Below are 56504 nucleotides of genomic sequence, written 5' to 3' on the forward strand. Positions count from 1 at the left end.
GAGATCCAGCATACTGATACCGATATATGGACGTTCAATTTTTCCTTTTGCGAGAAGCTGATCAGCGATTGGTTTGACATCATTGATTGGCAGTGCGAACCCAATGCCTTCAACACCTGTTTCAGAGATTTTCATACTCGTGATCCCCACAACCTTTCCGTCTGTCGTCAGAAGCGGACCGCCGCTGTTACCAGGATTAATGGCTGCATCTGTTTGAATGACATTAATGCTGCTTTCGCCTGCTGATGTGTTCATAGAGACTGTTCGGTCGACGCCGCTGACAATTCCTTGTGTCACCGTTCTTGAAAGATCTTCACCAAGCGGGTTTCCGATCGCAATGACGGTTTCCCCAGCACGCAGTGAGGAGGAATTGCCTAATGCCGCAACCTTTGTCACATGACTACTGCTAATTTCCACAACGGCTAAGTCAGTGAGCGGATCAGCTCCAACCAGTTTTCCTTCAATGGTTTTGCCATCGTGTAAGGATACGGTTAGTTTATTTGCGCCTTCAATGACGTGGTTGTTTGTTAAGATATAGGCTTTATTGCCTGATTTTTTGAAAATGACGCCTGAGCCTGTACCGGTTTCTTCCTCTTGACTGCTTTTGTTTTGCTGTGATTCATCGAAAGGCGTACTGAAATCGCCAAAGCTCGTGTCTGTTTGAGTTTGCGCTTGGTAGTTTGTAATGCCGACAATAGCTGGTGATACATTTTCGACCATACTGGAGATGCTGCTTGATGAATTTGATGTTTGGACGGCTGTTGTTTTTGACGAATTCGTGTGATTTGTCGATACTGCTTCTGTTTTTGCTGCCGAATCATTTGCGGTGCTGTCTGATGAATGCTGAGCATATGGCGTAAGAACGTAGACACCTAACGCTAATGTACTGCCTACAACCCCGCTGACAAATGGCTTAAACCAGCCGTTTGGTTTTTTCTGTTTTTGAGGTTGTTCAATTATTTGTTTGTCATCTTTGTGCTGTGTCATTTCAATCACTCTCTTTCAAAGATTTTTTCATGTATGTGTTTGGGTGTTTTACCGTATGTGGTGGGGGCTGACTTTATCGTATGAAAAAAGTGTGGGATAAAAATGAAAACATTGTGGGAAATTGTTAAAATAAGTAGTGAATCTAAGCAAGATAGAGGAGATTAAACTGTGGAGAAAATTGGAATCATTGGATATGGAAGTATGGCTGATATGATGGTGCAAAAGTGGCTGGAAAATGGGGTGCTGGATGCTCATCAAATCATGATCCATACAAGAAGTGAAACGGAGCGCCTTCATCAGCTCAAAGAAAAGCACCAAGAAGTCAACATTTGTTCATTAGAGGAACTTTCTGCGTCATGTGATATATTGTTTGTCTGCGTGCCGCCGCTTGCTGTACTAAATGTTCTGGATCAGCTGCCTTCTAAAGGGAGAGCGGTACATATTGTGTCAGTAGCAGCAGCTGTGACATTAGAAAAGTTACAGGAGCATACAGCGCAGCCAGTATCCAGATACATCCCAACGCTCACGTCAGCTGTTGGGACAGGCGTATCCCTTGTTGCGCATGGTGCAGCCGCAGGACGTGAGGACAAGGAGCGTTTGCACCGGCTGCTTTCAGCTTTTAGCATCGTCAGGGAAGTAGAGGAAGACCGGTTTGATGCGGCGAGCAATTTGACAAGCTCATCTCCTGGTTTTATCGCTGCTCTTTTTGAAGAAATGGCAAAAGCGGCTGTGAGAAATAGTGATCTTTCCTTAGAGGAAGCGAATGAATTTTTAACGTATGCCCTTTTAGGAACTGGCCAGATCCTCGTAGAACGAGGCCTAACCTTTGCTGAAACTGTCGATAGAGTGGCGACAAAAGGGGGAATTACAGGAGAAGGTGCTGAGGTCATTCAACAGCAGGCACCTCAGATGTTTGATGATTTATTTACACAAACCATGAAGAAATATGAACAGCTGAAATCGCAGATTAACGAAGCGGATAAACACCACTAAAGACATAGTTAGTGGTGTTTTATTTGTTAAAAAAATCCTTTCTAAAAAAGCCGTTTGACCTGTATTATCTGAGTCTAAACTCCTTATTTTCGGACATTGTATTGAAAAATCAATCAAGTTCTCATATAATTTTTTAGAAAATTTAGAAAAATATACACAAATTTTATGTTTAATTAAAGGGGGATGGGAATGAAGCTCTATCTATCTGTCGATATGGAGGGAATTACTGGTCTAGCTGATCATACATTTGTTGATTCACGCCAGCATAACTATGAGCGTGGCAGACGCATTATGACGGGTGAAGTGAACGCCTGTGTAGAGGCGCTTGTCCAGCATGGTGCCACCGACATTTTGGTCAATGACAGTCATTCTAAAATGAATAATCTTTTGATCGAAGAGCTGCATGAAGAGGCAGTTCTCATATCAGGTGACGTAAAGCCTTATTCAATGGTGCAAGGATTGGATCAAACCTATGATGCAGCTGTTTTTTTAGGCTATCATGCAAGGGCATCAATGAAAGGTGTGATGTCACACAGTATGATTTTTGGGGTCAGACATTTTTACATAAATGATCATCCAATTGGTGAAATGGGCTTTAATGCGTATGTTGCAGGCTACTATGGTGTGCCGGTGATTCTTGTTTGCGGGGATGATCAAGCAGCACTTGAGGCAGAAAAGCTGATGCCTGGTGTGAAAACAGTGGCAGTGAAAGAGACCATCTCAAGATCTGCTGTGAAATGCTTACCTCCAGCCAAAGTCAATCAACAAATCTCGCAGCAAGTGGAAGCCGCGATGAAACAGATTGATCAAATGAAGCCGCTGACGCCTCCTGATCAGCCGCTGCTTAAGATTGAGTTTGCCAATTATGGACAAGCTGAATGGGCGAATTTAATGCCCGGTACTGCCATCATAGAAGGAACATCGACGGTGACGTACCAGGCAGACAATATATTAGAAGCCTATCAAGCAATGCTTGTCATGACAGAGCTTGCCGCACGTACAACATTTTGTTAAGCGAGGGGGAGACAGCAGATGGCCAGCTTTTTGCTCAAGCGTTTTATTGCGATGATCGCTACGATCTTAACGATTACGACTTTAACGTTTATTTTAATGAAGGTCATCCCAGGATCGCCTTTCAATGAAGAACGAAATACAAACGAAACCGTCCAGCGAAACCTCGAAAGCTACTATCACTTAGACGAACCACTCTATGTTCAATATGTCATTTATTTAAAATCCATTGTTACCTTTGATTTTGGTCCTTCCATTAAAAAGCCTTCTGAAAGTGTCAATGATCTATTGGCGAGAGGCTTCCCAGTCTCATTAGAACTTGGTCTTATCTCAATATTGATTGCTGTCATCTCTGGCATCCTGCTAGGGGTTATGGCTGCCCTCCGGCATAATGGTTTGATTGATTACATCGCCATGACGATTGCTGTATTCGGTATATCCATTCCAAACTTTATCTTTGCTACCTTATTAATTCAGCAGCTTGCTGTCAATTTGAAGCTCTTTCCTACAGCGATGTGGACAAGTCCAATGCATATGGTGCTGCCTACAATCGCCCTTGCTGTCGGCCCAATGGCCATTATCGCCAGGTTAACGAGGTCGAGCATGATTGAAGTGCTGTCGCAAGACTATATCCGTACGGCCAAAGCAAAAGGACTTTCTCCCTTTAAAATTGTATTTAAACATGCGCTTCGGAATGCACTTTTACCCGTTGTAACCATTCTTGGAACACTTGTCGCAAGTATTTTAACAGGAAGTTTTGTCATTGAAAAAATATTTGCCATTCCTGGAATGGGAAAATACTTTGTCGAGAGCATTAACAACCGTGATTATCCTGTCATCATGGGAACCACTGTTTTTTACAGCATTATTTTAATCACACTTCTCTTCATTGTCGATGTGGCGTATCGTCTCCTTGATCCAAGGATTCAGCTGCATCAGAAAGGAGGAAAGGCATGAGTATACACCTTCAGCATGATCCACCGAACAGGCATCCTGAAGTGCCGGACGAATGGTTTTCTCCACGAGAGCAAAAGAAAACAGAAGCCCATGCCATTAAAAGACCCTCTCTTTCCTATTGGGCAGATACATGGAGGCGGCTGAAGCAAAATAAGCTTGCGATGTTTAGTCTATCGGTTCTGATTTTTCTTTTTGTCATGGCAGTCTTAGGTCCATTGCTTGCACCAAATAGTGTGACAGAGCAGCGTCTTTCGATGCAAAATCTGCCGCCCTCGGCTGCTCACTGGTTTGGAACAGATGAGCTTGGACGAGATGTGTTCACACGTACTTGGTACGGAGCACGCATTTCGTTATTTGTGGGTGTCATGGCAGCCCTGATTGATTTTGCCATCGGTGTGATTTATGGGGGCATAGCCGGCTATAAAGGCGGACGCTATGACCATGTCATGATGCGGATTGTCGAGGTACTCTACGGACTTCCTTATTTACTTGTCGTCATTTTATTGATGGTGCTCATGGGACCAGGGCTTGTCACCATTATTGTAGCGCTCACTGTCACCGGATGGATTGGAATGGCAAGAATTGTGAGAGGTCAGGTTCTTCAGCTGAAAAGCCAGGAATATGTCCTTGCCTCAAAAACCTTTGGTGCCAAAAGCCTGCGGATCATTCGCCGCAACCTGCTGCCGAATACGATGGGGCCGATTATCGTCCAGATGACCCTGACTGTGCCGACCGCGATATTTGCTGAAGCGTTCCTAAGCTTTCTCGGGTTAGGTATTCAAGCACCGTTTGCAAGCTGGGGCGTGATGGCCAATGATGCTTTGCCGACTGTGCTGTCAGACAATGGACATTGGTGGCGTTTATTTTTTCCAGCATTTTTTATTTCACTTACGATGTTTTGCTTTAACAATTTAGGTGATGGCTTGCAAGATGCGCTTGATCCAAAGATGAAGAGGTGATGGCGCTTTGAAAAAAGTTCTACAAATCATTGATCTGCACGTCAGCTTTCGAACATACGGCGGTTCAGTTCAAGCAGTACGCGGAGTGAATGTCGATGTATATGAAAAAGAAACCTTAGCCATTGTGGGAGAATCAGGCTGCGGAAAAAGTGTGACATCACAAAGCATTATGAGGCTTCTGCCTGCATACAGCGCGCAAGTCGATCAGGGAGAAATCTGGTTTCAAGACCGCAACTTGCTGTCATTATCTGAAAAAGAAATGCGCGCCATACGAGGTGTCGATATTTCAATGATCTTCCAAGATCCGATGACAGCACTAAACCCAACCTTGACAATAGGGGATCAGCTGATGGAGGCGGCGAAGGAGCATCAAAAGCTGACGAAAAAAGAAGTGAAAGAAGCCGCCATACAAATGCTTGATTTGGTTGGTATTCCGCAGCCGAAGGAGAGATTAAAGCAATACCCGCACCAATTCAGCGGGGGAATGAGGCAGCGGCTCATGATTGCCATGGCACTGATTTGTGAGCCAAAGGTGCTGATCGCAGATGAACCGACGACCGCGCTGGATGTGACCATACAGGCACAAATTTTAGAACTGTTTAAAGAGATTCAGAGGAAAACAGGGGTTACCATTATCTTAATCACACACGACTTAGGGGTTGTAGCCCAAGTTGCCGACCGGGTAGCAGTCATGTACGGAGGGAAAATGGTTGAAACCGGAACAAGGCAAGATATTTTTTACAGTCCGCAGCATCCTTATACAAAAGGACTTCTGCAATCCGTTCCAAGACTTGATATGAAAGATGAACTGATTCCGATTGAAGGAAGCCCGCCTGATTTATTTGCACCTCCAAAGGGCTGTCCGTATACTGATCGCTGCCCGGCTGCCATGAAAGTGTGCGATCATATCATGCCGCACGAAACGCAGCGGTCACCTACTCATACAGTGCATTGCTGGCTCCAGGATGAGCGAGCGAACCAAGCGATGTTATCTTCAACACAAAGGGGGAGTTTTTCATGAGAAAAAAAGGGTGGATCATTAGTGTTTGTTTGTTCATCATCATGCTGCTCGCAGGATGTACAGCCAATGAGCAAGCAGGTAAAGGATCATCAAGCAACAAGAATGAAAAGAAAGTATTAACCTTAAATAACGAAAACGAACCGACGTCATTTGACCCGCCGATTGGTTTTAATAATGTATCGTGGCAAGGTCTGAATAACTTAATGGAGGGATTAACAAGACTGAATGAAAAGCACGAACCATCTCCTGCAATGGCGGAAAAATGGGAAATTTCAGAGGATGGAAAAACGTACACATTTCATTTAAGAGACGGCATCAAGTGGTCGAATGGTGATCCAGTGAAAGCGAGTGACTTTGAATATGCGTGGAAGCGTCTGCTTGATCCGAAAACAGGCTCCTCTGCATCGTTCTTAGCTTACATGATTGAAGGCGGAGAGGCATTTAACAGCGGAAAAGGAAAGAAAGAGGATGTAAAAGTCAGTGCTGAAAATGACAAAACGCTAAAGGTCACACTGGCATACCCGCAGAAATCGTTCTTAAATATGACCGCAAACCCTGCCTTTTTCCCTGTCAATGAGAAGGTAGCAGAGAAGGATCCAAACTGGGCAAAGGATGCCAAAACCTTTGTTGGGAATGGACCGTTTCAGCTGACAGAATGGAAGCATGATGAGAGCTTCACTATGGAAAAAAGTGAGACGTATTGGGACAAAAAATCAGTCAAGCTGGATCAGGTAAAGTGGCTGATGATCAGCGATCGAAACACTGATTATCAAATGTATCAATCGGGAGATTTAGATACTGCCTTCGTTCCAGCAGAACAAAGTGAAAATTTGCTGAAAAATAAAGATGTACAAATTGAAGATCAGGCTGGACTATTCTTTTATCGTCTGAATGTGAACATGGAACCTTTTCAAAATAAGAACATTCGCAAAGCCTTTCAAATGGCGATCAATCCGCAAGATATCGTGGATTATGTAACGAAAAATAAAGAGAAGCCAGCTCGCGCCTTCGTTTCACCGGGGATTTTAGATTCAAAGGGTGAGGATTTCAGAGAAGCTGGCGGTGATCTTGTCAAACAAGATACGAGTGAAGCTGCAAAACTATTAGAAAAAGGGCTGAAAGAAGAAAACTATTCAAAGCTGCCGCCCGTCACATTAACATATAGTACAAAGCCTGAGAACAAGAAAAAAGCTGAAGCCATCCAGCAGCAACTAAAAGAAGCGCTGGGTGTGGACGTGAAGCTTGCAAACATGGAAGCCAATGTATTTGCAGAAGATCAAAAGGCACTGAAATTCCAATTCTCGCAAAGTTCATTTTTAGCAGACTATGCAGATCCGATTAATTTCCTAGAGAGCTTTCAAACAGGGAATGCGATGAACCGGACTGGATGGTCAAACGACACCTATGATCAGCTGATGAAAAAGGCGAGAAAGGAAGCAGATGAACAAAAAAGAAACAGCATCCTTCATGAGGCAGAGGCACTTCTCATTGAAGAAGCACCGATCATTCCAATTCATTTTTATAACCAAGTTCATTTGCAAAAAGAGGGCGTGAAGGGAATTGTCCGCCACCCTGTTGGGTATATCGATTTGAAATGGGCACAAGTAGATGGAGAGTAATTGAAGGGAATGAGGGACACGGACGTTTTGAACAAAAGCGTCTCAGCACGCGGACAAACCCTCGCATTCTTTGTCAGTCCTGCGCTTCGGTGCTCATGAATGTCAAATTCGCTCCGCTCCGATGCTCGTCCTTCCTAGGGCTGCAAAGGTTTTCAGGTCACGCTGAATAGAAGACAAAGGGCTAAAATAAAGATCATTTTAGCCCTTTGTCAACAATATGGGACGCTTTGAACAAAGCGTCTGTTCCTTTATTTGTTCATGTTATGGAGAAAATGCCCATAGATTGTAAGAAATAAAGAGAAAGAGGGGATTGGCATGAACCAGCTGCCAGCGGCGCTTCAAACAGGGGATACGGTGGGGATTATCGCACCAGCAAGCCCGCCTGATGAATTGAAATTAGCAAAAGGGATTGCCTTTTTAGAGAGCCTTGGGCTAAAGGTGAAAAAAGGGAAGTATCTCGATTCCCGGTACGGGTATTTAGCAGGGCGTGATCATGAAAGAGTGGAAGATCTTCATGGCATGTTTCAAGATCCAGAAGTCAAAGCAGTTATTTGTGCCTGCGGAGGGTACGGAACTGGAAGACTTGCGGAAGCCATTGATTATGACCTCATTCGCCGGAATCCAAAAATCTTTTGGGGTTATAGTGACATTACGTTTTTACATACGGCCATCCAGCAGCAGACCGGTCTTGTGACCTTTCATGGTCCAATGCTTTCCTCTGATGTGGGACTTGAAGAGGTCCATCCGTATACGAAGGATACCTTTTTGCAGCTGTTCACGCCGAAGGCCTTTACGTATACGCATCACTTGTCACCTCTTCATACCTTCTACCCCGGCACCGTGTCAGGTGACATCATAGGAGGGAATCTTGCTCTCATCGTGACAACACTTGGTACACCTTTTGAAATTGATACGAAGGGAAAGCTGTTGTTCATTGAAGATATTGACGAAGAGCCTTATAAAATCGATCGTATGATGCAGCACCTCACATCTGCTGGAAAATTGGATGATGCGGCTGGATTCATCATTGGAGATTTTCATCAATGTGAACCAAAAAAGAAAGACCAGTCCTTAACCTTGGAACAGCTGTGGGAAACCTATATTGTGCCGCAAAAGAAACCCGCACTCGGCGGCTTTCGGATCGGTCATTCATCACCGAACTTTGCCTTTCCGATGGGCGTGCAGGCTGCACTAGATGCCGCAGGGAAAAAACTGCACATTTCTCCAGGCGTTGCAGCGAAAGAGGCGATTAAATGAAAATTGTCGATGTTCGTACATGCAGAACGAGTGTACCGCTAAAAAAGCCTTTCAAAACCGCTTTAAGAACGGTGTATGACGCCGCATCTTTGATCGTTATCATCACATATGATCAAGGTGATGTCAGCTACGGAGAGGCAGTTCCCACATCGGTGATTACAGGAGAAACGCTGGAAAGCATCGACTATGCCATCTGTGAAGTGATCAGACCCATTTTGCTCGGGGCTTCCTTGGCAGAGTATGAACAAATCTTTTCTGCTATGAACCGCGTGCTCGCAAGCAACACAAGCGCAAAGGCTGCAATCGATATGGCCATTTATGATGGCTTAGCAAAGCAGGCAGGACTCCCGCTTTATCAATACCTTGGCGGATATCGTCATCAGCTCGAAACCGACTATACGGTCAGTGTAAACCGGCCGCTTGAGATGGCAGAAGATGCGAAGCAATACGCAGCTGAAGGTTTTCAGACGTTAAAGATCAAAGTAGGAAAAGATGATATACACACGGACATTCAGCGGATCAAGCGGATTCGAGAAAAAGTCGGGCCAGACATTCAGATCAGGCTCGACGCCAATCAGGGCTGGACATGGAAGGAAGCGATCACAGCTATTCGAAAAATGGAAGTGCTGAATATTGAATTAGTAGAACAGCCAGTGCCGAAAGAAGATATCGAAGGCCTGCGTCGTGTGACGGAAGCAACTGAAACATTGATCATGGCAGACGAAAGCATTTTCAGTTTTCATGATGCAATCAAGGTGCTTGAAATGAGAAGCTGTGATCTGATCAATTTAAAATTAATGAAATCAGGCGGCATAAAAGAAGCATTAAAAATCAATGCCCTTGCCGAAGCATACGGTGTTCAGTGCATGGTTGGCAGTATGATTGAGTCAAAGCTTGGCATTACAGCAGCGGCACATTTCGCCGCAAGCCAGCCGAATATCACCCGCTGCGATTTTGATGCCCCGCTTATGCTGAAAGAGGACATGATAGACGGAGGAATCGTGTACAAAGGAAAAGATATATTTTTACCGCTGCATCATGGGTTAGGCATTCAAGGGGTGAAAGGAGTCTCATGATGATATACGAATCAAAGGTTCCAGTCGCTAATGTATGGACAGCGCCGCAGTCTCCCCGAGAAATCGATCGAAAGGTACTTCAGGACTCCATCAACATCAAAGAATGGATTGACCAGCAAACATATGAAGAAAAGCTGGCTTTATGTGAAGAAAATTTGATTCAATCTCAAGTACTGCTCGGCGGACGAGTGATTGGATTAGAAGAGACAGATGGTTGGATGAAAGTCGTCATTCCGCAGCAGGCCAGCCGGAAACATCCGCAAGGCTATCCAGGCTATATACCTGCTGAGCAATTAAAACAAGTAACAGAGGGAAGTGCGTCAGCTGCATCTCTTATCGTTTGTCAGAAAAAAGCCACGCTCTATCAAAACGGGGAACCTGATATGGAGATTAGCTTTTTAACAGAGCTGGCAGCCGCCAAAGAAACAGATGATCAATTTCATGTTGTCACCCCATTAGGAATAAGAGAAATCAACAAAGCGGATGTACGCCCAGTATCGCAAGCTTTCTCTATGACCGGCAAAGATGTCGTAGACGCAGGAAAACAATTTATTGGCCTTTCTTATTTATGGGGAGGCATGAGCAGCTTTGGCTATGATTGTTCAGGCTTTGCTTACAGTATGTACAAAGCGTGCGGATATCTTTTGCCAAGAGACGCAAGTGACCAAGCAGTTCAAGGAACGCCGGTGACATCAAGCCATTTAGAACAAGGTGACTTGCTGTTTTTTGCAAATGAAAACGGAAAGGGAGCGGTCCGCCATGTAGGGATCTACGCTGGGGATGGGATGATGCTTCATTCGCCTAAAACCGGCAGACAAATTGAGCTTCTTTCCCTTTCTGGCACTTCATATGAAAAGGAATGGGCAGGTGCAAGGCGGTATTTACCAAGCGAGAGGAGGAGCGATCATGACAGTTGAACCACTTTTACAAGTAAACAACCTTAAAAAACATTTTCATCTATCGAAAGGGAGAACCTTAAAAGCGCTGGATGGTGTCTCTTTTCAGCTGAAACAAGGTGAAACCTTTGGTCTCGTTGGTGAGTCTGGCTGCGGCAAATCCACACTTGGAAAAGTGCTCATGCGTCTTTATGAACCAACAGATGGTGAAGCCTTATATGAAGGGAAAAGTCTTCACCACCTTTCTAAAAAAGAATCATTTGATTTCAATCGGCAAATGCAAATGGTCTTTCAAGATCCGTATTCCTCGTTAAATCCAAGACTGTCAGTAAAAGATATTATGCTGGAGCCAATGGAGATTCATCAGCTTTATGGGAGTCAAAAGAAAAGGATTGCCCGCGTGAAAGAACTGCTCGAAGCGGTAGGATTAAGCTATGATTTTGCCACCCGCTATCCGCACGAATTTAGCGGAGGACAGAGGCAGAGAATCGGCATTGCAAGAGCACTTGCCTTAGCGCCAAAATTTATTGTGGCAGATGAGCCGATTTCTGCACTAGACGTCTCCGTTCAAGCGCAGGTCGTGAATCTGCTGAAAAAATTGCAAAAAGAGGAAGGATTAACATTTCTCTTTATTGCACATGACTTGTCAATGGTGAAATATATTAGCGACCGGATCGGTGTGATGTATTTAGGCCATCTCGTCGAGTTGACGACAAGTGATGCATTATATCAAACACCGCTTCACCCATATACACAAGCCTTGCTGTCGGCAATCCCCATTCCAGATCCTGACGTAGAGGACAAGCGCAAAAGGTTTATTTTAAAAGGAGAAATTCCAAGTCCAGTGAACCCGCCAAGCGGCTGTGTATTTCGAACAAGATGTCCTGCCGCGATGGATGTGTGTGCTGAAAAAAAGCCGGCATTACAAGCGGTGGAAGAAGGACATGAAGTCGCCTGTCATTTATATAATAGAAAATAGGACAAGCTAGACAAAAGCCAGCAAGTAGACAAGCTGTTCTACATGCTGGCTTTTTTAATAGATGAACGCCGAATAGGCAATGTGCAGCATCTGAAAGAGCCGCCGGATTTAATAATTTCAGAAAAGTCAACTTCAATAACGGTGTATCCGTGAGCGGTTAACGCAGCATTTGTTTCTTGGTTGCTGGGCAAGCTGATCACTTTTTTCTGCCCAATGGATAAAACATTTGGTCCAAGTGTGAATTGCTCTTGTTCGCTGATTTCAATCAAATCATAATACGTTTTGAGCAGCTGGAGATCCTTTTGCTTGAATGCTTCAGGATAAATGATGATCTCGTCATGAGACAGAATATTCATCACACAATCAAGATGCAGAATGTGAGGAGGAAGGTGAATCGGAATGATGTCATGATCCGGCAGCTCCTTTTTGAGCTGGTAGATAGCGGCTGGACTAGTTCTTTTGCTCGTGCCAACAAATACACGGTTTTGATCCACAAGCACATCGCCGCCTTCAATCGTTCCGTCTGTCAAAGTGACAGCTGACCACCCTTTTGCGTGTGCCCATTCTTTTAGGTATTGTTCTTCCCCTTGCCGAACCGGAGCGGCCATACTTGAAACAAACAGTGTATGTCCAATCGTAAACCCAATATCCCGAGTGAAGACTTGCTCAGGGAAGCGGTCATTCGCCGGGAGCAGGATGGGCCGTACTTGATTCTCTTTAAGGGTTTGGATCAATTGCTTATGCTGAGCGACTGCTTTCATTTGAGAAATATTTTCTTTTGCAAAATGTTTCTGGGTTTCGTTAATAATTTGTTTGATTTCCATATAAATAGGACTGCATAAAAGAACTTCTTCTAAATCGTCGTATTCACTCATGCATTGCGGCATTTTGTATAATTGCTCTGCTCTCATAGAATCCATCAAATGGCCTCCTTGTTCATTCATAGTTCTATTATTCCTTCTTCTAGCCATGGTTGAAACATTTCCGAAAGAAAATCTCTCACATAAGACTAAAGCAAAAAGTTTAGACAAACCTAAAAGAATAGTGTTTAATAAAAGTCGTTCCGCATCCACGAAAACAGCAAGAAGGAGCTATGATGATGAGTGAAGAAAATTTCAAATACTGCAAGGAATCGAAAGTTGTTAAAACCAGCAGGGTGTTTCCTCTTGATACGAATAACCACCAAACGTTATTTGGCGGGAAATTAATGAGTTATATAGATGACATTGCCTCCATCTCGGCTGCAAGACACAGCCGCAGTGAAACGGTCACAGCTTCAATGGATTCTGTTGACTTTTTAGAGCCGATTGGACAAAAGGAGTCCGTATGCTTGGAATCCTATGTCACATGGGTGGGCACGTCTTCTATGGAAGTGTTCGTCAAAGTCATTAAAGAAAACTTGATGTCTGGAGAGCGCAGACTCGCAGCAACTTCATTTCTGACATTTGTCTCATTAGATGAAAACGGAAAGCCTAAACGAGTCCCGCAGGTGATGCCGGAAACAGAGGAAGAGATCATGCTTCATCAAACAGCGAAGCAGCGGGCAGAGGAAAGAAAAAGCCGCCGAAAGCATAGTAAGGCGCTTGCTGACGCACTTGGGACAGATAAGCCTTGGGCGTAAAAATCACCCTTTAAGCGGTGATTTTTTTCTGTGCCAGTATCTTGCATGGCAAGATAGTGTGTGGTAAGATGAAGCTATCTTGTGATGCAAGGTACTGGAATCGGAGGAACAATCATGACAACATCCACACAAATGCTAAAAGGAATTTTAGAAGGCTGCCTGCTGTCGATTATTTCTGAGGGCGAAATTTATGGGTATGAAATGACGAAGAAGCTCGCGCATTATGGGTTTGATCAAATAAGTGAAGGCAGTATCTATCCGATTTTGCTGCGTATGCAAAAGGAACAGCTGGTGACCACCGTCACAAAAGCGTCAGCGACCGGCCCGAACAGGAAATACTATACGCTCACACAAGCGGGTGAACAAGCACTCACAGAGTTTATTGCCCGCTGGGATGAGCTTTCAAAAAATGTAAACCGCTTATTACAAAAAGGGAAGTGAGATTATGGTATCAAAAGAAACAAGACAAATTCTACTAGAGCTGCAACTTTATCTCATATCAAAGGGGAAAAATCAGGGTGAAATCGATGAGCTGATGGACGAACTGACAGCACATGCGGTTGAGGCTGAAAAAGACGGCAAAACAGGTGAGGATGTGTTCGGTGGAGATCCGCGGGGCTATGCTGATGAACTGGCAAAAGAGCTGTCAGGGAATCATAAAGACTGGGTGCCATTCGTCAGTGCTTTCTTAATTGGATCGCTTTTTTACATGATTTTAGCAGATGCAATCAGCCAAAACTTATCCTATTCTTGGTTTGCTTTGATTGGATATCCGCTCGTTTTAGTGGCCAATGTTATCATGATCATTGTGATGTTTAGAGCGTCCGCCTTTCAAACAAGCAGCCGGGTATTTCTCTACTTTTGGATGTTAGGAATCTTTCAGCTGACAGCGATGGTGACAATCAAACTATTGGATCAAAAAGTCGGCACACCACTACTTGTCCTTACTTCTGGCCAGAGGTGGGGCGTCATTTTGCTCATGCTGCTATGTATCGTTGTATTTAATGCAATCTTAAAGGCGAATGTCGTTTCATTGATTCCGATTATCTTTTTCGGACCGCAGCTCATATTCGAATGGATTGGCTGGACGTCACCAAGTGTGATTTTGCTGCAAAGTCTGCTATCTATTGTGATTTTAATGGGGCTTATATTCATTGTACTGCGCCGGACAAATAAGAAAAATGAAAATACGAATGTAAACTGAGCACATCCTATCCGATGTGCTTTTCTTTTTCTAAAAAAATGTAGAAATGGAATTGTCTTTTTCATTACAATGGGGAGAGGACAAAAATGAAAAGGGGTTCTGTTTTTGGATATCGTATGGGGATATGTACTCGTTTTTGTATTGGCTGCCTTGCCTTTTTTTGAAGTGATTGGTGTCGTTCCATTCGCAATCTTAAGTGGGCTGCATCCTGTGACAACGGCTGTGATTGGATTCGTTGGAAACTTTTTGACAGTCTTGCTTCTCATTGTGTTCGTCGACCGGTTTAAAGCATGGTGGTTAAAAAGAAAAGAGGAAAAAGGTGATGAAAAAGGAGAGAAAAAGCAGCTGCGCGCGAGAAAAATTTGGGAACGATACGGTCTGCCTGGGTTAGCGCTCATAGGACCTTTTATCATCGGCAGTCATTTAGCAGCCTTGATGTGTATGAGCTTTGGAACGAAAAGAAAGCAAGTCGCGGTGTGGATGACCGTCAGTTTAATGATGTGGACAGCGCTGGCTGCAAGTTTAACCGGTGCGGGCTTCCATTACTTTGCCCCAGATTCAAATGGATTGTTCGGAGATATTTTTAGCAAGTAAAAAAGGGGGGATCATCAATGACAGTTCAAACAAGAACAGTATTTGAAACAGAGCGCCTGAAACTGAGAACGATGAATGAACATGATGCGTCATTTTTATATGACGAGCTGTTCCAGGATGAAGAAGTGATGAAGTATTATCCTTCTTTGAAGGATGAACAGCAGACAAAAGAGTGGATTGCATGGAATCAAAAAAATGACCGCATGTACAACACCTCGCTATGGATCATTGAAGATAAAGAAACAAATGAACGACTTGGACAAAGCGGCATTGTCCTGCAAAACATTGAAGGACAAACCGAGCTTGAGATTGGCTATATGCTAAAGAAAGCGGCGTGGGGGAATGGCTATGCTGCTGAGGCTGCAAAAGGCTGCCTTACCTATGGATTTGAAGAAATGAAGGTCAGACGGATGGTCAGCCTAATTCGTCCTGAGAATGAAGCGTCGGTGAAGGTCGCTTTAAAAATGGGCATGAAAAAAGAAAAAACCATTTCAAAATGGGACCAAATCGTTGATGTATACAGCATCACCCGTAACGGAGAAAACGGCTCGCTTACCGAATAAGCAGAGCCGTTTTTTTATGCACGCTGTTCTAACTGAAGCAAATATTTCTTCCGTTCAATCCCTCCGCCGTAGCCTCCAAGCTCACCACTTGTTTGAATCACGCGGTGGCAGGGAATGATAATCGCCAATTGATTGGCACCATTTGCATTACCGACAGCACGAACCAAATGCGGATCGCCTAGTTTCGTGGCTAGATCTCGATAGGATCTCGTTTCGCCTGCTGGAATGCGTGAGAGCTGGTCCCACACCTTCATTTGAAAAGGGGTGCCATGTAAGGAAAGCGGTACAGTAAACTTGGTCAGCTTTTTCTCAAAATATAAGGCCAATTCCTTTGCTAATTGCTGATGGACGTTTGTTTCTCCAACTAAAATGCGGGCATGATGCTTCTTTCTTAATGTTTCAATTTCTTTTTCGAGTCCCCGCCTGTCCATAAACTCCAGTAAATACACATGTGTGGTATCTGTCACACTCATCATGCGCCCGATCGGTGTGGAAATAAAATTAGCATAGAGAATGTGAATCTGCGCTTTTTTGGGAGGATTTCCCATGATTTTCGTAAATGCATCATTGAAGGCACTTGAAGATTCATAGCCGAAAGTGACCTGCTGATCGATTACTTTTTTTCCGTTCAAAATTTCTTTAAAGGCAAGTCCCATTCGGCGTGATCTTGCATATTGAACAAAGGTCATGCCGTAAATGTCTTTAAACTTTCTTCGAGCTGTGGCAGAGTGAATCCCTAATTGGCGGAAGTCCTCTTCCTTCCAGCGTTTCTCAGGATTTTTTTCTACTGCTGAAACGAGTGTTTTGACTTCTTCAGGAATGCTGTTAGGGTATGTTAATGGTGTGCAGCGCTTGCACGGGCGATACCCTGCCAGCAGTGCTTCCTCCGCTGTAAAGAAAAACTCACAGTTTTCAAATTTTGGCTTTCTGGCCGTACATGTGGCATGACAGAAGATACCGGTTGTCTTAATACAGGCAAAGAATGTGCCGTCATATTGCGGATTCTTGTCAACAAGTGCTTGATAAAATTCATGTTTTTGTTCATCGGTCATCATCATATGAAGCCACCTCTTGATTTTCTATAAAATGTTTTTCAGCATTGTTTGGGGTACGACGGATGATCTGTAAATACATCATCCTAAAGTTGGACGTTCATCGCATCAATCTGATTTCATTATATCAGCGATGTGATCATTGACGTATCCGTGCTTTAAGGAACATCAAGCATCATAAACATGTCAATCTCCTCCTTTTCTCATTCCTGTTTTAGTTCATATATTTTAGTTGCTTCTGTTTCATTTCTTCATAAAATGCTTCAACTTCTTGTTCGTAAAGTACGGTCTCCATGTCCTTGTATTTACGCTTGATCGTCAATGTCATAAAAAATAAATGGATTGTCATATACGCTCATTTCCCTTCAGTCCGCTTCACGCGAAACAGCCCGCAAAGCTTCTTTATCAGTTGACCTGCTTCTAACACTTAGTATACGGCGGCTCATTAAAAATTCTTTCGAAAAATGAACAAGTATATTTGCATGTGGAAAGCAAAGCGGTAGACCGGTATTTCGGGGTGTGATACAATTTTGACACACAGAATCTGCTTTAAGTCAGATCTGCTTATTAAGAAATGGTTTTCTAGGGTTCCGTGCGGGTGGCGCAGTCTGGACCGAGAGAAAACACATAGGGTCTAGACAATAGACCGTATGGACACGGAGGGATAAAAGCCCGGGAGATTTGATCAAACGATCGATTTCCGGGCTTTTTTTATTGCTTGGAATCGTTCAGAAAGGAAGAGAATCGGATGAAATGGGGAAATGTATTGATTGCAGCCATCTTTGAAGTTGGCTGGGTGATGGGGTTGAAATATGCTGACTCTTTATTGGAATGGGCCGCAACCATCGTTTGTATTGTCGTGAGCTTTTATTTACTCCTGAAAGCCACGACTGTACTGCCAGTTGGCACACTTTATGCCGTTTTCACCGGACTTGGGACAGCAGGTACTGTCATAGTAGGTATGGTACTGGGAGAGCCAGTACAGCTAGTGAAATTACTTTTAATCATGTTGCTTTTAAGTGGTGTATTAGGGCTTAAACTAACCACAGGTGAAAAGAAAGGAGAGACTGAATCATGAGCTGGCTTTTACTCATTGGTGCAGGCATTTTAGAAATGCTTTGTGTCACCATGATGAATCAATTCCAGAAAGACCGGCATGTCAAATGGATTTTATTCATTGCAGCTGGATTTTCGCTGTCCTTTCTCATGCTCTCTCTTGCGATGAATACAATTCCGATGGGAACGGCATACGCCATTTGGACTGGCATTGGAGCTGCTGGAGGAGCCATTGTCGGCATGCTGTTTTACGGTGAGTCGAAGGACGCAAAACGTATATTCTTTATCGCACTGATTTTATCTGCGGCGGTCGGGTTAAAAATCATTGAATAAGAAAAGGCTGTCATCTGTCTGCCAGCCTCAGCATGTAGACAAACCCACACATTCTTTGTCAGGCCTGCAATGGTTTTCTATCACGCTGAAAAAGAAGAAAAAGGGCTAAAATAAAAATCATTTTAGCCCTTTTTTGTTACATCGAATGATGATTGGAATCGTTTTCATTTTTGCGGTAAAGCTGACTCACTAGAAGAAAACAGACACCAAATGTGAGCAAAGGAATGAGTCTCTCACCGGCCATAAAAAGATAAATACCTGTGATCAGACATACGATGCCGAGCCAAAAGCTCACTTTACCAAACAAAGTCATGCTTTTCATCTCCATCACTCCTTTTGTGATAAAAGGTCTACTCACATTATATCACGCTAGGTGCAGAATTGAATGAATATTCAATAAAAAATGGACTCTTCATTGCTTTTTCTCTTTCCAGTCCAGTATAATATTTCATTAGAATGAAAACGCAAATGAGGTCATGATACATGAGAACATTGATTACAGAAAAACTTGAATTACACAGACAAAAGCACGAGCAAAAAGGCAGATTACTTGTCAGCTGCCCAGATCAGCCTGGTATTGTATCAGCTGTTTCTTCCTTTTTATTTGAGCACGGAGCGAACATCATTGAATCGAGCCAATACACAACCGATCATGAAAGCGGCCGGTTCTTTTTAAGAATTGAATTTGATTGGAAAGACATCTCGGCGAATATGGATCAATTGAAAAATAGTTTTGAGCCAATCGCAGCATCATTTAAAATGACGTGGAGCATGTCGCGTGCAAGTGAGCTTAAAAAGCTGGCAATCTTTGTCTCAAAAGAGCTTCATTGTCTGCATGAGCTGCTGTGGGAATGGCAAAGCGGAAATTTAATGGCTGAAATCGCAGTTGTGATCAGCAATCATGAAACGGCAAAAGATACAGTAGAAGCGCTTGGAATCCCATTCCATTTTGTAAAGGCGAACAAAGACATTCGTAAAGAAGCTGAAAAAGAGCAGCTCGCCTTATTAGAAGAGTACGACATTGATGTGGTTGTGCTTGCTAGATACATGCAAATTTTAACGCCTGGATTCATTGAAGAGCATCCGAACAAAATCATTAATATTCATCATTCCTTCCTGCCAGCGTTTATTGGTGCAAACCCATACAAGCGGGCATATGAGCGGGGAGTCAAATTAATTGGTGCGACTTCTCATTATGTCACCAATGATTTAGACGAAGGCCCGATCATTGAACAGGATATTGAGCGGGTCGATCACCGGGATGATGCGGAAGCCCTAAAAAATATTGGCCGGACAATTGAGCGCAGTGTGCTTGCACGTGCTGTCAAATGGCACCTTGAAGATCGCATTATTGTTCATGAGAATAAAACGATTGTCTTTAATTGACCGCTTGACTTTTCTTTAGCAATTGGTGATAATATAAAAAAATTAACGAGCGTTGAAAAGGAATAGTAAGCAGGAACTGATGCGTAAAGAGAGCAAATGATGTGCTGAAACATTTGCCGCAGACAGCTGCTGAACCTGCCCTTTGAGCCTTAGAGGAAAAATCTAAGCGCGTGCCTGGCGTTACAGGAGTTGAGTGGAATAAGCAGATCGCATGCTTATTCAATGAAGGTGGTACCACGGAAAATCCCTTTTCGTCCTTTACATAAGGAGAAATAGGGATTTTTTTGTGCCTAATGGTATAGCGGAGGGAATCAAGGATGAAAAAGCAAAGGATCGTCATAAAAATTGGCAGCAGTTCATTAACAGAGCAAAAAGGAGCCATTGATGAACAAAAGATGCAGGATCATGTAAGAGCCATAGCAAAGCTCAAAGAAGCAGGTCATGAAATCATTTTAATTTCATCAGGAGCCGTTGCAGCAGGATTTGGCAGTTTAGGCTATCCATCAAGACCTGTGACCTTAAAGGGGAAACAGGCAGCTGCCGCCGTTGGACAGGGTTTGTTAATGCAGAAATATACAGAGCTTTTTTCACAGTTTCATATGACACCTGCTCAAATGCTTTTAACACGTAATGACTTTTCAGATCGAACAAGATATCGAAATGCGTACGCAACGATGATGGAGCTGCTTGAAAGAAAAATCTTGCCGATCATAAACGAAAATGATTCAGTCTCCATCGAGGAGCTTACCTTTGGGGATAATGACATGCTGTCAGCTCTTGTCAGTGGATTAATCCATGCAGACCAATTGATCATATTAACAGACATCAATGGCATTTATGATGCAAATCCAAATGAGCATCCTGAGGCGAAGCGATTTGATGTCCTGACCCACATTTCAGAAGAATTGTTTTCATATGCAAAGAGCACCGGTTCAAAGGTTGGAACAGGCGGAATGAAATCGAAGCTCTCAGCTGCACAAACGGCACTTTCACTTGGCGTGAAAGTCTTCATTGGCACAGGCACTGGGGAAGACAAGCTGCTTCGCATACTTGCGGGTCAAGGCGACGGAACGTATATCGGTGAACAGGATTTATCAGCTGTGAACAACCGCCGTCAATGGATTCAATTCCACTCACCGGTCTCTGGGAAGATCATGATTGATGCAGGAGCGGAAGCGGCGATTTTGCATAATGGCAGAAGCCTTCTTCCGGCAGGAGTTATTGATGTCGCTGGTGACTTTTCTAAAGGAGAAGTCGTAGAAGTCGTCGGTCCAAACGGATTAGTTGGTAAGGGACAAACCTTGTACGCCTCCGATGAGCTTCTCGGCATTAAAGGAATGCGAAGTGACGAGCTTGCAAAAGAGAAGCCTGAGGTCATACACCGAGATCACTGGGTACAGCATGTACAAAACTGAGGAGGGAATACGATGAATGAAGTTCTTGAAAAAGCAAAAAAAGCAAGTGCAGCCAAAGATCAGCTGCTTCTAAAAACGACGGAACAAAAAAATGCTGCCCTGCACGCCATTGCCAGTGCACTAAAAGCATCTTCAGCTTATTTAATAGAAGAGAACCAAAAAGATGTTCAGGCTGCTGAGGAAAAGCAGTTCACGCCATCTGTCATTGACCGGATTACACTCACGGAAGAGAGAATTGAAGCCATTGCAGATGCGACCCTTCAACTCATTCAGCTAAAAGATCCAATTGGTGAAACGTTAGAAACCATTCAGAAAGAAAACGGTCTGTTCATCGAAAAGGTTCGTGTACCGCTTGGAACGGTTGGAATGATTTATGAAGCAAGACCAAACGTGACAGTCGATGCTGCGACCCTTTGCTTGAAAACTGGGAATGCTGTGATTCTGCGCGGAAGCTCCTCTGCTATTCATAGTAATAAAGCAATTGTAAAGGTGATTCATGAAGCGCTTCATACGACGGATATTCCAGTAGACAGTGTGCAATTGATTGAAGACACAGGCCGTGAAACGGCGAAAACGCTGTTCACTTTAAATGAATACCTGGATGTCCTCATTCCGCGCGGCGGGAAGAATTTAATTGATCTTGTAGTGAGAGAGTCAACTGTGCCGGTGCTTGAGACAGGTGCAGGAAATTGTCATATCTACATTGATGAAACAGCGAAAAACGAAATGGCTGAGCGGATTGTGCTGAATGCCAAAACTCAAAGACCTTCTGTTTGTAATGCAATCGAGAGCATTGTCATTCAAAAAAAATGGGCAAACAACTACGGTGCTTCTTTATTTGAAGCCCTTCAATCCAATGGGGTAGAAATACGCGGTGATGAAGCCGTTTGTGCGCTTGCTCCTAGTGCTGCATTAGCGACAACTGAGGACTATGCAACGGAGTTTTTAGCACCGATCGTCAGTATTAAAATTGTAGAAAACATAGAACAAGCGATTCAGCATATTCAAACATATAGCTCTAAGCACTCTGAGGCGATCATTACGGAAAACGATGAGCATGCAGCCCTTTTCTTAACAGCTGTCGATGCTGCCGCTGTTTATCATAATGCCTCTACTCGTTTCACAGATGGCTTTGAATTTGGCTATGGAGCGGAAATAGGTATTAGTACGCAAAAACTTCATGCAAGAGGGCCAATGGGTCTGCCAGCCTTAACGTCTGAAAAATTTGTCATTCGTGGTCAAGGACAAATAAGAGAATAACGAATTTAAAAGAGAGTCTTGTGACAACAGGCTCTCTTTTTCCTTTCATTTTTGTATTTCTCCGGTCAAGTATGATAAAATATGGTAATGTTTTATATTTTGAGAAGATTGGAGAAGGCAACGTATGGCGAAAATCATTCCCTCTTCGGATATTGGAGTGAAAATCAACAAGTGGTATGAATTAATCCGCAGATTTGATTCCGAACAAGCAGAACAGTTAAAGCAGGAAATTCGCACCTCTCTTGATTCAATGGAAGAAGATCAGAATTTGCTTCTCTATTTTTCTTTAATGGAATTTAGGCATGAGGTCATGCTCGATTATTTAAAGCCATTAAAGGAAGGAAAGCTTCGCGCCAACTTTTCCGAGCTTTCGAAAGAAATAGATGAGCATCAAACGCATGTCACAGGCATGCTTGAATACTACTATCATTTTTTTAGAGGCATGTATGAATTCGGGCGGAGGGAGTATATTGCTGCCATATCGTCTTATCAAAAGGCAGAGCATAAGCTTTCTTTTGTATCAGATGATATTGAACGTGCGGAATTTCATTTTAAAATGTCAGAAATATATTATCACATGAAACAAACTCATATCTCGATGCACCATGCTAAACTAGCGCTGGATGTTTATGTTCAGCATGAACTGTATGCGCTTCGCACGATTCAGTGTGAATTTATTGTGGCCGGTAACTACGATGATATGAGAAGGCATGAAAAAGCATTACCACATCTCGAAAGAGCACTTGCGAGATCAAGAGAGTTTCAAAATGTGCGTTTTATTGCCTCCTCTTTGTTTAATATGGGCAACAGTTATTACCGAATGGGAGACTTGGGCCGCGCACTCGAATTAATGAAAGAATCCATCTCGTTATTTGATCAAAATCAATCCGATCATCTTCGTCGATCTATAGACCCTCTTTATACAGCCGCTCAGATATTATACAAACAAGGAAAACACGAAGAAGCATTACACTACAGAGAAGAATGTATGAAGAGAGCAGAAGCTCTTCAAGATGACATTCATATTCAGAAAACCATATTTCTAGAAGCATTGTATTTAAGACAAGATGCTGAGCATATTAAACGGATTTTCCATTTTTTAGAGTCTGCCTATGCATATCCAGATATAGAGGAGCTGGCATTAGATACCGCAAAGTATTATAATGAAATGGGGGATTATGAAAAATCTTCCATGTTCTATGGGGAAGCGGAACATGCTCGAATCTATATTCAGAGAGGGGATTGTTTATATGAATTTTAAAAAATGGGCAGTCGTCTGTACAAGTATCACCATTATGGCATTGTGGCTGGCAGCAGCAAATGCCGACCCAGATAACAGAAACCATACGCTAGAACAACCGAATCCGCAGCATGACACGATCTAAAAGCCCTTTTTAAAGGGCTTTTTTTACTGCCTAACAATTTCCGGACATACTCATAAAAAGGGTTCAGGCAGGAAAACTTAAAAAAGAGTATTTATTGATTGACTCTGTAATTTAAATTGTGTACAATTCAATTGTAGAAAACATTATTGGAGAGAAAGAGGGTTATATTCATGTCAGACGTTTTATTTACAGCAACGGTATCAGCTGTCGGAGGAAGAGAAGGAAAGGTTGTTTCAACAGATGGTGTACTTGAACATGATGTAGCAATGCCTGGAACACCAAGAGCAAAAAAACTTGAAAAAGCAACAAATCCAGAGCAATTATTCGCAGCAGGCTACTCTGCATGTTTTGATTCAGCCCTTCAAATGGTAGCAAGACAAGAGCGTATTCGCTTTGAAAGTGAAGTTACAGCACATGTCAGCTTATTAAAAGACAGTTCAGATGGCGGCTTCAAACTAGGCGTTCAATTAGAGGTAAAAGGAACTGGCATTGAGCAGTCAGCATTAGAAGAACTTGTTCATAAAGCACACGGCGTTTGCCCATATTCAAAAGCAACTCAAGGAAACATCGAAGTAGAACTAGTAGCTGTCGCACAATAATAGACATTATAAAAGGCTGAGGGAACATTCCCTCAGCCTTTTGATTGTGTTAAATTTTGCAAAAGCTCATGTAAAGAGGCACGCAGTGTTTTTAGCTCTTCTTCCGATCTGCCTGTCCCAGTCAGCATGTGAGACGGAATCGCAGTGGCCTTTTCTTTTAGCTGCTCTCCATATTCCGTTAAACGAATTTGTACAGACCGCTCATCCTCTTTCGAACGTTCTCGGATAATGAGTCCATTTTGCTCCATTCGTTTCAGCATGGGCGTGAGTGTACCGGAGTCTAAATAGAGAAGCTCTCCCATCGTTTTCACATTTAATGTTCCATGCTCCCACAATAAAAGCAGTGCCAAATATTGCGGGTACGTAATATTTAATTCTTCTAACAACGGTTTATACTGCTTCGTCATCTCTCGTGAACTTGCATATAACAAGAAACAAAGCTGATTTTCCAGCTTCATATGTTCAAATTCATTTGTCATGTCAGTCACCAACTATTTTTTGTCATACTTATCATTGTATAAGATTTTCTTCCTTTTTAAAATAAATACAGACGAAAAATGAAAAATTCTTCAATGTGCGATAAATGTTTGAGAAATGAATAGAACGTGAAAAGGATCAATAGATGAAGGAGGAGATGAAGATGAAACCATTATTCACAGCAAAAGTAAAGGCGCAGCATGGAAGAGCTGGACATGTTCGTTCAGAGGATGGTGTGCTCGACCATAACATTGTCATGCCTAACGCAAAGAAAGATGGAGAGACTGGTACAAACCCAGAGCAATTATTTGCAGCAGGCTATGCAGCTTGTTTCGGAGGAGCACTTGAGCACGTAGCGAAGAAGCAAGGGACAGAAATAGAATCGGAAGTAGAAGGACATGTCAGTCTTTTAAAAGATGAAAGCGACGGCGGCTTTAAGCTTGGCGTAAAGCTGATTGTGTCTGCGAAAGGTCATGATCATGACAAAGTGAAAGAGCTTGTCCATGCTGCCCATGAATTCTGTCCATATTCAAAAGCAACAAGAGGGAACATTGAAGTAGAGCTTGAAGTGACGGAGTAATAGTAGAAGACACCTGCTTACGAGCGGTGTCTCAGCGTGTAGACAAACCCTCGCATTCTTTGTCAGGTCTGGGCTCCGGTGCTAGACTGCAAAGGTTTTCTATCACGCTGAAAAGAAGACAAAGGGCTAAAATAAAGATCATTTTAGCCCTTTGTCAACAATCCGCAACACCTGCTTACCGCAGGTGTCTTTTTTTAATATTCTTTCTTTTTATCGTATGCTTCCCATGCTTCAAATGGCGCAAGGGTTTTTTGAGGTGTCAGTTTGTAAAATGGTATATTTCTTGATTCGTATTCTTTGTTGATTTCTTCATAAATAAATGAGTCATCAAAACCAGAATCCGCTGCATCCTGATGTCCAGCAGCAAAATACACAGCTTTTGGTCTAGCCCAGTAAATAGCGCCAAGGCACATCGGACAAGGCTCGCAGCTTGTGTATAGAATGCAATCTTCCAATTGGTATGTATGTAGAGTTTGGCACGCTTTGCGAATGGCTGTGACTTCTGCATGTGCGGTTGGATCGTTACTTGTTGTCACGTTGTTGCTGCCCTCTGCAATAATCTGACCATCCTTGACAATGACTGCTCCAAAAGGGCCGCCAGTACCACTATTGACTCCTTCTACTGCAAGATCAATTGCGCGTTGTAAAAAATCTTCGTGATTCATTGTCTTCCTCCCTTTGTTCGACTGACTTCTCTAGTATAAACGAATCATGCTAGAAAAGAAATCATCATAGTAGGAGATCGAACAGGCCAATTTGCGCATAAAAAACCCCTGCCGAGTTCAGCAGGGGAGAGACATTCAATTAAGCGTGCTGCGCCAGCTTTTTACGAGCGACTTCAGCAGCTGTGACCATGTTTTTCAAAGCAGCAATGGTTTCAGGCTCTTGTCTAGTTTTTAGACCACAATCCGGATTCACCCAGAAGCGATCTGTTGGACAAACGTTCAGCGCATCATCAATAATTTCGCTCATTTCTTCAACAGATGGAACACGCGGGCTATGGATGTCATAAACGCCTAGTCCAAGGCCTTTCAAATACGGGTGTTTTTCTAAGTAATCGAGGAATCCGCCATGACTGCGTGAATGTTCAATTGTAATCACGTCAGCATCCAAGTCTTCGATTGTATCGACAATATCCTCGAAGTTACTGTAGCACATATGTGTATGAATTTGTGTTTCATTTTGAACGGATGATGTGGATAAACGGAATGACTCTGCTGCCCAGTTTAAATATTCTGCCCAATCACTTTCTTTGAGCGGAAGTCCTTCTCTTAGCGCAGGCTCATCCACTTGGATCACTTGAATACCAGCTGCTTCTAAAGCTTCTACCTCTTTACGCAAAGCGAAAGCGATTTGGAAAGCAATGTCTTTGCGAGAGATATCCGTTCTTGGGAAAGACCAGTTTAAGATGGTAACAGGTCCTGTCAGCATTCCCTTGACTTTTTTCTTTGTTAAACTTTGTGCGTAAACCGTCTCTTTCACTGTCATTGGCTCTGTAAACTCTACATCTCCATAAATGATTGGCGGCTTCACGCAGCGTGATCCATAGGATTGAACCCAAGCAAATTTTGTAAAGGCAAATCCGGCTAGCTTCTCGCCGAAGTATTCAACCATGTCTGTACGTTCAAATTCCCCATGTACGAGCACATCCAGACCAATTTCTTCTTGAATATCAATCCATCGTTTTGTTTCTTTCTTAATAAACTCATCATACTCTGCATCTGTCCACTCATTTTTGCGCCACTTTTGACGAGCACTGCGCACTTCGGCAGACTGTGGGAAACTGCCAATTGTTGTTGTTGGTAGAAGCGGCAGTTCAAGAGATTCGTTTTGGATACGAAGGCGTTCTTCAAAGGCAGCTGGACGTTTAAAATCTTTCGATGAAAGATTGTTGCGTTCCGCTGTTAGATCCGCATTTGTTCCTTTTGCGAACTCTTTTAAGGTAAGAAGTGCTTGTGCTGCTTCGTTAATATCAGAATCAATGGCAGTTGCTCCTTTTGTTAAACCTTCTTTTAGCAGTGTTAATTCAGCCAGCTTTTCAGTAGCATAAGACAGTCCGTTTAATAGTTTTTCTTCAAGCTGTTCGCTTGGGTGTTTGGCAACTGGCACATGCAGCAAGCTGCTTGATGGCTGCAGCCATACTTCTTTCGGCTGGACGTCAGCAATGACTTCAGAAATAAAGGATAATCTTTCGCAAAGGTCTGATCTCCAAATATTTCTTCCATCAATGACGCCTGCTGCTAAAATTTTATCTTTCGGGAAGCCGTGCTTTTTCACTTGGTCAAGGTTGCGCCCTTGATCATGGACAAAATCAAGACCAATTGCTTCAACAGGATATGTGACAAGCTCTTCATACGCATCTACTGAATCAAAGTATGTTTGAAGAAGAATGTTCAACCCAGGTACGGCTTCTTTGATCGTTTGATAGATTTCTTTTACGGCTTTTACGTCTTCACTTGAAGCTGTGACAAGTGCAGGTTCATCAATTTGAACCCATTTGACGCCTGCTTCTTTAAGTTCTTTTAAAAGCTGAGTATAAAGCGGCACTAGACGCTGCTGGATTTCTTTTACTTCATTTGCTTCATAACCTTTAGAAAGTGAGACAAATGTATATAGACCAAGTACAACCGGTTTTGTTTCAACACCAAACGCCTTTTTCACCTTTTCGTAAGCTTCAAGCGGTTTATTGTGTGTGAGTTTAAATTCTGTGCTTTTTTCGTATTCTGGAACGATGTAGTGATAGTTTGTATTAAACCATTTTGTCATTTCACTTGAGACGGCATCTTTTGTTCCTCTTGCCATCGCGAAGTATGTATCTAGCGGGTCTTTTAAGCTGCGGAAGCGCTCTGGAATCCAATTGAACATAACAGCGGTATCCAGCACGTGATCATAGAAGGTAAAGTCTCCAGAAGGAACAACATCAATTTGTTGATCGATTTGTGTTTTAATGGCAGTTAAAAATTGTTCATCCAGTGTGCTTAAGAGGGTTTCGCGGTCTGTTTGACCTTTCCAGTAAGACTCAAGTGCTTTTTTCCATTCTCTGTTTAAACCAATTCGCGGAAATCCTAGATTACTTGTTTTAACAATTGTCAATTCCAATTCCTCCTCTAAATATAAAAAGACATTTACGCTCATGATCATGATTGATGAGGTAAATGTCTGGTTTAAAAGACAAAATGTGTGTGCGAAATAAGGCGTGAGTATCACTGACGCTTTTTCGACATCTCCTATCAACCGTAGGGGGTTTGATGTGATAGAGCGGCTGGTATCCTGGCTGGTGAATCTGCAAGCTTTTCATCCTTCCCATCCTCATGACAGTGGATTTCTGAGAAAAGCTCTCCTCACTCACAGTGGCGGGACCGCGCCGGATTTTCACCGGTCTTCCCAATTAAAATTCGACGTGTAATCGAATTACCGACTCTCAAACTATGAATTTATTGTGTTCGATTATATAACGTTCACTTCATTTCGTCAAAGTAAATTTTGAATAATTTTAATTAAAAAAATCCTGAGAAAATTCTATCTTTTCTCAGGACCTCTATTTAAGCTATAGAGATAAAAGATCTGCTTCCAATGTTTTTTCTAAAAGGACATCAGGCGCAGTTAAATATAAAAATCCATTCCCTACAAGGGCTTTCGACTGCTTTAATGGAAGGGTTCTTCTGACAAGTTGAGCATAAACCTCAGGCTCTGTCAGCTTGCGCTGGAACGCTTCTTCTTCAGCATTTTTAATAATGGCTAGTGCACCGCTTACGTGAGGGGCAGCCATTGAAGTCCCTGTGAGCCTGCCATATTTATGGTTAGGGAGAGTGGATAAAATGTCTTCTCCTGGAGCGACGAGGTCGATTTCTTTATTGGCGTTAGAAAATTCAGAGGATTCTCTAGCAAGGGAAACAGAACCGACGGCAATGACTTCATTGTATGCTGCTGGGTAGGAGAACTCTTCCGTACGCTCGTCCCCGTCCCCTTCATTTCCTGCTGCGCACACAACAAGCACACCGCTTTTTACTGCATTTTGAATGGCTTCCTGCAGGGCAGGCTCATTGCTTGGACCACCGAGAGACATAGAGATAATATCCACCTTCTGCTCTGCGGCATAGTTGATGCCATCAATGATCCACTCATATTTTCCGCTGCCATTTTCACCGCCAAGAACTTTCACGATGAGAAGCTTGGCTTCAGGGGCAACCCCTAAAATTCCGCCATTTTGATCTGTTGCGGCAATCGTTCCTGCTACATGGGTACCATGCCCATTATAGTCTTTTACATTTTCAGCATCTCCATCGTCATCATCGGTAAAGTTCTTCCCACCGATAATCTGATCTTTTAAGTCGGGATGCTCTGTGTCACAGCCTGTATCAAGGACAGCAATGGTTATGCCTTTTCCTTTGAAGCCACTTGACCAAAGTTCGGGTGCTTTAATCTCCTGAATACTTTCCGGCGTCTCTTTCGCTTCCATCACATTGGCTTTTACTTCATACGGAATTAAGCGAATTTCACCTTTCATAAGAAAGCCCTCCTTATTTTGTTTTCAAAGTAGATTCAGGCTGCATAATGTTATTGTATAAAAGAAACTTTTGATCGGAAAGGGTCAATTGTAATAATTTTTCAAATAATCAATCTATTATCAAAAGTGCAGTTCTCCTCACATATTGACGAAAGAGCTCACCTTTTGAAGAAAACTCTTGATATCATATGAAAAAGAAGGAAAAGCTGCATAGTGAGGTTGCACCTGTACAGATGAAAATGGGTGAATAGAACTAAAAGAGGCAGACTAAAAAATAATGAGATGAAGTAACAAATTGAGAAGAAGGCTCAAGTTAAATGTTTTTTCTCAAAAATAATTCCCTCCATAAAAAAATAGATGTGAAGATTGTGACTGTTCCAAATAAGAAAGGCAACATATAATAATGGAAAGACAAGCTTGCCTTTTAGATAGGAGAGATAGAGATGAACAAAGGGAAGATACTCGTAGTCGAAGATGAAAAGAAAATCGCAAGGGTGCTGTCACTTGAGCTTGAATATGAAGGATATGAGGTGACAGTCAAAGAGACAGGAATAGACGGGCTTCAGGCTCTTGAAGAAGATAGCTTCGATTTGGTGCTGCTTGACGTCATGCTTCCAGAGTTAAGCGGTCTTGAAGTGCTGAGAAGGGTTCGGAAGACAAATACAGCGACACCTATTATTTTGATTACAGCAAGGGGAAGTGTTCCTGATAAAGTAAGCGGGCTCGATCTTGGGGCGAATGATTATATAACAAAACCTTTTGACATAGAAGAATTATTAGCACGAATTCGTGCACAGCTAAGGTTGAATATACATGCACAAGAAGAAAAGGAGACAGAGCTGAGCATAGCAGACTTAACGGTCAACGAGAAAACAAGAGAAATACAAAGGGCTGGGCAAATGCTTGAACTCACACCGAGAGAATATGACCTGCTTGTTCACTTACTGAACCATCAGCAGCAAGTGCTCACAAGAGATCAGCTTTTAACAGCGGTTTGGGGTTTTGATTATTTCGGTGATACAAACGTGGTAGATGTCTATATTCGTTATTTAAGGAAAAAAATCGATTACCCATTCGAAAAACAGCTGATTCACACAGTGAGAGGTGTGGGTTATGTGATGAAAGGATAAAGAATGAGATTAAAAAATAAGATTCAGCTTTATACGTCGTTGTCTTTGTTTTTAATGGTGCTCTTGTTTCATACAGCCATTTATTTTATTTTTTCGATGACCTTGACGCAAAAAGATATGTCCCGCTTGTCTGAGGTGGCTGAAAATATTGCGATTGCTTTAAAAAAATCAGAGGAAGAGGGTCTTCCGTCCTCGGAGCTGCTGAAGGCGTACCTGCCTCAAAATGGTATGATCCGTGTCGTGACAGAAACGGGAGAGTCAAAACTGACTGTCACAAAGGAATCAACGTTTAGCTCACTTCCGTTTACATACGAATCTGGCCAGACAGCAGAAATCAAAGAATACAATAAGCATATGATTGCGTTCGCTGCTATTCCGGTCATTTGGACAAATGGTGAGATTATGTCGCTTCAAGTATATGAAGAAATCGAAAATACGGAAGAGAACTTAGCGTTATTAAAAATGATTTTAATCGCTACCGGCGTTTTGTTTATTGTGCTTTCCTATTTTGCAGGCCACGTTTTAACAAAGCAAATTGTCAGGCCGATTAGCAGAATGACGAGTACCATGAAGGCAAGTATGAAAGAGAAGGCGTTTAAACGAATTGAATTAACAGGCGATTCAAAGGATGAACTATATCAAATGGGACAAACCTTTAATGAAATGTCCGAGATTCTCGAGAAGCATTATGAAAAAGAACAGCAATTTTTGCATGATGCCTCCCATGAATTGAAGACACCGATTACCGTCATTATGAGCTACAGCAATTTACTCAAACGCTGGGGGCAAACACGTCCAGAGGTTGTAGAAGAATCCTCTCAAGCGATTCATGATGAAGCGAAAAAAATGAAAAGACTGACAGATCAATTACTGACATTGGCGAAAAACGGCCAGCCGTTATACTTGGATATGAAGCCGGTTGATCTTGGTCATTTGTGCAAGCAGCTATGTCATACACTTGAAGTGGCCACCAATCGAACGATTCAATCTCATGTGCAGACAGATCAGCCGCTGATCGCAGAAGGAGACGAAGAGAAAATCAAACAGCTTTTGACTATCTTAATTGATAATGCGGTCAAATATAGCAGAGAGCCAGTTGATGTGACCTGCGGATGGGCAGGAGACAAGCCATTTATTTCAGTGATTGATCAAGGAATTGGCATAAAAGAAGAGGATCTGCCGAAAATCTTTGACCGCTTTTTCCGTGTGGATGAAGCGAGAAACAGTGAGACGGGCGGAACCGGGCTCGGTCTTTCAATTGCGAAGCAAATTGCAGAAGAACATGAAGCCGAGCTGAAGGTAGACAGCCGTATCGGCGAAGGAACAGCCATGACCATTCTTTTTCAGAAATAAATGGGTCTTTTCTCATCAATTTCTCATTTCCTCCTTATAAAATAGGAAATAGGAAGGAGGCGCTGCATGTCTAGAAAAACGAAAATGGTGCTTGCGCTCGCAGGATGTCTTGTGATTCTTGCGGCCTTTGCAATGCTCATGATCCAAACCATTGATCAAAAAATATTAAGTGAAGCAGAAATGAAAAAAATGATCTCAAAAGACTATAATGGAAACATTACACATATTGATTTAATCAATCATAAACAGGACTACACAATGACGCTCGAAAATGCAAATGGCATCTATCAAATCATTGCATCTTCTGCAAGCGGTCAAATGAAAGAAATTAGACAGTTAAAAAGCTATCAGAAGCCAAATGAAAAAAATGCTGAGCTCCAGGCAGAAGAGGCGGCTGTTAAAAAGGTGAGCGGAACCGTCATTCAAAAAAAGGAGACGTCAGATCGTTTCATTTTTACCATCCAATCAAAAAAAGAATTGTATCAAGTTGAGGTCGGCAAACAGTCATTTAAGGTGCTTGAAGCAGAAAAGAAAAAACCAACCTCTAAAGAAAAGAAGCTCACGAAAATCACCGTCGAGGAAGCTATCCAAATTGCCGTCAAAGAAGTTGGCGGAACAGTGGATGATGCTGATCTTGAAACATTCAGCGGTATGCTCGTATTTGAGGTGGAGCTGGATTTGCCTGACGGCAGAGAGGCAGAGGTGCTTGTGAACGCCTATACAGGAGACATTGAGGGCATTACGTACGAAAACTAATCCTTTTCTCATGATATTCTCATGTTTCTTTCCTTCCTTTATCATCTTGTTTTCTTAAGATATAGAAGAAATCAAACAGAGGAGGAAATGAACATGATGAAAAAAGTACTAGTAGCTACAGCATTAACGGGAACTCTTGTCGCAGGTGGTTTCACACTTCAAGCGCAAAATACAAATCAAACAGCAAACGCCGAGCAAGTCGTGCAAAAGAAATCGTCATTTGTTTCAAAGAAACAAGCTGAAAAAGCAGCCTTAAAAGTGGTGAAAGGCTATGTGGATGATGTGGATCTTGAGCGTAAAAAAGGAAAATGGGTGTATGAGGTCGAGATCAAAAAAGGCGGCTTTGAATATAAAGTATATGTCGATGCAAAAACTGGAAAAGCGTTGAATGATCCAGTCAAAGAAAAGAAACAGAACGTGAAGATCACGAAAAAACAGGCTGAAAAAATGGCTCTTGCAAAAGTAAAAGGCACAGTCACTGATTCTGATCTAGATAAAGAAAATGGTGTGTACATTTACGAAATTGAAATCACAACACCAAGCGGCGAGGAAGTTGATTTTGAGATTTCTGCTAAAACAGGCAAAATCCTGAAGCAAGAGTGGGATGATTAAGCTATGACCAAACCTTACACTTTCATGTGTAAGGTTTTTTCATTGGGACAAACTACGGGAAAGGAGGCGAGAGAATATGAAGAAAAAAGAAGAAGAGCAAACAATGGATCACGCGGAATACGTTCCGCATCCTGATGGAGAAGGATATGCTTTGTTTTTGCATGATTCCTTTCATCTCCTCTCCCAAGAGGATATGAATCAGCCGGAAGAGGAATAAAAAGACATGAAAAGGGCGATGGCTGAGCTGTTTATCGCTCTTTTTTTGAAAAGTAAGCGAATACATAAGGATACTTGGCATCTTGCTTATTGACATCATTCCGCTTTTTCTGTAATCTCAGTGTGTTAACAATATGAGACTTCGTTAGGTGAGGCTCCTGTATGGAGATACGCTGCTGCCCAAAAATGTCCAAAGACGCCAATGGGTCAACAGAAATCATCGACATAAGGTGATTTTTAATGCAGCTGGATTTGATCCTATGCCATACAGTGCTAAAGCTCTACGATTGAAGGAGCAAGTGTTTATTTTGTCATGCTTACAAAGCGCCTTCATTCGGTTGAAGGTGCTTTTTTATGAGAAAAGGAGGTGTGGGGATGGATCATCCCGATTCGAGACACATAAAGAGTATGTCAAAAGATCAGATTGACGCATCAGACAGAGGAGATCCTGACCCCCGCACATTCTAAGGGATTCGGGTATCTCCTGACTTTGGGGAGGTAACAGCGATGATACAGAACATTACGTACGATGAACTCATTTTAAGAATCATTATTTTATTAAGAGACGGCAAACGCAAAGAATTTAAAAACATTATGGAAGAACTTCAGCCATATGATATGGCCTATTTATTTAAAGAACTTCCAGAAAAACACCGCGGCCGTTTCCTCAGCTTTTTAACAATCGATGATGTGACGGAAATGATGGGTGAGCTTGAGCGCGAATACCAAGAAATTGTGCTTGAAAAAGTAGGAAAAGACAAAGCCACCTTCGTCACAAACAAAATGGATAACGATGACCTAGCCAACTTGTTTGATGAAATGGATGATGAGCTGAAAGACCAGCTTTTATCAAACATGGAGGCGGAGGAATCAAAGGCCGTCCAGCTTCTCATGAATTATCCTGCTGAGACAGCAGGCCGGATCATGACCAACCGGTACGTTTGGATTCCTCAGCACTATACGGTTCAGGACGCAGTAGTAAAGCTGAAAAGCTTTGCTGAAATTGCAGAATCGATCAACTATTTATATGTCATTAATGATCAAAAGCAGCTTGTAGGGGTTCTGTCGTACCGGGATCTCATTTTAGGTGAACCAGATGAAAAAGTGCAGGATCTTATGTTTACAAGAGTCATTGCCGTTGGAGCTTTTCAAGATCAGGAAGAAATCGCAAAGTTGATTGAACGGTATGATTTTCTTGCCATTCCTGTTGTAGAAGAGAACAATGTCCTTGTCGGAATCGTCACAGTCGATGATATCATTGATGTCGTCATTCAAGAGGCAGGAGAAGACTATGAGAAGTTCGCTGCCTCTGGTAAAGATATTACATTCGACACGCCCGCTTTTGTTGCGGCATACCGCCGTCTCCCGTGGCTCATTTTGCTCTTATTCATTGGGCTGATTTCAGGCAGTATTTTAAATTACTTTGAAGATACCCTTCAGCAAGTCGTCGCCTTAGCCTTCTTCATGCCAATGATTGCCGGGATGACAGGGAATACAGGCACACAGTCGCTTGCCGTCGTCATTAGAGGACTTTCAAAAGAAGAATTAACGAAAAAAACCATTATGCGCCTGATTTTTAGAGAGCTCCGAACAAGTATTTACATTGGGATTGTCTGTTCCATCATTATTACAGTCGTCGCAATGGTGTGGCAGGGCAATATGATTTTAGGATTTGTTGTCGGTTCCTCACTGCTTGCCACACTGATTATTGGAACGATGGCAGGTACGATCGTGCCTATTATTTTACACAGATTAAACGTCGATCCTGCGATTGCATCTGGGCCGCTGATTACAACATTGAATGATATTTTATCACTGCTTATCTATTTTGGTATTGCGACAGCGTTCCTTCATACACTTATGTAGCAAGAAGACTGTAAAACATGACGTTTTGCAGTCTCAGCGCGCTGACAAACCCTTGCATTCGGTGTCAGTCATTGCGTGCCGGTGCTCACGAATGTTCAATTCGCTCCGCTCCGGTACTCGTTCTTCCTTGACTTCAAAGGTTTTCAGATCGCGCTGAAAGGTAGACAAAGGACCATCCTTTGTCCACAATCTAAGCCTGTAAAACATGACGTTTTACAGGCTTTTTTTGTATAAAGATTGCATATAGCGCTTCCATCCTTTACATTTTAAGGAGAAGGTGGGAGAGAAACATGAAGAAATTCTTATTCGTTTTGATGTGTATGTTTTTGCTGAGTGCATGTCAAAGGGAGGACGAGGGGAAAGACCGAAGGCTAGTAGCTGCAGAGCATATGCTTGAAGCCATCACCGAAGGAAATAAAAGAAAAATGGAAGACATCTACGTCGAAGGTGCGGTCCCGAGCCCGGATGACATTCTGAAACTGAAAAAAGAATGGGGCATAGACACGCTTTCTTATGAGGATTTTCAATTGGAAGAAGCCAGCATTCATGTGTTCCATGCGAATTATGAAGATGCAAAAACCGGGAAGAAAAAGGCACTTGCCCTGCGGGTGAAAGAAGATCCTGAAAGAGGCGGCGTGCTGATTGACTTTGTAGGGGTTGTAGAAGGTACTGAAGCTTCCTCTAAATAAAAAGAATCGTTCAAAAGAGCGATTCTTTTTTTGTTTAACGATTTTTATACCGAAAGTGTGCGTTAATCTGGCCTTCCAGCATTTTTTTCTTAAATTGTCCGCTTTTTAGCGCTTGTTCTTTTTTCTTCATGTCTTTTAAAATTTCAGCTGTCTGCACACCGTCTTCCCGTTTATTGGCGATGTCCATCAAACGTTCAACATCTGCAAAAGAATATTTCCGTGTGCCTCTTGTTGAGCGCTGGGGGTAAATGAGTTTACGTTCCTCATAATATCGGATTTGCCTGACGGAAAGCCCTGTTAGCTCACTGACAATCCCGATTGAAATGACTTTTTTATCTTTATAAGATACATCTTCCTGCGTCATATACTCACCCCTGCAAGTCTTTTCTTCATATTATATAGAACGAGAAGTGAAAAAACCTATCGTTTGTTAGAAAATATAACACAAAAACGAAAAAAATGAAAAAACCATGGAAGGAAAGATTACAGGGAGTGTGCAATACATCTTACGGCGACATATAATCATGGTGAATTGACATAGGAGGAGGAGCATATGATGGAGCAAGCACAGATCATTCGTATGGCAAAAGAAATCATCGCATTAGATGTGAAGAGGGATGAATTGCTCGAGCAATTCATGCAGGCTGCAGGTCAGAATGCACATGCGCTTCTAAGAGCCATGCAAAATGATTTGTATAAGAAGTCTTCATAAGCACCCGATCCAAATCACTTGATAGGAGGGATAATCGGTGCGGCGTATATTAAAAGAAGCTTTAGCAAAGGAAAGACATTATTATACGAAGCAGCTATGTTCATTAGGGGTTTACAGCCCTGATGCGGCCAAGAACATGACAATTAGTGACCTAAAAAAAGAGTATCATTTCTTTTTCAACAAAACAGAGCGCTGTTTGTAAAAATCCCTTGAAATGTGCGTATGTCACATAAAGGGTTCTTTTTTTGTGTTTAATATTATAGCAATATTGAATTTTGTAGAAATTTGGCGAATGAAGTGCAAGAAACCATAGATTCTTTACAGATTTTGTTAAAGTGTGTCGCATCTTGATGGTTTGCTGAAAAAGCTTTTTTTCGAGATGATTGTGAAAAATAAGAAGGATTTTAAAAGTTTATATCGAAACCTTATACATAACACGAATGGAGTCACTTATGTGGTTGAAAGTGTTTTCAAAAACGTACTTCTATTTTTTACGAAAGGCTCCAACTGCACCGCAAGACAGCCTTGAAGTTAAAAAAATATTATAAGAGGTAGATATGTGATGAGACTATCGTTTAATGAAGAAGAAGTAGAACGCTCAATGACGCTTTACAAGGTTTTTGCAAGAGCATTTAAAAGCGTTTCAGAACACAGTATTAGAGACAGCAAAGAGCATGGATTCAATCCAACTGAATTTGCCGTTCTTGAATTACTGTACACAAGAGGTGCTCAAAAGCTTCAGCAAATCGGCTCAAGACTCCTGCTAGTCAGCGGGAATGTGACGTACGTAATTGACAAATTAGAACGAAATGGTTTCATTGAAAGAGAACAGGACCCCAAGGATAAACGGTCGGTTTATGCCCATTTAACGGAAAAAGGGCGAAGCTATCTTGACAAGATTTATCCGATCCACTCTCTTCGGATTGCGCGTGCATTCTCTGGTCTGACACGTGAAGAGCAAGAGCAATTGATTAGTCTATTGAAAAAAGCAGGTATTCACAGTCAGCATTTATTATTTAGATAAAACGAAAAGGTGCCATCATTGGCACCTTTTAAATTGTTGACAAAGGGCTAAAGTGATCTTTATTTTAGCCCTTTGTCTTCTTCTCAGCTCAGCGTGACAGAAAACCTTTGAAGTCTAGGAAGGACGAGTACCGGAGCGGAGCGAATTGAGCATTCGTGAGCACCGGCACGCAGGACTGACACCGAATGCGAGGGTTTGTCTGCACGCTGGAAGGTGCCATCATTGGCACCTTTTTTATGTGTCAAGCAGCGCCGGATAGGCGATGAATTTTTCAATATCGCTTGCTGGCAGCGGTTTGGCATAATAAAACCCCTGCAGGTCGTCACAGCCCTGGGCAGATAATAGCTGAGCCTGTGCAAACGTTTCAACACCTTCTGCTATCACTTCGAGAGATAATTGGTGTCCCATCGCTATAATAGCCCCTGTAATCTGTTCTGACTTTGAATCACTTAAAATATCCTCAATAAAGGATTTATCAATTTTCAGTCGATGAATCGGTAAATCCTTTAAATAGCTTAATGAGCTGTGGCCTGTACCGAAATCATCAATACTAATGCGGACGCCAAGCTGTTTTAGCGACGTTAACACCTGTTTTGATTGCTTGATATTGTCCATTGTCATACTTTCTGTGACTTCAAGCTCCAAGAGTGACGGTTTCAGGTCGTATTTTTTCAGTGTGAGCTTGATCAAATCAATTAAGTCTTCAGAATTGAATTGTTTCGCAGATAAATTGACAGCCACAGGAATCTTCAGCCCATCGTCATACCACATTTTTGCCTGTTTGCCAGCCGTATCAATGACCCATCTGCCAATATCAATGATCAGACCTGATTCCTCTGCCAGCTCAATAAAAGCCTCAGGTGATTTTAAGGACCCATCTGGTGCCTTCATTCTCAAAAGGGCTTCAACCCCAGTCATCTTTCTTGTTTTGGCACTGACTTGCGGCTGGTAGTGAAGGACAAATTGCTCTCTTTGAATGGCATCCCTCAGCTCCAGCTCCCGGTTTAACCTGTCCTCACTTAATCTTTCCATGGATTCGGTAAAGAACTCATAACGGCTCTGCTTATGTTTTTTGGATAAATACATGGCCATATCGGCTTTTCTCATCAGCTCCATTCCGTCTTTGCCATTTTGCGGAGAGATGGCGATCCCAATGCTGATTGACGTAATAAGCTGATGGTTCTGGATGAAAAAAGGACGTTCAAATTGATGGATGATATTTTTAGAAAATTGTTCGATTTTATGTGTATCATGATCCATGTGGGGAAAGATCATTAAAAATTCATCACCGCCAAGTCTTGCGATAAAGCCATTGTCCGGTAAACATTGCGTCAGTCTGTTTGCGGCAGCTTTCAGCAGTAAATCTCCTATGTTATGCCCGAGTGCATCATTAATAATTTTAAAACGATTTAAGTCCAGAAACAGAACTGCTGTTGATGTTTTTGACTTTTCTTGAGCGGAGAGAACATCATTTAAATGATTGATGCCGTGGCGGCGGTTAGGAAGCTCTGTTAGTGCATCATAATGTGCCATCACATGAATTTCCTTTTCTGCAATCCGCTGCTGCGTTAAATCTTTTAAAACAAGATAAATGCTGTCGAGTGAATTGTTCACATGAACAGGTATGTAAGTGACATGATAATAATAAAAACGATCTGCTGTTTTCAGTTCTGCTTCGCGTGTGATAGCTTTTTTTGACTGAGAAATAAATTCTTCCCACAACTCAGTCGGCATCACATATTGGCTGACATCATCACCAATCTTAGAATTGTACAACTCTAAGATTTGTTTACCAGAGTCATTTGCAGAAAGAACCTTTCGATCGACAGATAACACGATAATGCCGTCTATATTATGTTTGATAAGCGATTGAAACCGTTGTTCATTTTCTTTCAGCTGATCTGACTGCGTCATGATCCGGTGATCAATATAGGCCCCAAAAATCATCAGTGTTTGGACTATAAGTGTCATTAAGCCGACAAAAATCGACAGACTGAATGGCGACATTTCAAGAGATCCACCTATAGTAGCCTGTCCATTTGAATGATAAAACATGGTAGAGGCAGCCATACCAGTATAATGCATACCTGCTATAGCACCGCCCATCAACATTGAACCGAGACCCTTTAAAAGATAATTCTCCCGTTTACTTTTCGTGCGGTCAACACGAAAGAAGAGTTTCAATGAGAAGTAGGAGGTAATGGCAGCAATGAAAAACGAAAGAAAAAAGAGGACTGGATCATAGCTGATTGAGACATTGGCCATTGATTCCATTCCAAGATAATGCATGCTGCAAATAGCTGAACCCATGGTGATTGAACTAATGAGCAGCCGTCTTCTAGAGAGCTGCTTTTGAATGCATATTGAAAAAGCGATCAAGGATCCGATAAATGAGGCCAAAATCGATAAAATCAGTAAGGATGTATCATATGTGATGCCAACACGCATTTGAAATGCCATCATGCCAATAAAATGCATCGACCATATCCCCATTCCCATGATCATTGCACCAATGAGCAGCCATACCTTTTTCTTTGCACCGCTTGATTGTGCTACCCTGCTGGCTATATGAAGAGCTGAGTAGGAGGCAACAGCGGCGACAGCGATTGACAGAAAGACAAGCCATCCATTGTAGCTTCCTGTTAAATGGGTCATGTAAGAAAACCTCCTGTACTTTAAAACAGACATATACTTAATATATCGGATCGAATGGCTTCTGTGTTCACCTTTCCTTCACTTAAATACAATAATCAACGTTTTTTTCACCCTTCTTTTATAGTAAAATCAAATTTAATGTAAAAAAACGACGAAAAGCGAATCGTTTCTTCGGTTTTATTCGTTTAATATATGGTGTGATTCTAAAAGAGATAGAATCAGTCAAATGATTATGTTTGAAAGGGATTGATAAACATCGAAGATTTTATTATTTCTTTAGCTGATGCCTTTAAGAACTTGTCATACTTTGGCATCTTCCTCGCATTATGCATTGAATTTGTACCTGCTGAAGTGGTTTTGCCTCTTGCGGGTTACTGGGTCTCAGAAGGGGACATGGCTTTTATCGGTGTTGTGGCGGCCGGCTCCATTGGCGGCGTGGCTGGTCCTTTGACCTTGTACTGGTTAGGACGTTACGGCGGCAGACCCTTCTTAAATAAATATGGAAAGTACTTTTTTATAAAACCTGAGTCGCTTGATAAATCGGATGCTTTCTTTGAAAAGCATGGCGGATTCGTCGCATTCAGCGGCCGGTTCATACCAGGAGTCAGAACGCTGATCTCCATCCCGTGCGGTATTGCCAAGATGAATGTGTGGGTCTTTTGCTTGTATACGTTTTTGGCAATTACACCAATTACGTTTGTGTATGTGTATCTTGGGTTTATGCTTGGGGAGAACTGGAAAGAGGTTGGCGCCATGATAGATCCTTATCTTTTACCAATTGGGATCGGTGTTGTGTTATTGTTTGTTGTCTACCTATTGATAAAACGAAGAAAAAGAAAAACAGAAACGCCAACTGCCTAATCACTGGATTGAACAGAAAGTCAGCTGTTGACAATCCAGTGTCTATTGATTATGATATAAGTAATCTAAATATTCTAAATCCCGCCAAAGGGGAGTAGCGTCCGGTTTTTACCGGAAACAAAGTCGTCATTACATGGACTGATGTTCATCGGCTTTGTTGGCATGATTCTACATATCACATGTCTAGCAAGACCTTTGCCATTACAGGCAAAGGTCTTTTTTGCATTCATAAGCCTTTGTCTGTTGTGGGACAATAGATAAAAACAAGGAGGAATGATGATGGATGCAGCTATTATTTTAGAGTACGGGTGGGTTCTGCTCGTACTGATTGGATTAGAAGGGATTTTAGCAGCTGATAACGCGCTGGTCATGGCCGTGATGGTCAAACACCTTCCTGAAAAACAAAGAAAAAAGGCATTGTTTTACGGACTTGCAGGTGCGTTTGTCATGCGGTTTGGTTCTCTGTTTCTTATTTCGTTTTTAGTGGATGTGTGGCAAGTTCAAGCCATTGGTGCAATTTATCTTCTTTATATTTCCATTCACCATATTTTAAAATCGCACGTATTTAAGAAAAAGGAAACTGAAACAAATGTGAAACAAAGCGGCTTCTGGGCAACAGTCGTGAAAGTAGAGCTGGCTGACATTGCTTTTGCCGTAGATTCCATTTTAGCGGCCGTCGCTTTAGCTGTGACACTGCCAAAAACAAGTCTTCCGCAAATCGGTGGACTCGATGGCGGTCAATTTATTGTCATTCTTTTAGGCGGTATCATTGGTCTTGTGATTATGCGATTTGCAGCAACTGTCTTTGTGAAACTGCTCAAAACAAGACCGAGCCTAGAAACAGCAGCATTTGTCATTGTCGGATGGGTGGGTGTGAAGCTCACGCTTTATACACTGTCACATCCAGCTATTGGGGTCGTATCGTCTCATTTTATCCATTCAGCATTATGGAAAGTCATTTTCTGGACAGTGCTTCTCGCAATTGCAGCATTTGGCTGGTTTTTATCAAGTCCATCAAGAAAAGGCGGGCAGGAAAACGAGGAGAAGCAAGAGGCACGCCTGGGAGAGTAGGTTTTTTGAAAGAAATATCATTTCATTTTCATAACACGTATATTACAAATAAGGGGGAGATACCCCCTTATTTCTTTGCTTTTAGACGAAACATTGTAAAGTAGATGGTGACATACATGTCATAATTGAGTAACAGGAAATGAATTCCTCATTTCTTCCTTTGCGCTTCCCTCATAAATTAGCTATCATAAATGAGTAATATAGGGAGAACTGAGGTGAAACCATTGCTTAGCCTTTTGTTTAAAAAAGGAAAGAAAAAGCAAACATTAGAGCAGTCGGCTATCAGTATTCAACAAGGTGATATCGAACTGCAAAATGCATTAATAGAGCAATACAAACCATTTGTCGCTAAGACGGTTTCATCCGTTTGTAAACGATATATAGATGAAAAAGATGATGAATTCAGCATAGGCTTAATAGCCTTTAATGAAGCGATAGAAAAATACTCTGCCGAAAAAGGAAACTCACTGCTTGCTTTCGCAGAATTAATTATTAAAAGAAAAGTGATTGACTATATTCGTAAAGAAGCAAGAAATGCGCCAACGGTTCAAATGGACCTGCAAGAAAGTGAGAATGGCGAATACTCTCAAAGCATGATTGAAGCAGAGCTCTCTGCAAATGAATATAGGCGTTTAATTGAACAAGAACATAGAAGAGAAGAGATTGAACATTTTAAAGAACGACTGAAAGTATACGGTCTCACGTTTCAAGAGCTGCTTGAGCATTCACCAAAGCATGCCGATGCCAGGCAAAATGCGATTAAAGTAGCCCATACACTCGTTGAACACGATGAGCTGAGAACGATTTTATTTCAGAAAAAACAATTGCCGGTCAAACAGCTGGAAAAGCTAGTGGAAGTCAGCCGCAAAACGATTGAGAGAAATAGAAAATATATCATTGCGATGGCGATCATTATGACAGGTGATTATGTGTATTTGAAAGATTACCTTAAAGGGGTGCTTAATTCATGAGAAGAGGCATTATAGTAGAGAAAAACAAAAAATATGTCACGCTGCTGACCCCTGATGGACAATTTCTGCGGACAAAATATGAAGAGCAAAACTATGAAATCGGCCAAGAAGTGACATTTCCGAATGAATCACGTCTCGAAAGAAAAAGAGCCGGTTTTTTTGACCTGCTTCGTTTACGTCCGTTAAATGCAGGAATCCTATCAATAGCAGCGATTATTGTCGTAATTTTTACTATGATGCCATCTTTCTCAAGTCAAAAAGCATATGCGTATATGACAATTGATATTAACCCAAGCTTTGAGCTGAAGCTTGATCACAATTATCAAGTGATCGGTGTCACACCGCTGAATAAAGATGCAAAGCAAGTACTGGCGAGTATGAAGGATTTAGAAAAAAACGACATGACCAAAGTCGTGCAGGAAATTATAGATGACTGTGACAAAAAAGGATATGTGAACCATTCTAAAAGTATTTATATTTCAACCGTTTATGAAAACAAGCAGGACAATACATATAAAACAAACGTAAAAAGCAAAATTAACACCATTTCTGGTGAATATCAAAAACGCAATTATAAGCTGGAAACTGTGGAAAGTGACATGGAAACAAGAGAAAAGGCTCAAAAGGCAGGCATTTCAACAGGAACATATATTAGAAATCAAGAAATGCAAGATCAAGAACATGAAGACATCAAAAAGGATGAAGACGGAGCAGATAACGATGCTGTGAAGGAAGAAGATCCTAAGAAACATGATGAAGAACAAGCAGATAAAGACAAACAAGAAGACGTAAAGACAGACGATAGCGAAGAGATGCAGCCAGATCAAGAGGCTCCTGAAGCTGAGGACAAAGAGCAGAAGGAGGCAGAGAGGGAAGAGCAAGGATCTGTTCAAAAGCCTCAAAAACCTGATGATGCAAGCAAAGACAACAAGATAAAGGAAGAAAAGGATCATTCTTTCGATAAAGAGCAAAAAAAAAATCAATCAACCGATCCTGATGAAAGAAGACACTGGAACGGCACATCACGTGGTGATGCGGAAAAACATGCAAAAAAAAACGGCAGGGATCAGAACAATCCATCCGCTGAACAAAAAAGAGAACATGCGAAGCAAAAAGGGAAAGGTGCACCGTTTCCTTATCGCGAGAACCGGCATGAGCACACATATGAACAATAAAAAACGCCAGATTAGCTCCGGCGTATTTCACCATGTCTTTATTTAGATTGATTGCCCATTTGTGATTGAGCCTGTTGAACGAGTCTTTTTGTGATTTCACCGCCAACAGAACCGTTTGCACGTGAGACTGTATCTGAACCGAGAGTGACGCCAAATTCTTGAGCGATCTCGTATTTAAATTGATCTAAAGCTTGTTCTACTCCAGGAACAAGAAGTTGATTTCGATTTGCCATGTTCATATTCCTCCTTTCACCTCATGTTTGTTGCGCCTTCTTATTTTGAAAAAAAAGCCGTACATTTATGCTGGCAATTGCTGTACAAAAAAACCGAGATGATGAAGGTCACCTCGGTTCTTATTTATCCCTTATTCAGCTGCAGCGTATTATACATCATTTCTTGAGCTGTACTTTGCAAATGAGAAGTAAATACAGAGAAGACGGTAGAACTGATAATTCCTTTAATCAAATTCCATTGGCTCTTCGTCAATTCTGTAAACTCGTCATGGAGTTTGTCTGTCTGCTCCTCAGTTATTTCTCGTAAATTTGTTTCCTTTAATGGAAATTGTGTATGGTGATAAATAAAATCAAGGACGTGCGCATATGCTTCATAAAAACGGATTGGACTAATAATATCATCTGTTCGATCTGTGATGGTGTTAAATAAGGCAGATAAGATCATACGAATGCTATCGAAGTCAAAAACTGATTTTAAATCCCTGACAATTAATAAAATAACGACCTGATCAATAGAGTACTTCTTGCCAAGCTCTGGATGGCCAATCATATCTTTAATATCACGTTTGATCCAATTTTGAATCGCCGTCGATTTAAGAGAAGTCAGCTCACACAAGTTGCCAAGCTCAACAATTTCATTTGTAGAAAGGCCATGCTCTGATTTTTGCTTCCGCCGTTCAAGCTTCTCAAAAAAAGACGGGATCTTTAATTCATCATAGTCATGATCCTTGCCATTTTTTACAGATAGTTTCAAAAGCTGAAGCGGAGTCAGATCTCCCTCTCCTTTTAGAGAATACAGAAGTCTTGTCATGTCAATTCTCGTTAATTTAAAAGTAACCATGTTCCACCTCATTTGTACGTCAAAACGTGATTATTGATCTAATTCAACATCATAGTCTCTTTTTGATGAAAATGCAAAATAAACTCAAATTCAAACCTGCGCGTCACAATTTGTTCACTTTTCTGCTGGGGCGAATGTCGTAAATATTGATGTGATGGGGCTTTAGCCGTTATGATAAACAGAGAAAGTGATTCCTTTTTCCTTGCAATTTGAGACGTTTATTTTTATAATTTTATTAATAAGTTCATTTGAACTTAATATGACAGCGGAGGTTATGTATGGGTAAGAGAATATTTCTGTTTATATTAACGAACATTCTTGTTATCACTACGATTGGTATTGTACTGTCGGTTATTAGTGCAGCAACTGGTGTTGGTTCTTATATAGGAGCAGACGGAAGACTTAATATCCTTTATCTTCTTGTATTCAGTGCAGTTGTTGGTTTTGTTGGCTCGTTTATGTCACTTGCAATGTCTCGCTGGATGGCAAAAATGATGATGGGTGTACGTGTGTTAAATCCAGAAAAGGATTCATTAACATATGATGAGCAGCAGCTTGTTGACCGCGTGCACAGACTTTCAAGAGCAGCAGGCCTTTCTAAAATGCCTGAGGTTGGTATTTATCAATCATCTGAAGTCAATGCATTTGCAACAGGTCCTTCTAAGAGAAGATCACTTGTTGCGGTATCAACTGGATTGCTTCATGAAATGGATGATGCAGCAGTTGAAGGTGTAATCGCCCACGAAGTCGCTCACGTTGCGAATGGTGATATGGTGACGATGACGCTGCTTCAAGGAATCGTCAACACGTTCGTTGTGTTCCTTTCAAGAATTGCGGCATGGATCGCAAGCCGTTTTGTTTCACGTGAAGAGCTTGTGCCGATTGTTCACTTTATCGCTGTGATTGTTTTCCAAATCATTTTCTCTATCCTAGGAAGCCTTGTCGTGTTTGCATATTCTAGACACCGTGAATTCCATGCAGACCGCGGCGGAGCCGACCTTGCAGGTAAAGATAAAATGATTCATGCGCTTCGTTCACTTGAGGCGTACACGTCAAGAATCAAAGATGATGATCAAACAGCAGTCGCTACGCTGAAAATCAGCGGTAAACGAAAAGCTTCTCTTTTCTCAACACACCCTGATTTGAACGAAAGAATCAGAAGACTAGAAGCAAAATAAGAAAGACGAAAAGACATTCTTTAACAGGATGTCTTTTTCTTTTTGATGAAAAAGAAAATAAAGCATAAAATAGCTTTAAAATCATGTCTCTTTTCATTAAAATGATAAAGGTATTCGAAAAGATAGATAAAAGAAGGAATGACAATGAATCCTATAAAAAAGCTAATTGACCGGCTGTCAGCTTTTCAGTTGATTGCCCTTTATTATTTTCTTGCTGTGACCGTGTCGTTTATTCTTCTCAGCCTGCCAGTGGCTCATCAAGAGGGAGTCAAATGGACATTCATTGATGCCTTGTTTACAGCGGTGAGTGCGGTAAGTGTTACAGGACTGACTGTTGTCGACACCTCACAAACATTTAGTGTGGCAGGGATGTGGATCCTTGCGTTTGTTCTGCAAATTGGAGGCATCGGCATTATGACGCTCGGTACCTTCGTATGGCTTGTCATGCGAAAAAGAATTGGAATTAAAGAAAGAAAGCTGATCATGGCAGATCAAAACCAAAGCAATTTATCTGGAATTGTGAAACTAATGAAGCAGGTCTTATATTTAATTTTGCTGATTGAGTTTGTCGGCGGGCTGATTTTAAGCATGTATTTTCTCAAGTATTACGATGTGCAAAGCGCTTTCTTGCATGGCTTCTTCTCAAGTATTAGTGCGACAACCAATGGTGGCTTCGATATTACAGGGAGCTCTCTTATCCCTTACAAAGATGATTATTTCGTCCAGTTTATTACGATGCTGCTGATCATCTTTGGAGCGATTGGCTTTCCTGTGCTTGTGGAAGTAAAGGATTATTTGTTCAATCAGGACCGTAAGCACGCATCGTTCTCATTGTTTACAAAAATCACCACGCTCACGTTCGGCGGCCTTGTCGTTGTTGGAGCGATTGGAATCTATGCACTTGAAGCCGGGTTTAGCTTTGTAGGGAAAAGCTGGCACGAAATCTTGTTCTATTCTTTATTCCAATCGACTGCAACAAGAAGCGGTGGGCTGACAACGTTAGATATTACGCAGCTGACGGAACCGACGCTTTTATTTTTATGTATGCTCATGTTTATCGGGGCTTCCCCAAGCTCTGTGGGGGGCGGAATTCGGACAACTACGTTTGCTCTTAATTTACTCGCCTTGTTTCATTTTGCTAGGGGAAATAAGTCCATTAAAATCTTCAAGAGAGAGCTTCATCAAGCGGATATTAATAAATCCCTTATGGTAACCATGATGGCGTTTATTTTGGTCTTTGGCGCTACGTTCCTGTTATCCTTAACAGAGCATAATACACTTCTTGAAAATTTATTTGAAGTTTGCTCTGCTTTCGGAACAACGGGGCTGTCACTTGGGATCACCTCAGATCTCACTGTGTTTGGTAAATGTATTATCATGGTGGTCATGTTTATTGGCCGGATCGGCATTCCAAGCTTTTTATATTTAATAGGCCGGAGAGAAAGCGAAGCAAATTATCATTATCCGAAAGAGCGCGTCATTATTGGTTAAACAGCATTCCATTTGAATGCTGTTTTTTTATTTCCATTATCTAACTGGCTAAATCATATGGGATGTTCGCAATCTATAGGTAAGAGGTGAACGAGACGTGCTGGATGTATTATGGAAAGCAATTGTCATGCTGCTAGTTGGTACCTTGCTGCTGAGAATAGCAGGGCCTAAATCCATTAGTCAATTAACTGTACAACAAACAGTGATTATGATTTCAATCGGATCGATTATTATCCAACCCTTTATTGAGCATAATTTACTTGAAACCATTTATGCAGCTACCATCTTTATTGTGGCACTTGTCATTATGGAAAAGCTGTCGATTCAATCGGATTTTTTTGAAAAATTGCTTTCAGGAAAATCGGTCGTGATTTTACAGGATGGCGAAATGCTTGATCATAAGCTGAAGAAAACAAGGCTCACAAGGGATCAATTTAAAATGCGTTTAAAGCAGCAAGGCATCACTGACATCAGCTGTCTCAAAAAAGCCACGCTAGAAGCCAATGGACAAATTGGCTATGAGTTAAAACCTGAGGAAAAGCCAGTGACGGTCAAGCAAATGAAAGAACTCCTTGACCAATTAAGAGAAGAACTAAACCTGTCAAAAAAGGACTGAATGCAGATGAAAAGAAAAGCAGCGAAAAATGAAGCATTAACAAATAATATGACGCCGACAGAAAGCATGGCACATGATCAAGGACAAACCCAATTTGACGAACAATCAAGAGATCGTCAGGCAAACCGAAATTCTCATAAAGGAAAACAAGGGGGAGCATCTCGTGACTAAGAAGCATATGAAGAGCAAAGAGATGAAGGACCATAAAAAGCCAATGGACCCAGATATTTTAGAAGAGGAATTTGGCAGTGAGCTTGGAGATATTAACAGCAGCAAATGGATTGATACATTGGTGAAGCCAAAGAAAGATGCTGCATGTCAGCAGAATAAGAAATAGAAAAAAACGATCCATGAAGGATCGTTTTTTATTTGATATAACTGCCTTGCCTGCCGGTGATTGTTCGCATGAGATTGGTCATTTTGAGCTCAATCACTGGCTGTGCAACGGTTTTGACAAAAGTGCTAGACAGGGTAAAGGTTAACAAAATGGTCAGCAGCAATAAAATGAGTACACTTGCTGCATTTAGCGCCCAGTCATCAAACCAAGTGGTTCTTAGCAGTTTGATTACAAAGCCATGTAATAAATAAACATATAACGTTCTTGTTCCCCATTTTGTAAAGAAGAAACGGCGTGTTGGAACTAATGCAAAGAAGCTGAATGTAGCGCCAAATGCAAGCAAATACCATGCCATTCGTTTCATCGCCGCAATCATTCCTTCATCTCCAAGAGAAGCATACGACTTTGAGCCAAATAAGAAGGAATAATCAAATTCATAGAAGTAGCAAAACAGGAACACAGCCATTAATACAAAAAGTGCTGCAAGCTTTCCTTTGCTTGTACGGATGAATTCAAAATGCTGCTTTTTTAAATAGAATCCAGCTAAAAACATAGGCAAGAAGACAAACGTGCGTGATAAGCTGAGTGTATCGCTGATGCTGTCCACATAACCGACAAGTAATGCAATTGATAAACTGACGATCATCGCCCAGTGGAACGGCAGTTTTGAAAAAGGAATAAGCAGCAAGTTCCAAAAGAATAAACTAATTAAAAACCATAAGGACCATTGCGGATCAATTGGATTTAAATTGGCCATGCTTTGATCCTGTAATAGATAATAGTAAACCGAATAGATCACCTGAAAGATTAAATATGGGATGATCAGCTTAACGGCGACTTTTTTCATAAAGCCTGGTTTTCTAAACCCTTTTGCAAAAAAGCCAGAAACTAAAATAAAGGCGGGCATGTGAAAGGTATAAATAAACTTGTATAAATAGAGCATCCAGTCATTATCATGAATGAATGATCGTAACAAATGACCAAAAACAACTAGAAAAATCAGAAGGAATTTCGCATTATCAAAATAACTATCTCGTGAGGATGCCATAACATCACCTTTCCTGCTCGTTTTCGAACATAAATGTTCTAAGTGCACTGTTCCCTTATTTGCCTCATTCTAAAATACATTTTGGCTTAATTCGCTATTTGATGTGAAATTGTAGAACGGTTGTAAAAGAAGCGTAAGAAAAGTGAATCGTTATACAATCCTGTCATCCAAATGAAATAAATGAGACAGTCTTCGTGTAAAAAGTTATCTTTTTTTATGAGTCGAATGAAGGAACAATGAAAATATTGTAGAAATATTGTAGAGGAATGAGGCTGGAAAAGGAGTGTAAGAGAATGACTGAAACGCTCGATGGCAATAGGTTAACCCCTGCGGGAGATATCAGAAAATTAGAAAAAGAGAACGAATATTTGCGAACTGAGTTGATGCAGCAAAAAATGCTGTTAAATAAGACGCTCGATGCCATTTTTATATTTGATCAGCACCTCAACATCATCCAAGCCAACGAAGCAACTTGCAGGCTTGTCCAGACACCGAAAGAAGACCTCCTCAATAAATCCGTTCTAGATTTCCTATACGGCATCCCGAAAGATAAAGTTGAATGCTCACTCGATCTATTTTTTCGAAAAGGTACGTTAAAAAGAGAAATCTCCATTCAGCTGGAAAATGGCGAAACAAAATACATTGAATTTGTCGCAGAGCACGACACCATGAATCAGCAGTATATAGTGGTTATGCGAGATATTTCATCAAAGAAAATATTAGAACGAGAACGCTCCATGAATGAGCAGCTGTTCAAAGATTTGTTTGACCGAGCCATTGACGGGATGGTCATTTTTGATCAGGATGGCTGCATGATTGATGCGAATCATTCTTTTTGTCAGAGCTTTGAGCTGCAAAAGACTGATTTAACCGATCGCTATTTACATGAATTTGTCGAAGAAGAAAATCTTCCCGCCTTGCAGCACCTTTTAACGTCACTTAAAGAAACAGGAAAAGCAAAAGGAGAGCTTCCTGTTACTCTACAATCTGGCCAGCACAAATTATTCGAACTCACCATTACATCAAATGTGATGAGTGGTTTTTATATGTCCATCATGCGGGATATTACAGAAAAAAGGCTGATGGAAGAGAAGCTGTTAAAAAGTGAAGAACGCTTTAGAGAAATTTTCGAAAATGCAATGGATGCCATCATCATATGGGCGGACGATGGAGAGATTGTGAGAGCCAATGAATCAGCCTGCCGAATTTTTGAATTACCTATGCACTCGCTGATTGGCAAAAAACTTACCGACTTTCTCGTCAAATCTGATAAGAGATATAGACCAACAAGAAGACGCTATATCCGGAATCATGAAATAAGGGAAGAGCTATTGTTCAAAATGGCAAATGGACAGTATAAAGAGCTTGAGTTTACATCAAAGCATGCGGTATTAGAAGGACAGCACTTAACCATTTTACGTAATGTAAGTGATCGAAAAAGAATGGAGCAGGAGCTGCGCGAAAGTGAGCTCAAATTCCGCAAAGTATTTAATGGATCAATGGACGGCATTGTTCTTTTTGATAATCAATACCGAATCATTGAAGTCAATCCATCTGCCAGCGAGCTGCTTCAATTGAAGGACGATCATTTAACAGAAATGAATCTTTTCCACATCCTTGCCCCTTATCAAATAGAAAATTTGGCTCAGCCCGCCGAGGCGATGTCATTAGATGAAATGGATAATGAGGTTCCGTTTGTACTGAACCATCCAGATCAGCGTATCCTGGAATTCTCTTTTAAACGCAACATTATCCATAATATGAATTTAGCGATCTTTAGAGATGTGACAGAGCGGAAGGAATTAGAAGAGCGGGTGAGAAAATCAGATACCCTTCATGTGGTCGGAGAGCTTGCCGCTGGAATTGCTCATGAAATTAGAAACCCGATGACAGCCTTAAAAGGCTTCATTCAGCTGTTAAAAGGAAATATAGAAGGGGAGTATTCGCTCTATTTTAATGTCATCACATCAGAGCTGAAAAGAATTGAATCCATCATCACCGAATTTTTGATTTTAGCGAAACCGCAAGCCATTGTATATGAAGAAAAAAATGTGGTGCAGATTGTGAAAGACACGATGGATCTTCTGCACGCACAGGCGAATCTTGGCAATGTTCAAATGCATCTCAATGTGCTGGATGAGATTCCGCTCATTTATTGTGAACAAAACCAATTAAAGCAGGTCTTTATTAACATTTTAAAAAATGCAATTGAAGTCATGCCGCGCAAAGGAAATGTCTATGTGAGCATTCAGCGGAAGGGCGAGGAGCATATTGTCATTTCACTGCGTGATGAAGGCTGCGGAATGGCAGAGGATAAGCTAAAGCGTCTAGGTGAGCCTTTTTATACAACGAAAGAAAGAGGAACTGGACTTGGCTTAATGGTTAGTTATAAAATTATTGAAGAGCATCAAGGAACCATTGAGGTAGAAAGTGAGGAAGGCGTAGGAACCGTCTTCCATCTCACGCTGCCACTTAGGCAGCAGAAACAAGAAGGAGAGCAGTAACGTGTATTATACCGTCTATCACGCACCTATCGGGGAATTATACATACTAGAAAAGGATGGTGCCATCATCGAGGTGATGTTTGATGATGAACCGTTTTTAGCAAAAAAGCAGGCAGCGAATCTAAAGCAAGCAGATACGCCTGTCTTACAAGAAGCGAAAAAACAGCTAGATGAATATTTCAAGGGTGAGCGTCAAATATTCGATCTCCCGCTTAAGCAAACAGGTTCTCCGTTCCAAGAGCAGGTGTGGGGAGCATTGTCGGCCATACCATATGGTGAATCAAAAAGCTATGCAGACATTGCAGAAGCGATTGGCAATCCCAAGGCTGTAAGAGCCATCGGACAAGCTAACAGACGAAATGCATTACCTATTTTTATCCCATGTCACAGGGTGATTGGAAAAGACCGGTCTTTGACGGGCTATGCAGGATCGAAGACAGACATGAAAGCGGTCCTCCTTGAATTAGAAGGCATCCCATTTGTTCAAAAATAAATCGATTGACCTGTTCCAAATGTTTGTCAAGCGACATATCCTTTTATTAAGCTAAAAAAGTTGGTTGAGGGAAAAAGGAGGGCGCTGGCATGTTTTGGGGCAAAAAAGGTAAAATGTATGCCGTTACGTCACTATGTGTCAAAATGAACGTTTTGACAGAAGAACAAAAAAAAGAAATCTTAACAAAAACGAATCAAGAAACAAAAAAGCGCGGTGCTCTTAAATGACAAGAACACGGCGCTTTTTTGCGATTATTGAGAGATGCTTTCGGCGAAAAGAGCATCAATCTCTTCTGCATAGTTCGAAGTGATAATTCCCTTTTCTGTAATGATGCCTGAAATAAGATGATGAGGAGTGACATCAAAGGCGGGATTGAATACCTGAACATCAGGCGGTGCAATGGGGACGCCGTTTAATTCCTTTACTTCCAGCGGGTCGCGCTCTTCAATTGGAATATCTGATCCGTCGCGGGTGGATACATCAAAGGTTGAAAGCGGTGCTGCTACAAAAAACGGAATGTGAAAATGCTTGGCTAGAACGGCAAGACCTAACGTTCCAATCTTATTCGCTGTATCTCCATTACGGGCGATACGGTCAGCTCCAACAATGACAGCAGAAATTTGCTTTTCCTTCATCGTATGGGCTGCCATGTTATCTGTAATGAGCGTCACATCCACGCCGCCTTGCATAAGCTCCCATGTTGTCAGACGAGCACCTTGAAGAACAGGGCGTGTTTCACATGCATAAATGTGAAGATCAAGATTTTTCTTTTTGGCTAAATAAAAGGGAGCAAGGGCTGTTCCGTACCGGCTCGTTGCGATGGAGCCTGCATTACAAATGGTCATGATACGGTCACCTGATTTAAAGAGCTGAAGAGCATTTTGACCGATTTGTCTGCATGTTTCTTCATCTTCAATTTGAATTTGAATGGCTTCATGGACAAGGTCTGTTTTGGCTGCATTCACTGATGCTGCACGCTGAATGCGCTGCAGCAGCCGGTCTAATGCCCAGGCGAGGTTCACAGCGGTTGGACGAGCACTGTTTAAATATTCTTTGATTCGTATGACTTCTTGTTTAAACACATCCATTTCTTCTGTCTCAATGGCTTGCGCACTAAGCGCCAGCCCAAAAGCTGCTGTAATGCCAATCGCAGGCGCTCCGCGTACTTTTAATGACACAATCGCATCATACACATCTTCTTTCGTATATAAATGCTCAAATACGGTTTCGGCCGGTAATTTTTGCTGATTTAAAATGTGAATACGGTTTTCTTCCCATTCGACAGAACGGGGGACTTCAAATTCTTTTGACAAAACCCGTCACTCCTTTACAGATGGCTGGAATAATGCGACGAGATCAGACGCTGTTTCCACTGTATGATATTGTTTGATAAATGTTTTTCCAAGTGTCAGTGCTGCTTTTTTCTGCTGAATCCGTCTAGTTGGTGATGGAATCGCATCAAGATCAGCGGCATGAGCAAGACCAATTGTTCGGCGGACAAGCTCACAGCCGGCAAAGCCTGTCGCTTCTTTTAAAATCCGGTCAAAGGTTGTTTCTAAAAAGCTGTCCGATACACTAAACGCTTCAATGCTGTCCTCTTTCCAAGCTTTTGTGAACACTTCTTTGAAGGTTGCCCATACATTGACGACATGGTCAAAAAGGTGCTGCTGCTCGTGTTCATTCTCGCGAGATAAAGCATTCAGGAACAGATTGGCGATAAAGTGGCCGATATCGAATCCAAAGGGACCGTAAAACGCGAATTCTGGATCAATGATTTTCGTTTCAGTCTCATTTGCAAAAATACTGCCTGTATGAAGATCTCCATGAACCAATGTTTCAGCTGATGTCAGGAAGATACGCTTCAATTCCGCTGCTTTGGCTTGCAGCTCAAGATCTTTCCAAAGCGCTTCTGCTGATTCTCTTAATTCTTCTTCGAAGTCATTTGTTTCACTATCAAAGAAAGGGTCTGTGAAGACGAGTTTTTCTGTAATATCACACAGGTCAGGGTTCGTAAATTGCTTCACAAATTGTTTTTTGATTTTAGGATTTGTAGCAAAGTCAGATGTGTAAAAAAGTGTTTTTCCTAAAAATTCTCCAACATGATCAGATAAATGCGGATATTGTTTTCCGGCAATTAGCCCTTTTCTGACGATTTCTAAGTGAGAGAGATCCTCCATGGCTGTCACTGCAAGAGCTGTATCTGAATAGTAGACTGCTGGTACGAGGTGCGGCGCATATTCTGACTGCTTGATCAGGGCGGCACTTTCAATTCTTGCCCGGTCTAATGTAAGCGGCCAGCTCTCCCCAACCACCTTTGCATAAGGCAGCGCCTGCTTGATGATCAATCCTTTTTCTTGTTTGTGATCATAAATATGAAAGACGTAATTTAAATTCCCGTCACCAATTTCAGTACATGTCAAATGGCTGCTTTCTTGGATCAAACCAAGTCTAATTGCGAGTGCAACTGCCGAGCTTTCTGTTAGTTCTTCATATGATGCCGTAAGTGTAACCAATTGCTTCCCCTCCAAATCATATAAAAAAGCCTCTTTCTCCTGAGAGAAAGAGGCTTGATGGTGTGTATGCTCAAAGCCTCTCTTATCTCTCAGCACATACGTCTGATGGAATTAGCACCGTGCCCTATAAGACAATTGTCTTGGCGCGTTACTTGCTGCGCCCCACTTCACAGTGGTATTAACGGTCGGTTGCTGTTGGGGTCAAAAGGCCAAATCCCTCGCCCAACTCTCGATAAGAGAAATCAATATGTAATTGTTTCGTGTCTGTTTGCATTTCTTAATTCAAGATATTATCAGAGCGTTGCTTTACATGTCAATCTTTTTTCAAAATTGCTTTACAATTCATAAAACAATCCATTACAGTGATTGTAT

The 56504-nt window shown here is 41.8% G+C and carries 62 protein-coding genes, 5 riboswitches and 1 other annotated feature (1 of these 68 only partly in view); of the genes, 46 read left to right on the top strand and 16 right to left on the bottom strand.

Annotation, left to right across the window (positions count from 1 at the left end; translation table 11 throughout):
* Positions 1-987, bottom strand: the 5' portion of a protein-coding gene (locus H7F25_RS05030; protein WP_185854358.1) for a S1C family serine protease. It extends 303 nt beyond the left edge of the window; 987 of the gene's 1290 nt are visible here — the first part of the coding sequence; the start codon lies at positions 985-987; its stop codon lies off the left edge, out of view.
* A gap of 168 nt (positions 988-1155) precedes the next feature.
* Between H7F25_RS05030 and proG the strand changes: the two genes are divergently transcribed.
* From proG to H7F25_RS05080, 10 genes are all read left to right on the top strand, one after another.
* The gene (gene proG / locus H7F25_RS05035; RefSeq protein ID WP_149125719.1) at positions 1156-1980 is read left to right on the top strand and encodes a pyrroline-5-carboxylate reductase ProG; all 825 of its coding nucleotides are present in this window, start codon (positions 1156-1158) and stop codon (positions 1978-1980) included.
* Positions 1981-2169: 189 nt separating this feature from the next.
* On the top strand, positions 2170-2994 hold the full coding sequence (locus H7F25_RS05040; RefSeq protein ID WP_149125718.1) for a M55 family metallopeptidase: 825 nt from the start codon (positions 2170-2172) through the stop codon (positions 2992-2994).
* An 18-nt stretch (positions 2995-3012) separates the two neighbouring features.
* Positions 3013-3948 (top strand): ABC transporter permease, encoded by a 936-nt coding sequence (locus H7F25_RS05045; protein WP_041116384.1) that lies wholly within the window; start codon positions 3013-3015, stop codon positions 3946-3948.
* Positions 3945-4907 carry an ABC transporter permease gene (locus H7F25_RS05050; protein WP_024424622.1) on the top strand — a complete coding sequence of 321 codons (963 nt, stop codon included), beginning with the start codon at positions 3945-3947 and terminating at the stop codon, positions 4905-4907. The genes H7F25_RS05045 and H7F25_RS05050 overlap by 4 nt, the downstream gene beginning before the upstream one ends.
* Before the next feature lie 7 nt (positions 4908-4914).
* Positions 4915-5928 carry an ABC transporter ATP-binding protein gene (locus H7F25_RS05055; RefSeq protein WP_151039369.1) on the top strand — a complete coding sequence of 338 codons (1014 nt, stop codon included), beginning with the start codon at positions 4915-4917 and terminating at the stop codon, positions 5926-5928.
* Complete coding sequence (locus H7F25_RS05060) at positions 5925-7547, top strand: peptide ABC transporter substrate-binding protein (protein ID WP_135031942.1); 1623 nt, start codon at positions 5925-5927, stop codon at positions 7545-7547. Before H7F25_RS05055 ends, H7F25_RS05060 begins: the two co-directional genes overlap by 4 nt.
* A gap of 315 nt (positions 7548-7862) precedes the next feature.
* Positions 7863-8804 carry a S66 peptidase family protein gene (locus H7F25_RS05065; protein ID WP_025092301.1) on the top strand — a complete coding sequence of 314 codons (942 nt, stop codon included), beginning with the start codon at positions 7863-7865 and terminating at the stop codon, positions 8802-8804.
* The gene (locus tag H7F25_RS05070; protein ID WP_135031940.1) at positions 8801-9880 is read left to right on the top strand and encodes a dipeptide epimerase; all 1080 of its coding nucleotides are present in this window, start codon (positions 8801-8803) and stop codon (positions 9878-9880) included. The genes H7F25_RS05065 and H7F25_RS05070 overlap by 4 nt, the downstream gene beginning before the upstream one ends.
* Positions 9880-10797: a C40 family peptidase gene (locus tag H7F25_RS05075; RefSeq protein WP_034623397.1), complete on the top strand. Its 918-nt coding sequence runs from the start codon at positions 9880-9882 to the stop codon at positions 10795-10797. The genes H7F25_RS05070 and H7F25_RS05075 overlap by 1 nt, the downstream gene beginning before the upstream one ends.
* The gene (locus H7F25_RS05080; protein ID WP_024426800.1) at positions 10787-11755 is read left to right on the top strand and encodes an ABC transporter ATP-binding protein; all 969 of its coding nucleotides are present in this window, start codon (positions 10787-10789) and stop codon (positions 11753-11755) included. The genes H7F25_RS05075 and H7F25_RS05080 overlap by 11 nt, the downstream gene beginning before the upstream one ends.
* Positions 11756-11793: 38 nt before the next feature.
* On the opposite strand, the gene H7F25_RS05085 is transcribed toward H7F25_RS05080, so the two are convergent.
* Positions 11794-12675: a dimethylarginine dimethylaminohydrolase family protein gene (locus H7F25_RS05085; RefSeq protein ID WP_034623395.1), complete on the bottom strand. Its 882-nt coding sequence runs from the start codon at positions 12673-12675 to the stop codon at positions 11794-11796.
* A gap of 179 nt (positions 12676-12854) precedes the next feature.
* Between H7F25_RS05085 and H7F25_RS05090 the strand changes: the two genes are divergently transcribed.
* The 5 genes from H7F25_RS05090 to H7F25_RS05110 all read left to right on the top strand — a co-directional run bounded on the left by H7F25_RS05090 (position 12855) and on the right by H7F25_RS05110 (position 15737).
* A complete protein-coding gene (locus H7F25_RS05090) occupies positions 12855-13376 on the top strand; it encodes an acyl-CoA thioesterase (protein WP_008346212.1) in 522 nt (173 codons plus the stop codon).
* A 114-nt stretch (positions 13377-13490) separates the two neighbouring features.
* Complete coding sequence (locus H7F25_RS05095; RefSeq protein ID WP_149125715.1) at positions 13491-13817, top strand: PadR family transcriptional regulator; 327 nt, start codon at positions 13491-13493, stop codon at positions 13815-13817.
* A 4-nt stretch (positions 13818-13821) separates the two neighbouring features.
* Positions 13822-14580 (top strand): HAAS domain-containing protein, encoded by a 759-nt coding sequence (locus H7F25_RS05100; RefSeq protein WP_149125714.1) that lies wholly within the window; start codon positions 13822-13824, stop codon positions 14578-14580.
* Between the two features lie 105 nt (positions 14581-14685).
* Positions 14686-15174, top strand: a complete 489-nt coding sequence (locus H7F25_RS05105; RefSeq protein WP_034623389.1) for a small multi-drug export protein — start codon at positions 14686-14688, stop codon at positions 15172-15174.
* 17 nt (positions 15175-15191) lie between these two features.
* Positions 15192-15737 carry a GNAT family N-acetyltransferase gene (locus H7F25_RS05110; RefSeq protein WP_135031933.1) on the top strand — a complete coding sequence of 182 codons (546 nt, stop codon included), beginning with the start codon at positions 15192-15194 and terminating at the stop codon, positions 15735-15737.
* Between the two features lie 14 nt (positions 15738-15751).
* Here H7F25_RS05110 and H7F25_RS05115 read toward each other — a convergent pair whose 3' ends face one another.
* A complete protein-coding gene (locus H7F25_RS05115) occupies positions 15752-16795 on the bottom strand; it encodes a bifunctional transcriptional activator/DNA repair enzyme AdaA (protein WP_034623385.1) in 1044 nt (347 codons plus the stop codon).
* Between the two features lie 208 nt (positions 16796-17003).
* Positions 17004-17138 carry a YrzI family small protein gene (locus tag H7F25_RS05120; protein ID WP_073204910.1) on the bottom strand — a complete coding sequence of 45 codons (135 nt, stop codon included), beginning with the start codon at positions 17136-17138 and terminating at the stop codon, positions 17004-17006.
* A gap of 222 nt (positions 17139-17360) precedes the next feature.
* Positions 17361-17470: riboswitch (guanidine-I (ykkC/yxkD leader) on the top strand.
* A gap of 67 nt (positions 17471-17537) precedes the next feature.
* On the opposite strand from H7F25_RS05120, the gene H7F25_RS05125 reads away from it, so the two are divergent.
* Together H7F25_RS05125 and H7F25_RS05130 are read left to right on the top strand one after the other, a co-directional pair.
* A complete protein-coding gene (locus H7F25_RS05125) occupies positions 17538-17867 on the top strand; it encodes a DMT family transporter (protein WP_034623384.1) in 330 nt (109 codons plus the stop codon).
* Complete coding sequence (locus H7F25_RS05130; protein ID WP_024424636.1) at positions 17864-18178, top strand: DMT family transporter; 315 nt, start codon at positions 17864-17866, stop codon at positions 18176-18178. The genes H7F25_RS05125 and H7F25_RS05130 overlap by 4 nt, the downstream gene beginning before the upstream one ends.
* A gap of 136 nt (positions 18179-18314) precedes the next feature.
* On the opposite strand, the gene H7F25_RS05135 is transcribed toward H7F25_RS05130, so the two are convergent.
* Positions 18315-18500 (bottom strand): hypothetical protein, encoded by a 186-nt coding sequence (locus H7F25_RS05135; RefSeq protein WP_024424637.1) that lies wholly within the window; start codon positions 18498-18500, stop codon positions 18315-18317.
* 161 nt (positions 18501-18661) lie between these two features.
* Here H7F25_RS05135 and purU point away from each other — a divergent pair, with 161 nt between their 5' ends.
* From purU to H7F25_RS05165, 6 genes are all read left to right on the top strand, one after another.
* Positions 18662-19564 carry a formyltetrahydrofolate deformylase gene (purU, locus tag H7F25_RS05140; protein WP_185854359.1) on the top strand — a complete coding sequence of 301 codons (903 nt, stop codon included), beginning with the start codon at positions 18662-18664 and terminating at the stop codon, positions 19562-19564.
* A 43-nt stretch (positions 19565-19607) separates the two neighbouring features.
* Positions 19608-19826, top strand: a binding site (T-box leader).
* 55 nt (positions 19827-19881) lie between these two features.
* Positions 19882-20979, top strand: coding sequence for a glutamate 5-kinase (gene proB / locus H7F25_RS05145; protein ID WP_024424639.1), 1098 nt, complete (start codon positions 19882-19884; stop codon positions 20977-20979).
* 12 nt (positions 20980-20991) lie between these two features.
* The gene (locus H7F25_RS05150) at positions 20992-22239 is read left to right on the top strand and encodes a glutamate-5-semialdehyde dehydrogenase (protein ID WP_151039379.1); all 1248 of its coding nucleotides are present in this window, start codon (positions 20992-20994) and stop codon (positions 22237-22239) included.
* 124 nt (positions 22240-22363) lie between these two features.
* Positions 22364-23500, top strand: a complete 1137-nt coding sequence (locus tag H7F25_RS05155; RefSeq protein WP_024426809.1) for a Rap family tetratricopeptide repeat protein — start codon at positions 22364-22366, stop codon at positions 23498-23500.
* On the top strand, positions 23490-23624 hold the full coding sequence (locus H7F25_RS05160) for a hypothetical protein (RefSeq protein ID WP_024424642.1): 135 nt from the start codon (positions 23490-23492) through the stop codon (positions 23622-23624). Before H7F25_RS05155 ends, H7F25_RS05160 begins: the two co-directional genes overlap by 11 nt.
* Positions 23625-23794: 170 nt before the next feature.
* Positions 23795-24223: an organic hydroperoxide resistance protein gene (locus H7F25_RS05165; protein ID WP_024424643.1), complete on the top strand. Its 429-nt coding sequence runs from the start codon at positions 23795-23797 to the stop codon at positions 24221-24223.
* Between the two features lie 32 nt (positions 24224-24255).
* Here the strand turns inward: H7F25_RS05165 and H7F25_RS05170 are convergent, their stop codons facing one another.
* Positions 24256-24702, bottom strand: coding sequence for a MarR family winged helix-turn-helix transcriptional regulator (locus tag H7F25_RS05170; RefSeq protein ID WP_024424644.1), 447 nt, complete (start codon positions 24700-24702; stop codon positions 24256-24258).
* 161 nt (positions 24703-24863) lie between these two features.
* Here H7F25_RS05170 and H7F25_RS05175 point away from each other — a divergent pair, with 161 nt between their 5' ends.
* On the top strand, positions 24864-25280 hold the full coding sequence (locus H7F25_RS05175) for an organic hydroperoxide resistance protein OhrB (RefSeq protein WP_122631237.1): 417 nt from the start codon (positions 24864-24866) through the stop codon (positions 25278-25280).
* 194 nt (positions 25281-25474) lie between these two features.
* Here the strand turns inward: H7F25_RS05175 and H7F25_RS05180 are convergent, their stop codons facing one another.
* From H7F25_RS05180 to H7F25_RS05190, 3 genes are all read right to left on the bottom strand, one after another.
* Complete coding sequence (locus tag H7F25_RS05180) at positions 25475-25945, bottom strand: guanine deaminase (RefSeq protein ID WP_024424646.1); 471 nt, start codon at positions 25943-25945, stop codon at positions 25475-25477.
* A gap of 139 nt (positions 25946-26084) precedes the next feature.
* Positions 26085-28373: a 5-methyltetrahydropteroyltriglutamate--homocysteine S-methyltransferase gene (metE, locus tag H7F25_RS05185; protein WP_185854360.1), complete on the bottom strand. Its 2289-nt coding sequence runs from the start codon at positions 28371-28373 to the stop codon at positions 26085-26087.
* Between the two features lie 149 nt (positions 28374-28522).
* A riboswitch (cobalamin riboswitch) is annotated at positions 28523-28714 on the bottom strand.
* Between the two features lie 113 nt (positions 28715-28827).
* The gene (locus H7F25_RS05190; protein WP_024424648.1) at positions 28828-29787 is read right to left on the bottom strand and encodes a S8 family peptidase; all 960 of its coding nucleotides are present in this window, start codon (positions 29785-29787) and stop codon (positions 28828-28830) included.
* A gap of 443 nt (positions 29788-30230) precedes the next feature.
* Here H7F25_RS05190 and H7F25_RS05195 point away from each other — a divergent pair, with 443 nt between their 5' ends.
* The 7 genes from H7F25_RS05195 (at position 30231) to H7F25_RS05225 (ending at position 36409) form a co-directional block, all read left to right on the top strand.
* Positions 30231-30917, top strand: coding sequence for a response regulator transcription factor (locus H7F25_RS05195; RefSeq protein WP_024424649.1), 687 nt, complete (start codon positions 30231-30233; stop codon positions 30915-30917).
* A 3-nt stretch (positions 30918-30920) separates the two neighbouring features.
* A complete protein-coding gene (locus tag H7F25_RS05200; RefSeq protein WP_056766267.1) occupies positions 30921-32270 on the top strand; it encodes an ATP-binding protein in 1350 nt (449 codons plus the stop codon).
* Positions 32271-32336: 66 nt separating this feature from the next.
* Positions 32337-33026, top strand: a complete 690-nt coding sequence (locus H7F25_RS05205) for a PepSY domain-containing protein (protein WP_024424651.1) — start codon at positions 32337-32339, stop codon at positions 33024-33026.
* Positions 33027-33119: 93 nt separating this feature from the next.
* Positions 33120-33638, top strand: a complete 519-nt coding sequence (locus H7F25_RS05210; RefSeq protein ID WP_122631240.1) for a PepSY domain-containing protein — start codon at positions 33120-33122, stop codon at positions 33636-33638.
* Between the two features lie 76 nt (positions 33639-33714).
* Entirely contained in the window at positions 33715-33855 is a 141-nt protein-coding gene (locus H7F25_RS05215) for a hypothetical protein (RefSeq protein WP_003212346.1), read from the top strand.
* Positions 33856-33988: 133 nt separating this feature from the next.
* Positions 33989-34153: riboswitch (M-box (ykoK) riboswitch) on the top strand.
* 208 nt (positions 34154-34361) lie between these two features.
* Complete coding sequence (gene mgtE / locus H7F25_RS05220; RefSeq protein WP_024424654.1) at positions 34362-35720, top strand: magnesium transporter; 1359 nt, start codon at positions 34362-34364, stop codon at positions 35718-35720.
* A gap of 290 nt (positions 35721-36010) precedes the next feature.
* A complete protein-coding gene (locus tag H7F25_RS05225; protein ID WP_024426817.1) occupies positions 36011-36409 on the top strand; it encodes a hypothetical protein in 399 nt (132 codons plus the stop codon).
* A gap of 34 nt (positions 36410-36443) precedes the next feature.
* Here H7F25_RS05225 and H7F25_RS05230 read toward each other — a convergent pair whose 3' ends face one another.
* The gene (locus H7F25_RS05230) at positions 36444-36773 is read right to left on the bottom strand and encodes a MerR family transcriptional regulator (protein ID WP_024424656.1); all 330 of its coding nucleotides are present in this window, start codon (positions 36771-36773) and stop codon (positions 36444-36446) included.
* 192 nt (positions 36774-36965) lie between these two features.
* On the opposite strand from H7F25_RS05230, the gene H7F25_RS05235 reads away from it, so the two are divergent.
* The 3 genes from H7F25_RS05235 to H7F25_RS05250 all read left to right on the top strand — a co-directional run bounded on the left by H7F25_RS05235 (position 36966) and on the right by H7F25_RS05250 (position 38145).
* Positions 36966-37121, top strand: coding sequence for a hypothetical protein (locus H7F25_RS05235; RefSeq protein WP_087975683.1), 156 nt, complete (start codon positions 36966-36968; stop codon positions 37119-37121).
* A 37-nt stretch (positions 37122-37158) separates the two neighbouring features.
* Positions 37159-37323, top strand: coding sequence for a hypothetical protein (locus tag H7F25_RS05240; protein WP_024426818.1), 165 nt, complete (start codon positions 37159-37161; stop codon positions 37321-37323).
* A 357-nt stretch (positions 37324-37680) separates the two neighbouring features.
* Positions 37681-38145 (top strand): MarR family winged helix-turn-helix transcriptional regulator, encoded by a 465-nt coding sequence (locus tag H7F25_RS05250; protein WP_087975546.1) that lies wholly within the window; start codon positions 37681-37683, stop codon positions 38143-38145.
* 234 nt (positions 38146-38379) lie between these two features.
* On the opposite strand, the gene H7F25_RS05255 is transcribed toward H7F25_RS05250, so the two are convergent.
* Positions 38380-40800 (bottom strand): bifunctional diguanylate cyclase/phosphodiesterase, encoded by a 2421-nt coding sequence (locus tag H7F25_RS05255; protein WP_185854361.1) that lies wholly within the window; start codon positions 40798-40800, stop codon positions 38380-38382.
* Positions 40801-41046: 246 nt separating this feature from the next.
* Here H7F25_RS05255 and H7F25_RS05260 point away from each other — a divergent pair, with 246 nt between their 5' ends.
* The 4 genes from H7F25_RS05260 (at position 41047) to H7F25_RS05275 (ending at position 44878) form a co-directional block, all read left to right on the top strand.
* Positions 41047-41661 carry a DedA family protein gene (locus H7F25_RS05260; protein WP_025092317.1) on the top strand — a complete coding sequence of 205 codons (615 nt, stop codon included), beginning with the start codon at positions 41047-41049 and terminating at the stop codon, positions 41659-41661.
* Positions 41662-41738: 77 nt separating this feature from the next.
* A riboswitch (yybP-ykoY riboswitch) is annotated at positions 41739-41845 on the top strand.
* A gap of 95 nt (positions 41846-41940) precedes the next feature.
* Positions 41941-42732, top strand: coding sequence for a TerC family protein (locus tag H7F25_RS05265; protein ID WP_025092318.1), 792 nt, complete (start codon positions 41941-41943; stop codon positions 42730-42732).
* 215 nt (positions 42733-42947) lie between these two features.
* Positions 42948-43703, top strand: a complete 756-nt coding sequence (gene sigI / locus H7F25_RS05270; protein ID WP_003210952.1) for an RNA polymerase sigma factor SigI — start codon at positions 42948-42950, stop codon at positions 43701-43703.
* Positions 43700-44878, top strand: a complete 1179-nt coding sequence (locus H7F25_RS05275; RefSeq protein ID WP_185854362.1) for an anti-sigma factor domain-containing protein — start codon at positions 43700-43702, stop codon at positions 44876-44878. The genes sigI and H7F25_RS05275 overlap by 4 nt, the downstream gene beginning before the upstream one ends.
* A 38-nt stretch (positions 44879-44916) precedes the next feature.
* Here H7F25_RS05275 and H7F25_RS05280 read toward each other — a convergent pair whose 3' ends face one another.
* Both H7F25_RS05280 and H7F25_RS05285 read right to left on the bottom strand, forming a co-directional pair.
* Positions 44917-45111, bottom strand: coding sequence for an alpha/beta-type small acid-soluble spore protein (locus H7F25_RS05280; protein ID WP_024424662.1), 195 nt, complete (start codon positions 45109-45111; stop codon positions 44917-44919).
* Between the two features lie 124 nt (positions 45112-45235).
* Positions 45236-45952, bottom strand: a complete 717-nt coding sequence (locus H7F25_RS05285) for a DUF1836 domain-containing protein (RefSeq protein WP_024424663.1) — start codon at positions 45950-45952, stop codon at positions 45236-45238.
* Positions 45953-46230: 278 nt separating this feature from the next.
* On the opposite strand from H7F25_RS05285, the gene htpX reads away from it, so the two are divergent.
* The 5 genes from htpX (at position 46231) to H7F25_RS05310 (ending at position 49574) form a co-directional block, all read left to right on the top strand.
* A complete protein-coding gene (gene htpX, locus H7F25_RS05290; protein ID WP_024424664.1) occupies positions 46231-47130 on the top strand; it encodes a protease HtpX in 900 nt (299 codons plus the stop codon).
* Between the two features lie 144 nt (positions 47131-47274).
* Complete coding sequence (locus tag H7F25_RS05295) at positions 47275-48621, top strand: TrkH family potassium uptake protein (RefSeq protein WP_080652937.1); 1347 nt, start codon at positions 47275-47277, stop codon at positions 48619-48621.
* A 97-nt stretch (positions 48622-48718) separates the two neighbouring features.
* Positions 48719-49237 carry a DUF421 domain-containing protein gene (locus tag H7F25_RS05300; RefSeq protein ID WP_024424666.1) on the top strand — a complete coding sequence of 173 codons (519 nt, stop codon included), beginning with the start codon at positions 48719-48721 and terminating at the stop codon, positions 49235-49237.
* Between the two features lie 6 nt (positions 49238-49243).
* On the top strand, positions 49244-49408 hold the full coding sequence (locus tag H7F25_RS05305) for a hypothetical protein (RefSeq protein WP_087975542.1): 165 nt from the start codon (positions 49244-49246) through the stop codon (positions 49406-49408).
* The gene (locus H7F25_RS05310; protein WP_166644678.1) at positions 49401-49574 is read left to right on the top strand and encodes a hypothetical protein; all 174 of its coding nucleotides are present in this window, start codon (positions 49401-49403) and stop codon (positions 49572-49574) included. The genes H7F25_RS05305 and H7F25_RS05310 overlap by 8 nt, the downstream gene beginning before the upstream one ends.
* A 28-nt stretch (positions 49575-49602) precedes the next feature.
* On the opposite strand, the gene H7F25_RS05315 is transcribed toward H7F25_RS05310, so the two are convergent.
* Positions 49603-50622, bottom strand: coding sequence for an acyltransferase family protein (locus H7F25_RS05315; RefSeq protein ID WP_041116436.1), 1020 nt, complete (start codon positions 50620-50622; stop codon positions 49603-49605).
* 293 nt (positions 50623-50915) lie between these two features.
* Between H7F25_RS05315 and H7F25_RS05320 the strand changes: the two genes are divergently transcribed.
* From H7F25_RS05320 to H7F25_RS05330, 3 genes are all read left to right on the top strand, one after another.
* Positions 50916-53126 (top strand): PAS domain-containing sensor histidine kinase, encoded by a 2211-nt coding sequence (locus H7F25_RS05320; protein ID WP_034623371.1) that lies wholly within the window; start codon positions 50916-50918, stop codon positions 53124-53126.
* A 1-nt stretch (position 53127) separates the two neighbouring features.
* Entirely contained in the window at positions 53128-53619 is a 492-nt protein-coding gene (locus H7F25_RS05325) for a methylated-DNA--[protein]-cysteine S-methyltransferase (protein ID WP_149125707.1), read from the top strand.
* An 89-nt stretch (positions 53620-53708) separates the two neighbouring features.
* On the top strand, positions 53709-53846 hold the full coding sequence (locus H7F25_RS05330; RefSeq protein ID WP_162860203.1) for a hypothetical protein: 138 nt from the start codon (positions 53709-53711) through the stop codon (positions 53844-53846).
* A 24-nt stretch (positions 53847-53870) separates the two neighbouring features.
* Here H7F25_RS05330 and mtnA read toward each other — a convergent pair whose 3' ends face one another.
* Entirely contained in the window at positions 53871-54932 is a 1062-nt protein-coding gene (mtnA, locus tag H7F25_RS05335; protein ID WP_073204948.1) for an S-methyl-5-thioribose-1-phosphate isomerase, read from the bottom strand.
* Between the two features lie 6 nt (positions 54933-54938).
* Positions 54939-56132 carry an S-methyl-5-thioribose kinase gene (gene mtnK, locus H7F25_RS05340; RefSeq protein ID WP_056766282.1) on the bottom strand — a complete coding sequence of 398 codons (1194 nt, stop codon included), beginning with the start codon at positions 56130-56132 and terminating at the stop codon, positions 54939-54941.
* Between the two features lie 79 nt (positions 56133-56211).
* A riboswitch (SAM riboswitch) is annotated at positions 56212-56371 on the bottom strand.
* Positions 56372-56504 lie beyond the last annotated feature (133 nt).

This window comes from Bacillus sp. PAMC28571 (genome assembly GCF_014250435.1).
GTDB lineage: Bacteria > Bacillota > Bacilli > Bacillales > Bacillaceae > Bacillus > Bacillus safensis.

What these genes read in the sequence shown, in the direction of transcription:
- H7F25_RS05210 (WP_122631240.1), top strand. Translation starts at nt 33,120, where the DNA reads ATGATGAAAAAAGTACTAGTAGCTACAGCATTAACGGGAACTCTTGTC.
- H7F25_RS05065 (WP_025092301.1), top strand. Translation starts at nt 7,863, where the DNA reads ATGAACCAGCTGCCAGCGGCGCTTCAAACAGGGGATACGGTGGGGATT.
- H7F25_RS05130 (WP_024424636.1), top strand. Translation starts at nt 17,864, where the DNA reads ATGAGCTGGCTTTTACTCATTGGTGCAGGCATTTTAGAAATGCTTTGT.
- H7F25_RS05200 (WP_056766267.1), top strand. Translation starts at nt 30,921, where the DNA reads ATGAGATTAAAAAATAAGATTCAGCTTTATACGTCGTTGTCTTTGTTT.
- H7F25_RS05090 (WP_008346212.1), top strand. Translation starts at nt 12,855, where the DNA reads ATGAGTGAAGAAAATTTCAAATACTGCAAGGAATCGAAAGTTGTTAAA.
- H7F25_RS05160 (WP_024424642.1), top strand. Translation starts at nt 23,490, where the DNA reads ATGAATTTTAAAAAATGGGCAGTCGTCTGTACAAGTATCACCATTATG.
- H7F25_RS05275 (WP_185854362.1), top strand. Translation starts at nt 43,700, where the DNA reads ATGAGAAGAGGCATTATAGTAGAGAAAAACAAAAAATATGTCACGCTG.
- H7F25_RS05315 (WP_041116436.1), bottom strand. Translation starts at nt 50,622, where the DNA reads ATGGCATCCTCACGAGATAGTTATTTTGATAATGCGAAATTCCTTCTG.
- mgtE (WP_024424654.1), top strand. Translation starts at nt 34,362, where the DNA reads ATGATACAGAACATTACGTACGATGAACTCATTTTAAGAATCATTATT.
- H7F25_RS05190 (WP_024424648.1), bottom strand. Translation starts at nt 29,787, where the DNA reads ATGAAAGGTGAAATTCGCTTAATTCCGTATGAAGTAAAAGCCAATGTG.
- htpX (WP_024424664.1), top strand. Translation starts at nt 46,231, where the DNA reads ATGGGTAAGAGAATATTTCTGTTTATATTAACGAACATTCTTGTTATC.
- H7F25_RS05095 (WP_149125715.1), top strand. Translation starts at nt 13,491, where the DNA reads ATGACAACATCCACACAAATGCTAAAAGGAATTTTAGAAGGCTGCCTG.
- H7F25_RS05080 (WP_024426800.1), top strand. Translation starts at nt 10,787, where the DNA reads ATGACAGTTGAACCACTTTTACAAGTAAACAACCTTAAAAAACATTTT.
- H7F25_RS05320 (WP_034623371.1), top strand. Translation starts at nt 50,916, where the DNA reads ATGACTGAAACGCTCGATGGCAATAGGTTAACCCCTGCGGGAGATATC.
- H7F25_RS05070 (WP_135031940.1), top strand. Translation starts at nt 8,801, where the DNA reads ATGAAAATTGTCGATGTTCGTACATGCAGAACGAGTGTACCGCTAAAA.
- H7F25_RS05050 (WP_024424622.1), top strand. Translation starts at nt 3,945, where the DNA reads ATGAGTATACACCTTCAGCATGATCCACCGAACAGGCATCCTGAAGTG.
- H7F25_RS05110 (WP_135031933.1), top strand. Translation starts at nt 15,192, where the DNA reads ATGACAGTTCAAACAAGAACAGTATTTGAAACAGAGCGCCTGAAACTG.
- H7F25_RS05170 (WP_024424644.1), bottom strand. Translation starts at nt 24,702, where the DNA reads ATGACAAATGAATTTGAACATATGAAGCTGGAAAATCAGCTTTGTTTC.
- H7F25_RS05045 (WP_041116384.1), top strand. Translation starts at nt 3,013, where the DNA reads ATGGCCAGCTTTTTGCTCAAGCGTTTTATTGCGATGATCGCTACGATC.
- H7F25_RS05330 (WP_162860203.1), top strand. Translation starts at nt 53,709, where the DNA reads ATGTTTTGGGGCAAAAAAGGTAAAATGTATGCCGTTACGTCACTATGT.
- H7F25_RS05060 (WP_135031942.1), top strand. Translation starts at nt 5,925, where the DNA reads ATGAGAAAAAAAGGGTGGATCATTAGTGTTTGTTTGTTCATCATCATG.
- H7F25_RS05295 (WP_080652937.1), top strand. Translation starts at nt 47,275, where the DNA reads ATGAATCCTATAAAAAAGCTAATTGACCGGCTGTCAGCTTTTCAGTTG.
- H7F25_RS05205 (WP_024424651.1), top strand. Translation starts at nt 32,337, where the DNA reads ATGTCTAGAAAAACGAAAATGGTGCTTGCGCTCGCAGGATGTCTTGTG.
- H7F25_RS05215 (WP_003212346.1), top strand. Translation starts at nt 33,715, where the DNA reads ATGAAGAAAAAAGAAGAAGAGCAAACAATGGATCACGCGGAATACGTT.
- H7F25_RS05195 (WP_024424649.1), top strand. Translation starts at nt 30,231, where the DNA reads ATGAACAAAGGGAAGATACTCGTAGTCGAAGATGAAAAGAAAATCGCA.
- H7F25_RS05150 (WP_151039379.1), top strand. Translation starts at nt 20,992, where the DNA reads ATGAATGAAGTTCTTGAAAAAGCAAAAAAAGCAAGTGCAGCCAAAGAT.
- H7F25_RS05040 (WP_149125718.1), top strand. Translation starts at nt 2,170, where the DNA reads ATGAAGCTCTATCTATCTGTCGATATGGAGGGAATTACTGGTCTAGCT.
- H7F25_RS05075 (WP_034623397.1), top strand. Translation starts at nt 9,880, where the DNA reads ATGATATACGAATCAAAGGTTCCAGTCGCTAATGTATGGACAGCGCCG.
- H7F25_RS05100 (WP_149125714.1), top strand. Translation starts at nt 13,822, where the DNA reads ATGGTATCAAAAGAAACAAGACAAATTCTACTAGAGCTGCAACTTTAT.
- H7F25_RS05255 (WP_185854361.1), bottom strand. Translation starts at nt 40,800, where the DNA reads ATGACCCATTTAACAGGAAGCTACAATGGATGGCTTGTCTTTCTGTCA.
- H7F25_RS05125 (WP_034623384.1), top strand. Translation starts at nt 17,538, where the DNA reads ATGAAATGGGGAAATGTATTGATTGCAGCCATCTTTGAAGTTGGCTGG.
- H7F25_RS05165 (WP_024424643.1), top strand. Translation starts at nt 23,795, where the DNA reads ATGTCAGACGTTTTATTTACAGCAACGGTATCAGCTGTCGGAGGAAGA.
- H7F25_RS05280 (WP_024424662.1), bottom strand. Translation starts at nt 45,111, where the DNA reads ATGGCAAATCGAAATCAACTTCTTGTTCCTGGAGTAGAACAAGCTTTA.
- H7F25_RS05285 (WP_024424663.1), bottom strand. Translation starts at nt 45,952, where the DNA reads ATGGTTACTTTTAAATTAACGAGAATTGACATGACAAGACTTCTGTAT.
- purU (WP_185854359.1), top strand. Translation starts at nt 18,662, where the DNA reads ATGAGAACATTGATTACAGAAAAACTTGAATTACACAGACAAAAGCAC.
- H7F25_RS05120 (WP_073204910.1), bottom strand. Translation starts at nt 17,138, where the DNA reads ATGACAATCCATTTATTTTTTATGACATTGACGATCAAGCGTAAATAC.
- proB (WP_024424639.1), top strand. Translation starts at nt 19,882, where the DNA reads ATGAAAAAGCAAAGGATCGTCATAAAAATTGGCAGCAGTTCATTAACA.
- H7F25_RS05135 (WP_024424637.1), bottom strand. Translation starts at nt 18,500, where the DNA reads ATGAAAAGCATGACTTTGTTTGGTAAAGTGAGCTTTTGGCTCGGCATC.
- H7F25_RS05230 (WP_024424656.1), bottom strand. Translation starts at nt 36,773, where the DNA reads ATGACGCAGGAAGATGTATCTTATAAAGATAAAAAAGTCATTTCAATC.
- H7F25_RS05085 (WP_034623395.1), bottom strand. Translation starts at nt 12,675, where the DNA reads ATGGATTCTATGAGAGCAGAGCAATTATACAAAATGCCGCAATGCATG.
- H7F25_RS05115 (WP_034623385.1), bottom strand. Translation starts at nt 16,795, where the DNA reads ATGATGATGACCGATGAACAAAAACATGAATTTTATCAAGCACTTGTT.
- H7F25_RS05265 (WP_025092318.1), top strand. Translation starts at nt 41,941, where the DNA reads ATGGATGCAGCTATTATTTTAGAGTACGGGTGGGTTCTGCTCGTACTG.
- H7F25_RS05155 (WP_024426809.1), top strand. Translation starts at nt 22,364, where the DNA reads ATGGCGAAAATCATTCCCTCTTCGGATATTGGAGTGAAAATCAACAAG.
- H7F25_RS05305 (WP_087975542.1), top strand. Translation starts at nt 49,244, where the DNA reads ATGAAAAGAAAAGCAGCGAAAAATGAAGCATTAACAAATAATATGACG.
- H7F25_RS05225 (WP_024426817.1), top strand. Translation starts at nt 36,011, where the DNA reads ATGAAGAAATTCTTATTCGTTTTGATGTGTATGTTTTTGCTGAGTGCA.
- H7F25_RS05235 (WP_087975683.1), top strand. Translation starts at nt 36,966, where the DNA reads ATGGAGCAAGCACAGATCATTCGTATGGCAAAAGAAATCATCGCATTA.
- H7F25_RS05180 (WP_024424646.1), bottom strand. Translation starts at nt 25,945, where the DNA reads ATGAATCACGAAGATTTTTTACAACGCGCAATTGATCTTGCAGTAGAA.
- H7F25_RS05175 (WP_122631237.1), top strand. Translation starts at nt 24,864, where the DNA reads ATGAAACCATTATTCACAGCAAAAGTAAAGGCGCAGCATGGAAGAGCT.